Annotated in this window: 54 protein-coding genes (2 of these 54 cut by a window edge); 16 read left to right on the plus strand and 38 right to left on the minus strand. The window is 39.6% G+C overall.

Annotated features, from left to right (window positions below; translation table 11 throughout):
* Positions 1 to 28, plus strand: the 3' portion of a protein-coding gene (locus ACE01N_RS12275; protein ID WP_380589198.1) for a M16 family metallopeptidase. The gene continues 2,864 nt to the left of window position 1, outside the view; 28 of the gene's 2,892 nt are visible here — the last part of the coding sequence; its start codon lies off the left edge, out of view; the stop codon is at positions 26 to 28.
* A gap of 267 nt (positions 29 to 295) precedes the next feature.
* On the opposite strand, the gene ACE01N_RS12280 is transcribed toward ACE01N_RS12275, so the two are convergent.
* A complete protein-coding gene (locus ACE01N_RS12280; RefSeq protein ID WP_380589201.1) occupies positions 296 to 1,696 on the minus strand; it encodes a S41 family peptidase in 1,401 nt (466 codons plus the stop codon).
* Between the two features lie 138 nt (positions 1,697 to 1,834).
* Between ACE01N_RS12280 and ACE01N_RS12285 the strand changes: the two genes are divergently transcribed.
* Positions 1,835 to 2,506 carry a B3/B4 domain-containing protein gene (locus tag ACE01N_RS12285; protein ID WP_380589204.1) on the plus strand — a complete coding sequence of 224 codons (672 nt, stop codon included), beginning with the start codon at positions 1,835 to 1,837 and terminating at the stop codon, positions 2,504 to 2,506.
* Positions 2,507 to 2,685: 179 nt separating this feature from the next.
* On the opposite strand, the gene ACE01N_RS12290 is transcribed toward ACE01N_RS12285, so the two are convergent.
* The 4 genes from ACE01N_RS12290 to ACE01N_RS12305 all read right to left on the minus strand — a co-directional run bounded on the left by ACE01N_RS12290 (position 2,686) and on the right by ACE01N_RS12305 (position 6,937).
* Positions 2,686 to 3,495, minus strand: coding sequence for a hypothetical protein (locus tag ACE01N_RS12290; RefSeq protein ID WP_380589207.1), 810 nt, complete (start codon positions 3,493 to 3,495; stop codon positions 2,686 to 2,688).
* A gap of 59 nt (positions 3,496 to 3,554) precedes the next feature.
* A complete protein-coding gene (gene mtaB, locus ACE01N_RS12295; protein WP_380589210.1) occupies positions 3,555 to 4,832 on the minus strand; it encodes a tRNA (N(6)-L-threonylcarbamoyladenosine(37)-C(2))-methylthiotransferase MtaB in 1,278 nt (425 codons plus the stop codon).
* Between the two features lie 25 nt (positions 4,833 to 4,857).
* Positions 4,858 to 6,201: a tRNA (N6-isopentenyl adenosine(37)-C2)-methylthiotransferase MiaB gene (gene miaB / locus ACE01N_RS12300; protein WP_380589213.1), complete on the minus strand. Its 1,344-nt coding sequence runs from the start codon at positions 6,199 to 6,201 to the stop codon at positions 4,858 to 4,860.
* An 85-nt stretch (positions 6,202 to 6,286) separates the two neighbouring features.
* Positions 6,287 to 6,937, minus strand: coding sequence for an FAD-binding oxidoreductase (locus ACE01N_RS12305; RefSeq protein WP_375728059.1), 651 nt, complete (start codon positions 6,935 to 6,937; stop codon positions 6,287 to 6,289).
* A 107-nt stretch (positions 6,938 to 7,044) separates the two neighbouring features.
* Between ACE01N_RS12305 and lipA the strand changes: the two genes are divergently transcribed.
* On the plus strand, positions 7,045 to 7,902 hold the full coding sequence (gene lipA / locus ACE01N_RS12310) for a lipoyl synthase (RefSeq protein WP_380589217.1): 858 nt from the start codon (positions 7,045 to 7,047) through the stop codon (positions 7,900 to 7,902).
* A gap of 3 nt (positions 7,903 to 7,905) precedes the next feature.
* On the opposite strand, the gene ACE01N_RS12315 is transcribed toward lipA, so the two are convergent.
* The 7 genes from ACE01N_RS12315 to ACE01N_RS12345 are packed head-to-tail and all read right to left on the minus strand — an operon-like array spanning position 7,906 to position 14,713.
* Positions 7,906 to 9,102 carry a hypothetical protein gene (locus ACE01N_RS12315; protein ID WP_380589220.1) on the minus strand — a complete coding sequence of 399 codons (1,197 nt, stop codon included), beginning with the start codon at positions 9,100 to 9,102 and terminating at the stop codon, positions 7,906 to 7,908.
* A gap of 14 nt (positions 9,103 to 9,116) precedes the next feature.
* Positions 9,117 to 9,776, minus strand: a complete 660-nt coding sequence (locus tag ACE01N_RS12320) for a CAP domain-containing protein (protein ID WP_380589223.1) — start codon at positions 9,774 to 9,776, stop codon at positions 9,117 to 9,119.
* A 28-nt stretch (positions 9,777 to 9,804) separates the two neighbouring features.
* On the minus strand, positions 9,805 to 10,488 hold the full coding sequence (locus ACE01N_RS12325) for an ABC transporter ATP-binding protein (protein WP_375728063.1): 684 nt from the start codon (positions 10,486 to 10,488) through the stop codon (positions 9,805 to 9,807).
* A gap of 18 nt (positions 10,489 to 10,506) precedes the next feature.
* Complete coding sequence (locus tag ACE01N_RS12330) at positions 10,507 to 11,934, minus strand: ABC transporter permease (protein ID WP_380589227.1); 1,428 nt, start codon at positions 11,932 to 11,934, stop codon at positions 10,507 to 10,509.
* Positions 11,935 to 11,944: 10 nt separating this feature from the next.
* A complete protein-coding gene (locus tag ACE01N_RS12335) occupies positions 11,945 to 13,360 on the minus strand; it encodes an ABC transporter permease (protein WP_380589230.1) in 1,416 nt (471 codons plus the stop codon).
* A gap of 16 nt (positions 13,361 to 13,376) precedes the next feature.
* Positions 13,377 to 14,126 carry an outer membrane lipoprotein-sorting protein gene (locus tag ACE01N_RS12340; protein WP_375728066.1) on the minus strand — a complete coding sequence of 250 codons (750 nt, stop codon included), beginning with the start codon at positions 14,124 to 14,126 and terminating at the stop codon, positions 13,377 to 13,379.
* The gene (locus tag ACE01N_RS12345) at positions 14,123 to 14,713 is read right to left on the minus strand and encodes a TetR/AcrR family transcriptional regulator (protein WP_380589233.1); all 591 of its coding nucleotides are present in this window, start codon (positions 14,711 to 14,713) and stop codon (positions 14,123 to 14,125) included. The genes ACE01N_RS12340 and ACE01N_RS12345 overlap by 4 nt, the downstream gene beginning before the upstream one ends.
* 320 nt (positions 14,714 to 15,033) lie before the next feature.
* Between ACE01N_RS12345 and ACE01N_RS12350 the strand changes: the two genes are divergently transcribed.
* The 3 genes from ACE01N_RS12350 (at position 15,034) to ACE01N_RS12360 (ending at position 17,228) form a co-directional block, all read left to right on the plus strand.
* Complete coding sequence (locus ACE01N_RS12350) at positions 15,034 to 15,471, plus strand: Hsp20/alpha crystallin family protein (protein WP_380589236.1); 438 nt, start codon at positions 15,034 to 15,036, stop codon at positions 15,469 to 15,471.
* 171 nt (positions 15,472 to 15,642) lie between these two features.
* Positions 15,643 to 16,446 carry a type IV toxin-antitoxin system AbiEi family antitoxin domain-containing protein gene (locus ACE01N_RS12355; protein WP_380589239.1) on the plus strand — a complete coding sequence of 268 codons (804 nt, stop codon included), beginning with the start codon at positions 15,643 to 15,645 and terminating at the stop codon, positions 16,444 to 16,446.
* Positions 16,443 to 17,228: a nucleotidyl transferase AbiEii/AbiGii toxin family protein gene (locus ACE01N_RS12360; protein ID WP_380589242.1), complete on the plus strand. Its 786-nt coding sequence runs from the start codon at positions 16,443 to 16,445 to the stop codon at positions 17,226 to 17,228. The genes ACE01N_RS12355 and ACE01N_RS12360 overlap by 4 nt, the downstream gene beginning before the upstream one ends.
* 109 nt (positions 17,229 to 17,337) lie before the next feature.
* On the opposite strand, the gene ACE01N_RS12365 is transcribed toward ACE01N_RS12360, so the two are convergent.
* The 3 genes from ACE01N_RS12365 to ACE01N_RS12375 all read right to left on the minus strand — a co-directional run bounded on the left by ACE01N_RS12365 (position 17,338) and on the right by ACE01N_RS12375 (position 20,631).
* The gene (locus ACE01N_RS12365; protein ID WP_380589245.1) at positions 17,338 to 18,714 is read right to left on the minus strand and encodes an MATE family efflux transporter; all 1,377 of its coding nucleotides are present in this window, start codon (positions 18,712 to 18,714) and stop codon (positions 17,338 to 17,340) included.
* An 87-nt stretch (positions 18,715 to 18,801) separates the two neighbouring features.
* Complete coding sequence (locus ACE01N_RS12370; protein WP_375728070.1) at positions 18,802 to 19,263, minus strand: Lrp/AsnC ligand binding domain-containing protein; 462 nt, start codon at positions 19,261 to 19,263, stop codon at positions 18,802 to 18,804.
* A gap of 99 nt (positions 19,264 to 19,362) precedes the next feature.
* Positions 19,363 to 20,631, minus strand: coding sequence for a mechanosensitive ion channel family protein (locus ACE01N_RS12375; RefSeq protein WP_380589248.1), 1,269 nt, complete (start codon positions 20,629 to 20,631; stop codon positions 19,363 to 19,365).
* Positions 20,632 to 20,681: 50 nt separating this feature from the next.
* Between ACE01N_RS12375 and ACE01N_RS12380 the strand changes: the two genes are divergently transcribed.
* Complete coding sequence (locus ACE01N_RS12380; RefSeq protein WP_380589251.1) at positions 20,682 to 21,965, plus strand: M64 family metallopeptidase; 1,284 nt, start codon at positions 20,682 to 20,684, stop codon at positions 21,963 to 21,965.
* 3 nt (positions 21,966 to 21,968) lie between these two features.
* Here ACE01N_RS12380 and ACE01N_RS12385 read toward each other — a convergent pair whose 3' ends face one another.
* Complete coding sequence (locus ACE01N_RS12385; RefSeq protein WP_380589254.1) at positions 21,969 to 24,365, minus strand: transglycosylase domain-containing protein; 2,397 nt, start codon at positions 24,363 to 24,365, stop codon at positions 21,969 to 21,971.
* Between the two features lie 136 nt (positions 24,366 to 24,501).
* Between ACE01N_RS12385 and ACE01N_RS12390 the strand changes: the two genes are divergently transcribed.
* Complete coding sequence (locus ACE01N_RS12390) at positions 24,502 to 25,878, plus strand: MATE family efflux transporter (protein WP_380589258.1); 1,377 nt, start codon at positions 24,502 to 24,504, stop codon at positions 25,876 to 25,878.
* Here the strand turns inward: ACE01N_RS12390 and trmD are convergent.
* Positions 25,868 to 26,545, minus strand: a complete 678-nt coding sequence (gene trmD, locus ACE01N_RS12395) for a tRNA (guanosine(37)-N1)-methyltransferase TrmD (protein WP_380589261.1) — start codon at positions 26,543 to 26,545, stop codon at positions 25,868 to 25,870. The genes ACE01N_RS12390 and trmD overlap by 11 nt on opposite strands.
* Before the next feature lie 133 nt (positions 26,546 to 26,678).
* Here trmD and ACE01N_RS12400 point away from each other — a divergent pair, with 133 nt between their 5' ends.
* Positions 26,679 to 27,785, plus strand: coding sequence for a universal stress protein (locus ACE01N_RS12400; protein ID WP_380589264.1), 1,107 nt, complete (start codon positions 26,679 to 26,681; stop codon positions 27,783 to 27,785).
* A gap of 33 nt (positions 27,786 to 27,818) precedes the next feature.
* Positions 27,819 to 28,169, plus strand: a complete 351-nt coding sequence (locus tag ACE01N_RS12405) for a helix-turn-helix domain-containing protein (RefSeq protein ID WP_375728077.1) — start codon at positions 27,819 to 27,821, stop codon at positions 28,167 to 28,169.
* Positions 28,170 to 28,337: 168 nt separating this feature from the next.
* On the opposite strand, the gene ACE01N_RS12410 is transcribed toward ACE01N_RS12405, so the two are convergent.
* The 19 genes from ACE01N_RS12410 to ACE01N_RS12500 all read right to left on the minus strand — a co-directional run bounded on the left by ACE01N_RS12410 (position 28,338) and on the right by ACE01N_RS12500 (position 50,769).
* Positions 28,338 to 29,141 (minus strand): M90 family metallopeptidase, encoded by an 804-nt coding sequence (locus tag ACE01N_RS12410; protein WP_380589268.1) that lies wholly within the window; start codon positions 29,139 to 29,141, stop codon positions 28,338 to 28,340.
* An 87-nt stretch (positions 29,142 to 29,228) separates the two neighbouring features.
* The gene (cyoD, locus tag ACE01N_RS12415; RefSeq protein WP_380589271.1) at positions 29,229 to 29,513 is read right to left on the minus strand and encodes a cytochrome o ubiquinol oxidase subunit IV; all 285 of its coding nucleotides are present in this window, start codon (positions 29,511 to 29,513) and stop codon (positions 29,229 to 29,231) included.
* Between the two features lie 27 nt (positions 29,514 to 29,540).
* Positions 29,541 to 30,140 (minus strand): cytochrome o ubiquinol oxidase subunit III, encoded by a 600-nt coding sequence (gene cyoC / locus ACE01N_RS12420; RefSeq protein WP_380589274.1) that lies wholly within the window; start codon positions 30,138 to 30,140, stop codon positions 29,541 to 29,543.
* A 13-nt stretch (positions 30,141 to 30,153) separates the two neighbouring features.
* Positions 30,154 to 32,133, minus strand: a complete 1,980-nt coding sequence (gene cyoB / locus ACE01N_RS12425; RefSeq protein ID WP_380589277.1) for a cytochrome o ubiquinol oxidase subunit I — start codon at positions 32,131 to 32,133, stop codon at positions 30,154 to 30,156.
* A 31-nt stretch (positions 32,134 to 32,164) separates the two neighbouring features.
* Positions 32,165 to 33,094 (minus strand): ubiquinol oxidase subunit II, encoded by a 930-nt coding sequence (gene cyoA, locus ACE01N_RS12430; RefSeq protein ID WP_380589280.1) that lies wholly within the window; start codon positions 33,092 to 33,094, stop codon positions 32,165 to 32,167.
* A gap of 418 nt (positions 33,095 to 33,512) precedes the next feature.
* Positions 33,513 to 33,869 carry a heavy-metal-associated domain-containing protein gene (locus tag ACE01N_RS12435; protein WP_380589283.1) on the minus strand — a complete coding sequence of 119 codons (357 nt, stop codon included), beginning with the start codon at positions 33,867 to 33,869 and terminating at the stop codon, positions 33,513 to 33,515.
* Between the two features lie 113 nt (positions 33,870 to 33,982).
* Positions 33,983 to 37,033: a copper-transporting P-type ATPase gene (locus tag ACE01N_RS12440; protein WP_380589286.1), complete on the minus strand. Its 3,051-nt coding sequence runs from the start codon at positions 37,031 to 37,033 to the stop codon at positions 33,983 to 33,985.
* 12 nt (positions 37,034 to 37,045) lie between these two features.
* Positions 37,046 to 37,273 (minus strand): SHOCT domain-containing protein, encoded by a 228-nt coding sequence (locus tag ACE01N_RS12445; protein ID WP_380589289.1) that lies wholly within the window; start codon positions 37,271 to 37,273, stop codon positions 37,046 to 37,048.
* A gap of 54 nt (positions 37,274 to 37,327) precedes the next feature.
* Complete coding sequence (locus ACE01N_RS12450) at positions 37,328 to 37,867, minus strand: hypothetical protein (RefSeq protein WP_380589292.1); 540 nt, start codon at positions 37,865 to 37,867, stop codon at positions 37,328 to 37,330.
* Between the two features lie 122 nt (positions 37,868 to 37,989).
* Entirely contained in the window at positions 37,990 to 38,247 is a 258-nt protein-coding gene (locus ACE01N_RS12455; RefSeq protein ID WP_380589295.1) for an SHOCT domain-containing protein, read from the minus strand.
* Between the two features lie 61 nt (positions 38,248 to 38,308).
* The gene (locus ACE01N_RS12460) at positions 38,309 to 38,500 is read right to left on the minus strand and encodes a hypothetical protein (protein WP_380589298.1); all 192 of its coding nucleotides are present in this window, start codon (positions 38,498 to 38,500) and stop codon (positions 38,309 to 38,311) included.
* A gap of 119 nt (positions 38,501 to 38,619) precedes the next feature.
* Positions 38,620 to 39,180 carry an AraC family transcriptional regulator gene (locus ACE01N_RS12465; protein ID WP_380589301.1) on the minus strand — a complete coding sequence of 187 codons (561 nt, stop codon included), beginning with the start codon at positions 39,178 to 39,180 and terminating at the stop codon, positions 38,620 to 38,622.
* Between the two features lie 8 nt (positions 39,181 to 39,188).
* Positions 39,189 to 41,015 (minus strand): efflux RND transporter periplasmic adaptor subunit, encoded by a 1,827-nt coding sequence (locus tag ACE01N_RS12470; protein WP_380589304.1) that lies wholly within the window; start codon positions 41,013 to 41,015, stop codon positions 39,189 to 39,191.
* A 3-nt stretch (positions 41,016 to 41,018) separates the two neighbouring features.
* Entirely contained in the window at positions 41,019 to 42,251 is a 1,233-nt protein-coding gene (locus ACE01N_RS12475) for a TolC family protein (protein ID WP_380589307.1), read from the minus strand.
* Complete coding sequence (locus tag ACE01N_RS12480) at positions 42,238 to 46,062, minus strand: efflux RND transporter permease subunit (RefSeq protein ID WP_380589310.1); 3,825 nt, start codon at positions 46,060 to 46,062, stop codon at positions 42,238 to 42,240. Before ACE01N_RS12480 ends, ACE01N_RS12475 begins: the two co-directional genes overlap by 14 nt.
* Positions 46,063 to 46,121: 59 nt before the next feature.
* Positions 46,122 to 46,496: an HYC_CC_PP family protein gene (locus tag ACE01N_RS12485; RefSeq protein WP_380589313.1), complete on the minus strand. Its 375-nt coding sequence runs from the start codon at positions 46,494 to 46,496 to the stop codon at positions 46,122 to 46,124.
* Positions 46,497 to 46,572: 76 nt separating this feature from the next.
* Positions 46,573 to 47,343, minus strand: a complete 771-nt coding sequence (locus tag ACE01N_RS12490; RefSeq protein WP_380589316.1) for a patatin-like phospholipase family protein — start codon at positions 47,341 to 47,343, stop codon at positions 46,573 to 46,575.
* Between the two features lie 4 nt (positions 47,344 to 47,347).
* Positions 47,348 to 49,573, minus strand: a complete 2,226-nt coding sequence (locus tag ACE01N_RS12495) for a TonB-dependent receptor (RefSeq protein ID WP_380589319.1) — start codon at positions 49,571 to 49,573, stop codon at positions 47,348 to 47,350.
* Positions 49,574 to 49,752: 179 nt separating this feature from the next.
* Positions 49,753 to 50,769, minus strand: a complete 1,017-nt coding sequence (locus ACE01N_RS12500; protein ID WP_380589322.1) for a sugar ABC transporter substrate-binding protein — start codon at positions 50,767 to 50,769, stop codon at positions 49,753 to 49,755.
* Between the two features lie 261 nt (positions 50,770 to 51,030).
* On the opposite strand from ACE01N_RS12500, the gene ACE01N_RS12505 reads away from it, so the two are divergent.
* From ACE01N_RS12505 to ACE01N_RS12525, 5 genes are all read left to right on the plus strand, one after another.
* Positions 51,031 to 51,633 (plus strand): TetR/AcrR family transcriptional regulator, encoded by a 603-nt coding sequence (locus ACE01N_RS12505; protein ID WP_380589325.1) that lies wholly within the window; start codon positions 51,031 to 51,033, stop codon positions 51,631 to 51,633.
* Between the two features lie 48 nt (positions 51,634 to 51,681).
* On the plus strand, positions 51,682 to 52,605 hold the full coding sequence (locus tag ACE01N_RS12510) for an ABC transporter ATP-binding protein (protein WP_380589328.1): 924 nt from the start codon (positions 51,682 to 51,684) through the stop codon (positions 52,603 to 52,605).
* Positions 52,602 to 53,384 (plus strand): ABC transporter permease, encoded by a 783-nt coding sequence (locus ACE01N_RS12515; RefSeq protein WP_380589330.1) that lies wholly within the window; start codon positions 52,602 to 52,604, stop codon positions 53,382 to 53,384. Before ACE01N_RS12510 ends, ACE01N_RS12515 begins: the two co-directional genes overlap by 4 nt.
* Before the next feature lie 335 nt (positions 53,385 to 53,719).
* Positions 53,720 to 54,112, plus strand: coding sequence for a hypothetical protein (locus ACE01N_RS12520; protein ID WP_380589333.1), 393 nt, complete (start codon positions 53,720 to 53,722; stop codon positions 54,110 to 54,112).
* A 160-nt stretch (positions 54,113 to 54,272) separates the two neighbouring features.
* On the plus strand, positions 54,273 to 54,767 hold the full coding sequence (locus ACE01N_RS12525; protein WP_380589336.1) for a hypothetical protein: 495 nt from the start codon (positions 54,273 to 54,275) through the stop codon (positions 54,765 to 54,767).
* A 263-nt stretch (positions 54,768 to 55,030) separates the two neighbouring features.
* Here the strand turns inward: ACE01N_RS12525 and frr are convergent, their stop codons facing one another.
* Positions 55,031 to 55,594 (minus strand): ribosome recycling factor, encoded by a 564-nt coding sequence (gene frr, locus ACE01N_RS12530; protein ID WP_380589339.1) that lies wholly within the window; start codon positions 55,592 to 55,594, stop codon positions 55,031 to 55,033.
* Between the two features lie 47 nt (positions 55,595 to 55,641).
* The gene (gene pyrH, locus ACE01N_RS12535; protein WP_380589342.1) at positions 55,642 to 56,355 is read right to left on the minus strand and encodes a UMP kinase; all 714 of its coding nucleotides are present in this window, start codon (positions 56,353 to 56,355) and stop codon (positions 55,642 to 55,644) included.
* 435 nt (positions 56,356 to 56,790) lie between these two features.
* Here pyrH and ACE01N_RS12540 point away from each other — a divergent pair, with 435 nt between their 5' ends.
* Positions 56,791 to 57,671, plus strand: the 5' portion of a protein-coding gene (locus ACE01N_RS12540) for an acetyl-CoA hydrolase/transferase family protein (RefSeq protein WP_380589345.1). It continues 427 nt past the right edge of the window; 881 of the gene's 1,308 nt are visible here — the first part of the coding sequence; it begins with the start codon at positions 56,791 to 56,793; its stop codon lies beyond the right edge, outside the window.

The following is a 57,671-nucleotide window of genomic DNA, read 5'->3' on the forward strand; positions in this document are numbered from 1 at the left end:
TTCAAAAAAATTGTTTAGTATCAATTGATCGGATTATATGTTAATGTGGATATGTGATATTAACTATATGGTGCTGTATATTTGGCAGAGTATTCACCTTAATTAATTTAATAAGGGGGAATTCATAAGTAAAACAAAAATATAAAGGAGCAGATTGGAAAAAGGAACTGATTTGCTCCTTTTTCATTAGCAATTACCGCACTTTATTGTTCACTATATTAACAGGTTTATACTAAATAGACCACCTGCCAATTTATTGAAACATGCAATTTTATTCACACAAAAGGGCTAAATATTAATACTTTAAGCTGTTCAATACATCCTTATTGTTGTAATTAAGTAATCCATCCTGAATTCTTGGATTTCGTCCAACTCTGTTAAATGGTTCTGAGCCAGGTTGAACAGAACTCTTTAGTATTGCGCTTTTTGTTGAAATACCCGTTATAACTTCAATGGCCTTACTAATCATCGGATCATTTATATCTGCTATATCATATGCGTAACTGTCATTAACTAAATAATCAGGAGCTAGTCCGTCGTAAAAGCTTGTAAAGTCATTTGCATTAGAGTACTGAATTACAATGGGTTGCATAGCCCATGTTAAATCCGTACTTGGAACTGTAATAGATGCTACATATTTACCATGGGTTGTATCTCCCACGCAAATAACATCCATATAAGGTCTCAGTCCTGTGATTGTTAATTCACTTGCAGAAGCTGTTCCATTTGTTGTTAAAACATAAACCTTTGATAAATTCAGATTATTTGTAACCGTATCCGTCATATTTATGTAAAGATTATTCGACGAGCCCTGACTTTCAAAATAGCTTTGAAGATCAGAATTCCAGTTAAAATTAACGAGTCTGCTTTTTGAAGTAACGGCTGAAATGGGGGCTATATTACTACACATATAATTTGCTGCTCCAAGATCTCCACCAGGATTGTATCTTAAGTCCAGAATCATATCAGTAATGCCGCCGGTTTTAAAACGATTGAATACACTGTTTAAACTGGAATTAAAATCACTGATAAAACCGACATACATAAGATATCCTATTTTTTTGTCGCCTATGGTATAGATAGTATCTTTTATGACAGGATTTTCAACAATTTGCTCCACAATAATATGTTTTGTATTTGGAAGTTCTACTAATGAATTATCCTGGTACTGAGAGAATGTCAATACCTGGTCGTCGGTATAATATAGCAGATCAAGATAATTGTTGACAGTAATAACCTGAGAGTTTACTTTAGTAATGATATCACCTCTCTTGATTCCAGCTCTAGCCGCTGGTGTGTTGGGGTATACAAATTCTACAATACCAATTACATCAACATGCCTACCATCTTTATAATATAAAGCCAGTGAATAGCCCGTAGCTTTTTCAATGCCTTTAAAACTATTAACAAGATCTTTATAGTTCTCTGTCAAAAAACTCCACTTATCTCTGTCACTGTATAACAATGAATGGAAATAATCAAATGGATCCTGATTTGTTTTAGCATAATCAGGCATCAGATTTCTCCATAAATAATAGAGATCCATGTCTTCCCAAATCCACTTATTAACCGGTGTGTTAACGCCTATAACTGTTGTGTCAATTTCAACAACTTCGCCGTCTCCTGTATTTGTTTTCTTTTCACAGGAGAAAAGTATTAAACTAAATAACACAAAAACTGGAAATAAATATTTCATGATTTAAAAAATTTTGCGCGAACTAAATTACAAAAAAAATGTACTTAACGAAGTTAAATAACGTGAAGCAAAAGTCATGCCTGTTTGTCAGACATTTAAGGATGGTTAAATTTGTCGTTAATAACAAAAAAGTAAGAAATGAAAGACCCTGTCATCTTATTTCAGGATAATTTGAGATATGCCGTTCCGAATTTAATGTTGGGTGATATAGTTTGCTCTGTTACCAACAGTGAATATAATCAGGATTTATGGAATGAAATCCAGGCATATGAGAATGAATTAAGAGAAAAGCTAAAGATTGAAAATGTAAAACATATTCCGACTATCAAGGCAACGCGCGAAGCTTATAAGGCTTGTGGTAAGGATCCCAACCGGTACCGTCCATCCGCCGAGCAGTTGAACCGAAGAATTCTTCAGGGAAAGGTGCTATACCATATTTCTACTTTAGTGGATTTAATAAACCTCGTATCCCTTAAAACCGGTTATTCAATTGGAGGTTTTGATTATGAGTCTGTTGTAGGAGCGTTAAAATATGGTATTGGTCAAGCCAATGAAGAATATGAGGGTATCGGAAGGGGGAAATTAAATATTGAGGGGCTACCGGTATTACGGGATGAGCTTGGGGGAATAGGAACACCCACCAGCGATGAGATGCGTACCAGAATTAAAGGAAGCACCCGGTTATTACTTATGAATATAAATGCATTTGACGGAGATACTGATAGGTTAAACGATGCAATAAACTGGTCCGTTTCTCTTTTAAAAAAATATGTGTCTGCAGAGATTCATTTTTTAACTATAAACCGTTAATCGTTTATAGCTGAGTAAATAACGGTAAACCGTGATACTCACATTTATGGTTTTCCGTGAAAAAAAACACAGAAAAAGGTTGTAAGTTTGAAACATCAAATAACACCAGATACCCTACACTTAAATGTAAGAAAACGCCATCAAATACAGATGGCGTTTTTCACTTTATGCTGTTATACTTAGTTACAGTCCTGATCGTATCCGTCACTATCCCAGCAATGCCAGTCTTCATCCTTGTAGAAGGATGGTGATTTAACCTGACCATCAAATACGGATCGATTCCATTGAATATTAACATCCACAAAATCTGAAATCTGGTCGTTAAAAATATGGATATCATAATAGGCATTGTAGTAATCCTCAGTTCTTCCGTAATGAATATAGGCACCCATATTCTTTTCCGGCACTCTGTAGTCATTTAATTTACGGACAATTGTGAACTGTATGTCACCAACGTCATTGTTTTCGTATTTCCAGTCAATACGCAACATCTTTTCAGGGAATTCATTATTCCGGTTTAAAACCCAATAGCCGCCGCTTCTGTCAGTTGCTGATTTCCCACTGTACCACATGAACTCATCAAAACCATTTATTCCGGTTTTTGTAACATACATTTTCCACTCAACGGAATCTGTCATAACTTCTCCTGTTAATCTTGCGGTATACGCTCCACTAAAACCTTCAACAGTATAGGTCCATTCCCACATTTTTTCACCTGTCTTGACAGGAACATGACTGAAGGCGGTCTTAAATGATGCAACCGGAACGGCAAGATTTACATAAAGAATTGTATTCCAGAACGCAATGTTTATTGCTGCATAACCATGATTTATAATTGTTCCTTCTGCAATTTCTGCTGATTTGGTTGATGTAAATGAACTGAAATCCATTTCCATGCTATTTTCAGGGGGCAGTACCAAAGCATCTTCTTTTTTTGTACAGGATGCTATGAGAATCACTAATGTTAAAAGCAGTGTTAAATTTTTCATAATATGAAATATTTGTCGAAATTAATTTAATCAAAATTAATAAATAATTTACAAATTAGCTAATATTCTGTTAGAAAAGGTTCCCCGTTTATGAAGGTCAAAGTATTTAATTTAGTATCAATGATCTGGTTTTTTTGAGTGGCGCGGGTGCTTATAATAGGAATGTAATGTTCTCCATATCCATGAAACCCTTCATTTGAGTGTGTCTCGGTTAAAAGTTTTTCTGTTTTGCCAATGAACCGTTTCAGGTAATTCAATTTGTTTTCGTCCGATAAATCACGAATGATCTTACTGCGTTCTTCTTTTAAGTTTTCATTAATATGATCCGTCATCCTGTCTGCCCTGGTTCCGGTCCGCCGGCTGTATTTAAATGTGTGGATATGGCTGAATTCAGCCTGATGGGCAATTTTTACGGTTTGTTTAAAGTCTTCGTTTGTTTCGCCCGGAAATCCTACAATGATATCAGTTGTAAAATTAAAATCTGGATACCTGGTTTTAAACGTTTCAATAACATTCATATATGTCTGCACATTATACATTCTTCGCATTCTGAGAAGTACTTTATCTGAACCACTTTGTAAACACAGGTGGAGGTGAGGCATTAACTTTTCGTGTTGAAACAGGTTAGCAAACCGATCAGTAAAACCATCCGGTTCAAGCGACGAAATTCTCAGTCTGAAATCTTCCGGCATATCCAGAATTTTTTCAATCAGATTTTCAAAGGTCTTTCCTTCGTAAAAGTATCTGCCGATATTAACGCCGGTGAGTACAATTTCCTTAAATCCGTTTTCCAGATTATGTCTGATATTGCTTATCACCTGTTCGGGTGCACGGCTGACAGCTCTTCCTCTTACCGTAGGAATAATACAGAAAGTACACATGTTATCGCAGCCATCCTGAATTTTAATCATGCTACGGGTATGGAACATTTGCTTGGCTGAACCATAGGAAAATGAGTCCTGTTTGAGAAACTGTTCAGGAAATATTTCTCCCCTGAAATGGGCATCCAGCAAGTTGGGAATACTGGTCTTATGTTCGTTTTTAACGAGGTAAGAGATGACATCCCTTTCCTTCAGCCTTTCTTCATGGTTATTGACCATACAGCCAGTTACAACCAGAACTGGTTTGTTGTTGCGCTTTCCGGCGCGGTTTATATAATAGCCCGACTTCTGGTCACTCTGTCCTGTTACGGTACATGTGTTAATTACATACGCATCAGCAGCATGATTAAAATCAACTACTTCGTATCCTTTTTCGTTGAATGACGTTGCCAGAGCTTCAGTTTCATACTGGTTTAAACGGCATCCAAGTGTTTTGAATGCTACCTTTTTTTGCATTTTTGTTTGGTTTGATCCGGTTGTATTAACCGGCAATAAGTGCATTAACAAGTTCCCCTTCAATTGAAAATGCTCTTGAAGAGATGACTTTTATAGTTACGATTGATCCGATCAGACCCGGATCATCTTCTTTAATCTGAACGTTTATTTTCCCTTCCGTAAGTCCCGTCATATAACCTTCCTTACGGTGTTTTCCCGTAATTAAAACATCTATGGTTTTTCCTTCCAGTGTGTTGTTGTAAGTTTCACTCACTGTTTTCAGATCTTCAGAGAGCTGATGAAGTCTTTGTTTTTTTGTATCAAGCGGAATATCGTCCTGCCATCTGGAACTTACAGCACCAGGACGCGGCGAATACATAGCGATATAGGCCATGTTGTACTGAAATTCCTTCAGGATTTTACGTGTATTTTCAAACTGTTCGTCTGTTTCGCCTGTGAATCCGACTATTATGTCCGTGAATAAGGTGGCTTCGGGTATTATATTTCTGATTTCATCCACCAGTCTGCGATATTCCTCCACACTGTGTTTCCGGTTCATTTTTATCAAAACTTTATCGTCTCCTGACTGTACCGGTAAGTGTACCTGTTTCGCAAGGCATTTATATTTTGCCATTACATGGAAAACATCTGGTTGCATATCCCGGGGGTGTGGTGACGTAAAGTAGATCCAGAGTTTTTTACCGGATGCATCGCCTATCTGACCAATTTTTTCGAGCAGTTGGGCAAATGAAAGTTCTTCTCCCTTTTTGTCCAGTCCGTATGAATTTACGTTTTGCCCAAGAATCGTGATTGATTTATAATCGTTATCTATTAAATTCTGAATCTCATCCAGAATTTCAGCCGATGGCCTTGAAACTTCCCGCCCACGGGTGTAGGGTACGGCACAAAATGTACAGAATTTGTCACATCCGTTCTGGATCGGTACAAAAGCCTCGTATGAGGATTTATAGTTTGGTTCAATATGCCAGAAACTGGATAAATTATTATTGACCTTAAACGCAAAGTTTGTGTTCAGACTGGCAGGAGTAACAATACCGTATTGTGCAATAATTTCCGGTAGCTTTGGTAGTTCACTCATCTGAAAAACAATATCAAACAAATCAAGAAATTTTTCTTTGTCTAATGGTAGAATACAGCCCGATATAAACGTGATCAGGTTTTTGTTGTTTTTCCATTTATTCCATTTGTGAATTCTGGAATAAACCTTGTCTATGGCTTTTTGCCTGACTGAGCAGGCCAGAATTCCGATAACCTGGGCATCCTCTTCTTTATCCGTCCATTGATAACCCATCTCCTCAAATACAGCAGTGACCCTCTCTCCGTCGGAAAGGTTCATCTGACAACCCAGCGTTTCTAAATGAAATTTCATTTTTTATAAGATAAAAAGACAAAAGATTTAAGAATAAAGACCTCTTTTATGAAATAGGAGGTGTCCCGATTTGCCGGGAGATGTATCAGAAATATACTTCCGTATGAATCTGATCCTGTTTCACACCTTTATCCTTCAGAATATCAAATACATCGTAAATCATATTTGAATTTCCGCATAAAAAATATTCGGATTTTGCGTCCGCTCCATGCCTGCTGAGATAATCGGTTACTCTGCCGTAAAAATCACCTTCAGTTTCACGGGATGTACATTGAATATAGCGGTAAGGATGGTACGCATGTCTGTCGTAAGATTCAAAACTGTACTTTACACCATGCAATACCATATAATCCAGTTTTGGATTGCTTCGAATCAGACTGTGGCAGGGTGAAATGCCTGTACCCGAAGCAATAAATATAATCTTTTTATCGCGTGGTGTTCCGTTGAGTATAAAATGGCCGTAAGGGCCTTCAATTTCTACGTCATCACCTACTTTTAGTTTGTGCAGTTTTTTTGAGACATCTCCTTCCAGAACTTCTTTTATCAATACCTCAAGGTACTCATCCTTTTCTCCACTGTAAATTGAGTATTCTCTTTTCTGTATATCGCCTTTTTTGCCTAAAGCCAGATACTGCCCGGACTGAAATTCAAATCCATTGCGTTCAACTCTTAAAACATAAACAGTATCAGTGAGTTCCCTTACCTCGATTACCTTATGCAAACTTCCTTTGTTCATCTCTTTTTAATTATTATTTAGACTATTTCTAAACATTTGGCAAAAGTAATTGTTCAGACTCATAAATGCAAGCTAAGTAGCATTTTAAACTAGTATAGAAAGTTGAGATGAGCTTAAAAAATGATACGATGCGCCTTCCCCGATGGATGAAGGTGCCCATGCCGAAAGGAACGAATTATTCACAGGTCCGGAACCTTATCAGAGAACACGATTTACATACAATATGCACCAGCGGAAACTGCCCGAATAAGGGGGAGTGTTGGAATGCCGGAACGGCCACTTTTATGATCCTTGGTGATAAATGTACCCGTAACTGCCGCTTTTGTTATGTTGATTTGCAAAAACCGGATGAGGTGGACTGGGCTGAACCCATACGGCTTGCGAAAAGTATTCAGACGCTTCAGTTAAAACATGCGGTTATCACATCAGTGGCCCGGGACGATTTAAAGGATGGCGGTGCCGAGTTTTGGGCTCAGACAATACGGGCTGTAAAACGGCACAATCCCGGTTTAACGATGGAAGTTCTTATTCCCGATTTTGATGCAAAACCGGAGTTGCTGGATGTTGTAATTAAAGAAAAACCTGAAGTCATTTCGCACAACATCGAAACTGTTGAGCGTATTTCTCCAAATATCAGGAGCAAGGCCACGTATGAAAAAAGTCTTCGTGTGCTTCGTTATATCGCAGGTTCCGGTCTGATTGCCAAATCCGGTCTTATGCTTGGTTTAAGTGAAACGGAAGATGAGGTAATACAGGCATTGCGGGATTTAAAAGAGGTAGGTGTGAAGGTTGTCACCATTGGGCAGTATTTACCGCCGTCGGAACGTAATACTAAACTGGTGGAATACGTAACACCTGAAGTATTTAAACACTATGAGGAAGTAGGGCTTGCGATAGGTTTCAGACATGTAGAGAGCGGTCCCCTTGTCCGGTCATCCTATCACGCTGAAAAGCACGTATTATAATTTCTAAAAACTGTATTTGAACCGGATGTTAAAGAGGTGACCTATGTTACCGAATTCATCGTCGGATGATCCGTTAAATATCTGACCGACAAACGAGAAATCTACATTTTGAGCCATATTCCAGCTGATAGTGGGGCTTAGGAAGAATGAACCGTCTATCGGATTAACCATTCCGGCCAGATCCGCATTTACAATTGGTGAAAGCGGGTAGCTAATCTGACCAAACAGGGACCATCTTGCAAATGACAATGTTTTAGGTGAAAGATCTGTGTTTAGTAAATAATTTATATCTCCAAAATTTCCGGTTCTGCCTTTGGAATTATAAAGTACGGCAGCATGAAGGTACAAACTGTTGGAAAACATGTAGTCCAGGCTGACTGACCCCACAAACTGTTGAGCAGCCGAGCCTGTGGAATCAGGATTATAAAAGAAGGTTCCTTCACCACGAAAGCCCGCACCTTTAATGTCACCTGACCACCCGCCACCGGCTACAAGATCCTGTCGCATCTTACCGCTGAGTATCTGAAAATCATAATTTAAGGCATTGAACCGGTATAATCCGGCCATAGACATCTTGTCAAAATTTTCTTCCAACTGATACACCAGTTCGAGTGATGACGCGTAACCCGTGTAGTACTGAACCCGGACTGCATCAATGCCGGGTCGTTCTTCGTAATCAAAATCAAAAAACGAAAAGGCATTAAAGATATCGTTAGGATTCCATACCAGGTTCACGCCCCAGTTGATGCGTTGCCTTCCGATTGTTACCTGCCATTTCCCTTTTGAATAATCCAGGTAAAGCCTGTCCAGAGTTGTATTCAAAATGAAATCAGGAGACTGGTCAGCAACATTCCATGACATGTTGAAATACCCATTATCGGCTTTCATAATATCTGCATAATTGAAGGCTGATCCAAGGTTTAAAGCGTCGCCAAGCTTCAGAAAATCGCCCCATGTAAGGCGGTTGCGCATGCCTACATGAAATGTCAGATTATCGGTGGCATAATAATTAAAATTTAACCGGTTATGGATCAGATTGTTGGAGATTAAAGGAATGTCTTTGGCTTTCCATAAGGTCTGCATGTCCTTCAGATAACCATCTACCGTAAACTTCTGCGCTTTTACAATGCTGAAAGGAACAGATAAAAGCATCAGTAAATAAATAATACGGGCGAACCGGTATTTGAATTCTAATTTCACAAAGTGGTTATGTTTTACTTTTCAATATATTCACCGGCCATATCCATCACACACATATGTCCATAATACGGATGTGGGCCGTATGCAATGCCGATGGCTGAAAATACGCTGTTCAAAAGATTTTTACGGTGTCCTCTTCCTGGAACTCCATCGTCAATGAGTAATGAGAGCACAATCCAGCGTGCTGAATTGTTGCCGTAGTCCACATTCTCTGCAGCTGTTTTTTTCCACTCGCCGTAACGTTTCATGCGTTCAAACGGGTTTGATCCGTCGCCGCCTGTATGGCCAACTTTCCCTGATCTGCCCTGATCGCGCATCAAATCCTGTGACGATCGGGTCAGCCCTTTTGATGCGTGTAATATTCCAACAGGATCAGCCTCATTAAGAGCGTCCACGCAATCGAGTAACGCTGATTTACCTTCGGCAGTAATTACCGGTACCTGTCCCGGATACCTGAAATACAGACCTTCGTAAAACTGTAATAAAGGTTTGATATAAATCTCTGCATATTTCTCAGGATTCGTTCTTACCATGTTGATTTCCAGGATCACTTCTTTTTCCAACTCCGACAGGTATTTCACATCTTTTGCTGTGTTCAGCTTTTCAATGTCCCAGGTTGCCCTGGAGTTTACCTGTGCAAAAAATGAATCGGAAGGCATTAAAATTGACATCATAATGATTAGGTTTTTAATAATTATACTTCTACTTTTTTTCATCGCTTACAATTTTCCCATCGTCTAATACGATGACGCGCCGGGCTTTATCAACCACACGCTGGTCGTGTGTACTGAATATAAACGTTATTTTTTCGTCTTTATTTAGTTTTTCCATGATTTCAAGTAAATTTCTTGTGGACTCCGAATCGAGATTAGCTGTTGGTTCGTCGGCCAGAACAAATTTCGGTTTTGATGCCAAAGCTCTGGCAACGGCTACACGTTGTTGCTGTCCGCCGGACAATTTGTTGGGACGGCTGTCAAGACGGTCTCCCAGGCCAACGGCACCAAGCAGTTCCTGCACTCTCTTGTCACGTTCTTCCTTTGGTTTCTTCTGCAGGTGCATCACAAACTCTGTATTTTCTTTTGCGGTCAGAACCGGGATAAGATTGTATGCCTGAAATACAAAACCTATATTGTGCAATCTGAAATCCACCATTTGCGAAGGTGACAGTGTGCCGATATCTGTTCCTCCTATATTGATATTACCGCTTGTTGGTTGATCTAACCCTCCCAGCATGTTCAAAAAAGTTGTTTTGCCGGAACCGGATGGTCCTACGATTGCAGTAAATTCACCTTCTTCAATTACAAGATCAACACCTCTTACAGCATGAACCTTGATTTCTGAATCGTTGTATATTTTTTCGAGTTTCTTTACTTCAATTACTTTCATGATCCGTATATTAAGGTGTTACATATCAATTCTTAAGGCATCTGCCGGTTTTAACTTTAATGCTTTTCTTGCAGGCATAATAGACGACAGGATAGCTGTCAGGATCACCATAAGTGTGATGCCGAAGAAAAAATGCCATTCTATGCCCGGATAAATGACGGATGCCCAACCCATAGCTTCCATACCTTCTCCAACACTGCTGAGGTTGATACCGGTTCTACCGGTAATGTAAATGATGACTGCTCCCAGGATCATTCCAATAATGGCACCAACCAGTGTAAGGAAAATGGTTTCGAGCATGATCATGCTAAAGACTTTTTTCTTATTCATTCCGATCGCTAAAAGCATTCCAAGTTCTTTCAGTCGCTCAAGAATGGCCATTAGCATAGTGTTGATGATTCCAAAGGCCAGGGCAAAAAGGATAAATCCCATGATGATGTAATAGTAAAAATTCATGTATTGCGATAACATACCCGCATCGGGTGCCAGTTCTTTCCAGTCGAGAATGCTTAGATCGCTGAATTTATCCTGTAATTCACTCTTGAATTTCTTTAAGTCGTTACCGCTATTCAATATAACGGCTGTCTCATGAAAAACGTTACCGTTAAAACCTGCTAAATTTGCCAGATCGTCGTAAAGTACATACGCATTCATCTGATCGAACATGGTATTTGTGGTTTTGTAAATACCGCACACCCGAAATGCCTGGTACACCATTTGACCATCCTTGCCCGTAAAAGTGAACACAATTTTGGTTCTCAGCCTGTAATGTCGGGATGTTTCTGTGATGATCCTTCCGTAATTGTTCTGATCCTTTTTGCTTAGAATTTCTTCGAGTTTGCTCTGAAACAGTTTTTTTGTATTGAACCGTGTGCCTTTTATCTCTTCAAGTGTTGTGAGTGCATCCTGTGGCACTTCCAGTTTTTTCAGACTGTCCAGTACTTCATCGGTCACCATGTAAGTTTTGATCCGGAGTTGTTCTGCTGTTTTATCACTGATTACAACCCTGTTTTTCTCTCCCGCCTGCAGGAAGGTGCCTCCGTCAGGTTGAATTTTTTTATAGATATCTGATACGGCTTCTTCATCCTTCAGGTGAATGCCCTGGAGTTTTAATCCTGTATTTCCGAGGGATGTGGAGGCCATTGCCATGACCTTAAGCCGGTTGGAAAACGCTTTAACTTCATCGGAATTTTTTAAGAACTGAACCAGTTTTTCAGGTTGAGGAACCGTGTATTTTAGCTCTTCATTGATCAGATAATTTTTATTGTGGATCTGAATGTGTGATACTTCCGTAAAAATGGCTGACTCAATACGTTGATCCACCCAGCCTTTCATCAGGCCTGCGGTAAAAACACCGGCTATAGTTCCAATGGTTACGGCTATGATTACCACCAGGCTTCTACGCTTACTGCGCCATACATTTTTCCAGGCTATTGACCAAATCATTGTTCTGTATTTAGTTTCTGAGTGCTTTAATTGTATTTAGTTTTAGAATGCTCCTTACCGGAAACCAGCAGGCCAGTGCTACCATCACAACAATGATGATGCCTTGTTTGTAAAAGTAACTGCTGAACCATTCCATTGGCATTACAGGATCCCATCCCATATCCTCAAGCATTTTGGCCATATCACCTCCAAGTTGAATGGGATGGTAATACCCGAAAAGTATGACCGGAACGCTCGCCAGCATACCCGAGGCAGCTCCAATAAATCCCAGTAAGGTCATTTCGATCGCAAGTATCCAGGCAAGTTTGGACCGTCTCATGCCTATGGCAACCAGCATGCCGAACTCCCTTTTGCGTTCAGCCACCATCATGAGCACTGTTCCGAAAATGCCAAAAAACACAATGGCATATAATATGCCCAGCATAATCTGACCACTCACATTATCACCTTCAATTTGTTGTTTGATAACCGGAATGAGTTCTTCCCAGTTTTTAACCACATAATTTTTACTGCCTATGACATCCTGAATCTTTTGTTGTGTCTCATCCATTTTGTCCGGATCTTTCAGGTTAATTGCCAGTGAGGTGATGTTGCCCTGCATGCCCAGAAAGATATTGGCTTCCTTCAGTGTCATGTAAATCAGTTTATTATCCAGATCCGGAGACGGTATGCTAACAATTCCCCGTACAGGGTAAATGCCAGCAGCACTTACACCATGGTAACCCTGTCCTAACAATACAACGGTATCGCCTACAGCAGCTTTCAGGTATCTGGAAAGACGATCAGACAGCAATACTCCGTTATCTTCTTCAGTGAGATAGTTAGACTTGAAAGCTGTTGCTTTGGTGATGATGTCAAGATATTTTTTAATTTCTTCTTTTGACAGCTGAAGATCAAGCTCTATTCTGGCAGTTGTGGAATAGGAGTAGTTTTTAAATTTTTCAATATTCTTTTTGATGTTGTCAGGCAGCTGATCTGATTTGGATAATTGATCTACAGCTTCAGGAGTAAAGCGGTAATGGATCAGCTTGTGTTTGGGATTGGACAGCTGCAGTTCTTTTTCGGGTGAAATGCCAATCAACATTATTCCTTTGGATTGTGTGCCGTTGGAAGCTAATGCGAAGGATTCAATGCGGGGAACGGTAGCCTGTACATTATCTATGTTGTTGATTTCATTTTCGAGGTTTTCGGTGTACTTAAAAGAATGGTTTATGTTGGGATCATTATAATATTCAGGCTGTTGTATCTGAAGGTAACCTGAGAAGGACTCAATGCTCTGTTTTATCATATGTCCATATGTTCCGAGCTGAAAAGAGCGCATTACAATGGCAATGAAAATTGCAAAAAAGATAGAGGTTGCTGTTATCAGCGTCCGTCTTCTGTTACGCCACAAATTTCGCCATGCAAGTTTTATAATATCATTCATATTGAATGTTTTTTATTTATCTGATCCGTTTCATATTTTGCTGTGAGAAGAAGTTATCCTGGATCGGAATGTTAAACGTTATCTTCAGAATTTCAACAACTGTTTTCTGATTGTCTTTGTCCTCGGGAATAATTTCAAGTCGTGTTGGTATGATGCGGCCATCCATTTCCTTGATGTTGTAGGCCAATTGAGTTCTTACAAGGTAATTGTCCTCATCGAAATATTCTGTTTTCATTTGCAGAAAATCCTTTTTTGATATCCACTGAAGAACTTTTCCCCATACGACGGCTGCATCAGGATTCGGGATCATCTCTATTTTGTAGCACGAATGGCCGTCAATATCTTCTTCGCCGATAATTTTGTGGGAATAATCTACGACAATGGATGATTCTTTTAGTATATCGTCATTGGTGTAATCAGAACCCATCCATCCCTGCGACATCATGGAAGGTGGTAGTTTGATTAATCTGCTGATTTTAGGATTCCAGCTCCACATTTCGTTGCCTTTTTTCATAAACGATTGCCCCTTTTCCTGGGCAGGAGCAGTAATGTAGGTCAGTGAATTTTTCGTTCCCTCTGTCCAGCTTTTAAATTCTATGGTTCGTTCATACGTAGGCCGCTGGATGGTCATTTTCATTTCAATGTAACTCGATTTTTCACCTTCCATTTTATCGTTGGCCTTTTTTACAATGGCTTTGGCATCCTGGGCAGATGTGTTAGCCAGGGATATTACTAACAGTGAAATAACTGAAACTAAGTATTTCATGATACTGGTTTTTTGCAATATTTCTGAATAATTTCTTCTACAATTTCATCTATAGGAAACATAGTGGGATTTAATACATAATTAAAGGTGACGCCATCCAGTAATGATCCAAACATTACAGCTTCTACCTGTGGATGTTTGAAACCCATATTTTGGAAATATTTCATCAGGCTGTGCATAAAAGTGACGATCATTTCTTTCATTTTAACCTGTAGTTTGTCAATGACATCCGGTTGAACGCTGACCTGGAAATATAACTTCCAGAAATTTGTATTGGTCTTGATCCTGTTGAATATTTCCCGGATGAAGTATTCCATTTCATGTATTTCAAGCTCGCCATCCTTGTTCAGATCATAGATTTCAATAATCTCATCAAATCCGTACGATAAAATACTTTCAAGCAGATCATCCTTGCTTTCAAAATAATTGTAAAGCAGCCCTTTTGATATTCCCGCCTTTTTTGCAATCATGCTGATGCTTGTGTTAGCATATCCCTTGTCAGCAAACAAGCTGAGAGCGGCTTCAGAAATCAGTTTGATTTTTTCTGTACGTATTTCTTTGAATTGATCAGGTGTTCTTGGCGACATTTTTTTTGACTGAACGGTTGGTCAAAATTAAAAACAAATTTTTAATTAGGCAATAAAAGCAGTGATTTTTTTATTTTTTAAAAGAGTAATTATAATTGGTTGTGGTTGTATGCAGTTGCAGAAAGTTTTAAAGAATAGGAGCTTAATTGTATGAATTCGGACTATATGGCATTGATATTTGAGATACAATGCCATAATGGCATGATTCATAAACGAAATATGAAGTATTTTCCGGATTTTTTGTTTGGCGTCAGTTTTGACATATGTAAGGCAAAACATAAAAATTGAATGTATAACAAAAACAATAGGAGGATTAAATTATGACACTCGTAAGATTTAACAACAGTCCAAGAAGAGCTCCATTTCCGGAATTTTTTAACGATGTAATGGAAAATATGTTTAACGGTAATGAGCCAGGCACACCTTCGTACGACACCCCTTTATGCAATGTGGTAGAAAATAAGGAAGGTTTCAATATTGAGTTTGCTTTACCTGGTTTCAGCAAAAAAGAGGTAACAATAGATGTTGATAACAACGTATTGACGGTTAGCGGTAAGAAAGAAGAAAATAAAAACGAAACAGAAAGGAATTATACCCGAAGAGAATTTAATTACGGAGAATTCAAACGTTCATTTACATTACCGGAAACCGTGGATCAGGATAAAATTAAAGCAACATTCAGCGATGGGATTTTAAATGTTGAAATTCCTAAAAAACCGGAATTGCAACCAAAATCGCTGAAGATCAATATAAATTAATCAATAGTTATTGCACATTTAGTGAAAGGCTGCCTTTTTAAGGTGGCTTTTTACGTTTGTATGGATATGGAGAAGTAGATTGGAATTTAAATTTCAATTCTATTTGTAATTTCAATTTTATGTTTTAATTTGCGTTATACTACGAAATATGTAGAACAACGCAAATCAATTATGCATGAATCTGTAGTATTCTCTTCGTTAGAAGAACTTGTAAATGAGATAAGAGCAAACGGTCGGTATGCTTTTTCTGTAGAAGAGGTGAAAAAGGGGTTACATCTTAACGATAAAGCATTATATCAGTCCTTATTTCGTTTGAAGAATAAGAATAGAATTGCCCGGATTAGGCGAGGATTTTTTGCAATTATTACGCCTGAATACTCCAGACAAGGTATGTTGCCTCCAAATCTGTTTATTGATGATTTAATGTCGTACATTGGAAAGGAGTATTACGTAGCATTATTTTCAGCAGCAGCTCTTTATGGTGCGGCACATCATCAACCAATGGAATATTATGTCATTACTGAAAAACCAGCTTTAAGAAACATCAAAAACTCCAGACTCGTAATAAACTTCTATGTAAAGGAAGGCTGGCAAGAAGACGAAGTTATACAGAAAAAGACTGATGCAGGTTATCTGAATGTATCAACGCCGGAACTAACAGCATTGGATTTACTTACATATGGAAATTTTGGTATAAATCGGATTTTGACAATATTGGAAGAGTTGACAGAAGAAATGAAGCCTTCTGAACTGGCTAAAACAGCCAATAGTTATCCGATAACAAGTTCTGTGCAGCGATTGGGATATCTTATAGATAATCAAATTGGAAATGATAAGTTGTCCTCAGCACTAAAAAAAGTTTTGAAAGATCGGAAAATACAAAAGGTTCGGTTACTTAAAAATGGGAGCAGCAAGGGGAGAACTGATTCGGTTTGGAAAGTTAATGTCAATACTGAAGTGGAGGGTGATATATGATACCTCGTAGATATATTGAAGAATGGAGACAATATGCCCCTTGGCCTGATAATGCACAGGTTGAACAGGATCTGGTAATTGAGAGAGCATTGGTTGAAATATTTTCAGATGACCTGTTACGTGAAAATCTCGCTTTTCGTGGTGGAACAGCATTACACAAAATATTTTTGAAACCACAAGTTCGCTATTCTGAGGATATTGATCTGGTTCAGATTAAAGATGGCCCTATAAAACCATTATTGGAAAATCTACGAGAAAGAATGAAATTTCTGGGAACAAAACGCTCTGTAAAACAAAATGTCAATAATAATACAGTAGTGTATCGTTTTGAAACCGAAATTCCACCGGTTATCAATCTCCGGTTGAAAATTGAAATTAACTGTCGGGAAGATTTCTCAGTGCTGGGATTGAAAGAGTTAAGGTTTGAAACTGCCAGTACATGGTTTAAAGGAAATTGCTCGTTAATTTCTTATGAACTGGAAGAGTTATTAGGTACTAAACTCCGGGCACTATATCAACGCCGGAAAGGTCGTGACCTATTTGACCTTTGGTGGGCAGCTACCAAACGAAATGTTGATGTAAATAAGTTGCTGCACTGTTATTATGAATACATGCAATTTGTAGTGGATAAGCCGCCAACGGCAAAACAATTTCGCCAAAACCTGGATGATAAAATGGAGGACTTTGAATTTATGCAGGATATGAATGGATTATTGAAGTCAGGGGTGGAATACAATCCCATAGAAGCTTATCACTGGTTGCTACCCATATTAAATATTTGATTAGATTTTATCTAATATTAATAACATAATCAGGCTTTAAAAATACAGACCCTATTGAACGCGCTATGAGCCGGTGGATTATCCAATCCGATCACAGCCATAGAGCATGTTATTCATGTTCCAGATCAATTTCGGGAATAATGATGCGTTGATTTTTTCCAACGACTGCTTTTTTTCGCCAGGCGCCGAATTTGTGATAAATAACAGAAAGGATTAATCCAACGGACCAGGCAATTGGGATGGCCCACCAGATGCCTTTTTCTCCCCAGATACTGCTCAACCACCAGGCAAGAGGAATTCGTGCAATCCACAAGGATGCCAGTGTAATAAACATTGGAACCAATGTATCTCCCGCGCCTCTGAATAACCCCTGATAGGTGAACATGGTAGCAAAAATGATATAAAACGAGCAGACGATGCGCAGATATTCCTTACCCGCATCAACCACATCGGGAGCATCTGTAAAAAGATGCATCAGTTGATCATCGAAAAGGATGACAAGCAATGAAACGGCTATGGAAATACCGCCAGCCATAATTACAGTGGTTATATGTCCTTTGTTGACGCGGTCCATACTGCCTGCTCCTACATTTTGTCCCACAAAAGATGATAGTGCTGATCCAAAGATCATTGCCGGCATAGATGCGATGGCATCAATTCTGCCAGCCACAGTATATGCAGCAAGTACGCTGGTGCCGAATTTACTGACTATTGTTATCAACGCAGCCATTCCAAGTGCTACAAACGTTTGCTGAAAACCGGTTGGAAGACCGATGCGTAAACTCTGACGGAAGAGCAGTTTGTCGAAAACCATCTCCTTAATTTTGAAAGAAATGATTTCATGTTTCCGGTTCAGATATATGGCAGCGCTTATAAAAGCTGTGCCGTGTGCTATAATGGTTGCCAGTGCCACGCCACTTACACCCATTTTGAAAACAACTACAAATAGCAGGTCAAGCACTATATTTACCACGGTTGCCAGAATTGTAAAGATGAGTGGCGTGCGTGAATCTCCTAAACCCCGTAAAACTGAAGTAACGCCATTATAACCAAAGAAGAAGATTTGCCCGGCTACATAAATTCTGAAGTAGACGGTTGCATCATCAAACACGTTATCGGGTACATTTATCAGGTGAAATAAAGGATTGCTAAGTGATACACCAAGTACAGAGACAACTATCGCTGCAAAGAACAGGAATATAAATATCGTGGACACAGCCTTTTTTACCTGGTTCATTTCTTTGGCCCCGTAATATTGTGAAATGACCACAGATGCACCGCTTCCCACGCCAATTACCATGGCTATCAAAACATAAATAACCGGAAATGAGGAACCCACTGCGGCAAGCGCTTCCTTCCCGATAAACTTCCCCACAATAATACTGTCAACAATGGAGTAAAGCTGTTGGAAAACGTTTCCCATGACCATGGGAAGGGCGAACGTGAAAATTTGTTTGCTCACAGAGCCTTTGGTGAGATCTCTCATAAATGAATCACAATATGCCTATGTCTGCAAAATTGCAAAGGTGTGAGTTTTCAGGAAAAGAAGAAAATTATGGCAGAAAAATTGACGTTATTTAATAGGCGGTTGTTTGCTGTATGCTTCTTCCATGGAAATAATTGTTTCGGTAGAAGAAATTCCTTCAATATTCTGAAACTGATCATGAATAATGCTCAGTAAATGGCGGTTGTTTTTGGCATATACTTTTAAAAACATGGCATACTTTCCTGTTGTATAATGTACTTCCACCACTTCCGGTATTTTGTTAAGTTCTTCCACGACACCATGAAAAAGTGATGCCTTTTTAAGGAAAACCCCAACAAAACCACAGGTTTCGTATCCCAGTGACGCCGGATTTAACACAAACTCAGAACCTTTTATCACGCCCATATTTATCAGCCTCTGTATACGCTGATGGATAGCCGCACCGGAAACATCACACTCGCGTGCAACTTCTAAAAACGGAATACGTGCATTTTCACAGATAATGGATAAAATTTTCTTGTCAAGTTCGTCTAATTCGCGGTGTGCCATAGTTTTAATATTGTTTACAAATTGGATAGATGTTCATTCTACCAAATAACAAATCTAATATTTTAATTATAAATTGTAAGTAAAATAGCGAAAAAAATATCAAACTCTAAGATTTTTAAAGTCAGAACCTGTCGGTGCCTGAAAGACTCTCAATCCGAATTCGGGTATTATCGCCAGAACATGATCGAAAATATCTGCCTGAATAGCTTCGTAGTTTGCCCAGGCCTGATCATTGCTGAATACATAAATCTCAAGTGGAATGCCTTTGTCTGTCGGTTGTAATTGTCTGACAAGAAAGGTCATATCCTGATGGATCTTCGGATGTTGCTTCAGATAGTTTTCGAGGTATTTTCTGAAGATTCCCAGGTTGGTCATCCGCCGTCCGTTATAAACCTCATTTTCTCCGATGTTAAGTTTCTTATTGTATTCTTCAATTTCAATCTCTTTCTTGTTCACATAATCTTTCAGCATGTGAAAGGTTTTAAATTTTTTAAGCATCTCAGGAGGAGCAAACATTACACTGCTCATATCAATATTGATGGACCGTTTAATTCTGCGTCCACCTGATTCACTCATTCCGCGCCAGTTCTGGAACGAGTCAGAAACCAGGGCGTAAGTTGGAATAGTTGAAATGGTTTTATCCCAATTTTGAACTTTAACGGTTGTCAGGTTAATTTCAATTACGTCACCGTCAGCATTGTATTTTGGCATGGAGATCCAGTCGCCCGGTTTTACCATATCATTTCCACTAAGCTGAACACTGGCGACCAGTCCTAGTATTGTATCTTTAAATACCAGAATAAGAACTGCAGCGAGTGCACCAATCCCTGTGAAGATTTTGGTCATGTTAATGTTGAAAATGATTGAAATGATCGCCAGAAAAGTGAAGATGTAAAATATAATTTTGAACAACTGGACGTATCCTTTGATGGATCTGTTTTGAGAAATGGGAAACTGGTTGTAAATATCATGCAGTGCATCCATAAAAGCGATCAGCACAAATAATATATTAAACGCAATGAACACAAAACATATATCTTCGAGGAACGACAGAAACAAATTGGAATCCGGAAAGGCAGTGGGAAGCAGAAAATAGACAACCAAAACGGGAGCAATATGTGCCAGCTTACTGAAAACCTTGCGTTCCAGAAAAATATCATCGTATTTGTTTTTTGTTTTCTTTATGATCCGGGCAACAATTGCTATGATGATCTTTCTGAAAACAAAATCAACAGCCACACTTAAAAGAATGATAACTGCAAATATGCTGATAGTACGAAGAGTTTCTGCTGTAGACTGTGCAAAGCCATGATTAATAAACCAGCTAAGAATTGCTTCACTGAGCTTCTGATAAAATTCAATATCCATTTGACTTAAATTTGCTATTATTGTGGAAAACAAAATTATAATAAAGACACATGAAAAAAAAAGGTCTTATCATTCTCTTTACTTTTTACAGTGTAATTCTTTTCGCTGAAGTTAATTATAGTGATTTTTTTACAAACAAGGTGCTCCGGATAGATCTGGTTTTATCCGGTAATAAGACATCTCAGATGGCATCTGTTTCCCAGGTTTACGAAGAAAAACAGTGGGGTGGGCGTACAACAAAACTGGATGAGTTTCATGGGAAAGGAACCTATAAATATGATTTATATGATTTGAATACTGGAAAACTTATCTATACCGATGGGTTCAGTACACTTTTTCAGGAATGGCAGACAACAGATGAAGCCGAAAACATCGAACGGTCCATGGAAAACACAATTTATGCTCCATTACCCCAAAAAGATGTGAGGTTTGTTCTTGTTCATCGTGTGGATGGATTATTTACCGACACGCTTCTAAATATTAATCTGAATCCTGAAGGTGAAATTGTTCGACCTACAGAAACTCCTGACTCAAAGACAAAAGATATATTAATCAGTGGAAAAACAGATGAATGTATTGATATTGTTCTGATTGCTGAAGGGTATACCAAATATGATGAAAAATTGTTTTTTGAAGATGCGCAAAATTTTGCAGATGCCTTATTTACTTCAAAGCCATTTGCAGAAAATAAAGGTAAGTTTAATATCCGCGCCGTTATGTCGTATTCAGAAGAGGAAGGAGTAGATGATCCAAGACAGGATATTTATGTGAAGACAGCCCTTAATTCGTCTTATAATACGCTTTACAGCGACAGGTACTTAATGACAAATGACCTGTATGATGTCAGCAATTACGCCTCTGTCGTACCGCATGACCAGATCATTATTCTGGCGAACAGTGAAAAATACGGAGGAGGTGGAATCTATAATTTTTACAGTATAAATTCAACCAGGGGGCGCAAAAATCAACAGGTTTTTATTCATGAGTTTGGACATTCGTTTGCCGGTTTGGCGGATGAATATTATACATCAGATGTATCCTATAACGATTTTTTCCCGGCAGATATAGAGCCATGGGAACCGAACGTTACAACGCTTGTTGATTTCGATAGTAAATGGAAGGATATGCTGGATCAGGACACCCCGGTTCCTACTCCTGCAAAAAGTAAATACAAAAATACTATCGGTGTGTATGAAGGGGGAGGTTACGTTGCCAAAGGAGTGTATCGTCCGTATATTGATTGCAGGATGAAAACAAATGAGGCAGAAGACTTTTGCCCGGTATGTGCCAGGGCAATAGTCCGTACCATAAATTTTTATACCAAAGGAGACTAAATTCTACCAGAAGTCATCCGGAGAATCCGGTGTTTTACCATTCTCATTTTGTGCAGGCACTGTGAATTTATCGCAATCAAGATCTGTATTAAATCCGGCTGGTTTTTCAAAGTCCTCCATGGGGTCGAAACCCAGTGTGGAATCGGCGTATACACTCTTCAGAAACAGTGCAAAAATAGGTAAAGCCATCTCTGCGCCCTGCCCGTATGTAATATTATTGAACCTAATGGATCGTTCTTCTCCGCCTACCCACACTCCTGTTACCAGATTGGGTAAGACACCCATGAACCAACCATCAGACTGATCCTGTGTGGTTCCTGTTTTACCTCCAATCGGGCCTTTAAACTGGTATATCCTTCTTAGTCTGCTTCCTGTACCACCTGGAGTATCTACAACACCCTGCAGGAGATTGAGCATGAGATAAGCTGTATTTTCGTGAATTACTTCTTTTTTATACGGTGCAAATGTTGCGATGATATTTCCGTCCTTATCTTCAATTCTTGTTACAAATACCGGATCTGTCATGACGCCGTGGTTGGCAAATACCCCGTAAGCTTTAACCATTTCCTTAACTGAAAAATCCGGTGTTCCCAGACACATGGATGGTACGGCATCAATACTACTGGTAATACCCATTGAATGGATAAGATCTGCCAAAGTTTTAGGCTTAAACTCATTCATTAATCTGGCCGAGATGAAGTTGTTGGATTTCGCCAGACCCCATTTCAGAGTTACCATTTCGTTCAACCTGTCATCATCACTATTATCAGGTGTCCATGGTCGGCCCAGATCATCATATATGGTTATTGGTGCATTCAGAAAACGGGAACAAGGAGTATAGCCTTCCTGCATTGCCAGTGTATATAAAAATGGTTTAATGGTTGAACCAACCTGTCTGTGGCCGAGCGATACCATATCATACTGGAAGTAGGAATAATCAATGCCTCCCACATAAACTTTTACATGACCGTTCAGTGGATTCATAGACATCATGCCGGACCGCAGATAGTATTTCATATAGCGTATGGAGTCCATTGGACTCATCACGGTATCAATATCTCCATTCCATGAGAATACAGTTGTGCTGACGGGCGTGTCAAAGATCTTCAGAATTGAATCCCGTTTAACACCAGCTGCTGCTAAATGTCTGTATCTGTCGGTATTCTGCATAGCGCGTTCCAGAAAATCGTGCATGCGTTCAACACGTTCTTCTGGACTGTTTCCAATTTTGCTTGAGTAAGGTGCATACGGGCTGTTTGCTTCCTGTTTGAAGAATCTTGGCTGGACATCTTCCGACAAGTGTTTGTACATGGCCTGTTGTGCATATTTTTGCATGCGCGAATCAATGGTTGTATATATTTTTAATCCGTCGGTATACAAGCTGTAGTTTGATCCATCTGGTTTGAAATTTTTGTTACACCAGCCATAAAGAGGATTTGTTGCCCAGGATATGCTGTCAGCAAGGTATTTACCGCTTCTGATATCCCAGCCTCTGTAATTCTTTTTAAGGGGTTTTTCAGCGGTCATAAACTGACGGATAAATTCTCTGAAATAAGGAATCGGGCCAACCTTGTGATCAACTTTATGGTAATCCAGCACTATTGGTAGGGTTTTAAGCGAGTCAAATTCATGCTTGTTGATGTAGTCAGCATTCATTAGCTGTCCCAGTACAATATTTCTTCTTTTTTGTGTTTTTTCCGGAAAGCGTTTTGGGTTGTACAAGGTTGGGTTTTGCAACATTCCTACAAGCATAGCTGCCTCCTCTATTTTCAGATCTTTAGGTGTGGTGTTAAAATAAACCCTTGAAGCCGTCTGAATACCAGTTGCATTATTGTTAAAATCGAACTTATTCAGATACATGGTCAGGATTTCCTCTTTGGTGTAGAAGCGCTCCAGCTGAACCGCGATCACATATTCATTCAGTTTCTGAAAAATACGTTTTATAAAGCTCACATTGTATGCATTTTCTGTGAACAGCTGTTTGGCAAGCTGTTGTGTAATGGTGCTTCCTCCGCCTGAATTTCTTCCTGTTACAACACCTGTCACGGCACGTAATATCCCTTTGGCGTCAATCCCTGAGTGTTTGGCAAAACGGATATCTTCGGTTGAAATAAGTGCATTTACAAGATATGGTGAGAGATTGTTGTAATTTACTTTTGTGCGGTTCTCTCCCTGAAAATATATGGATCCCAGAATGACATTATCTGAAGAAATCAGTTGAGTTTCATATTTGTTTTTGGGACTTTCAATTTCCTGAATGGGTGGAATATAACCAAGATATCCTTTTGAAATTGCCCAAAACAGTAAAATAACAGCAGCAATACCAAAAACGAATATCGACCAGAAAATAAGAACGTATTTTTTATAACTGGTTGGTTGTTTGGATTTTGTCTCGTTCATTAATGTATATTTTATTACTGATACAGATCAATGCAAAGGTAGAATATACTTTCTAAAAACCAATTTTATAAAAACGTTGTAATTCTTTAATTATTGGCTCAGGATATTAATTTACCTTTGCACCTCAATTTTTCAGATGGATAAGACTAGAGCACTCGAAAAAGAAGGGATTGGCAAATTAATGTGGAAATTTTTCGTTCCTGCATTTATTGGTGTAATTGCCAATGCACTGTATAATATTGTCGACAGGGTATTTATCGGGCAGGGGGTAGGATCGCTTGCGTTATCAGGCATCGGTGTCATTTTTCCGGTCATGCTCATAGTGATGGGGTTCGGTATGTTGATTGGTGTTGGAGCAGGCGTATTGGTCTCTATACGCTTAGGAGAGCGAAACAGAGACGGGGCAGAACAGGTTCTGGGGACAACGTTAATGCTAATTTTAATCGTTTCTACTTTTATTGTTCTGGTAGTTTTTCTTATAAAAAAACCTTTACTTGAATCGTTTGGTGCTACTGCAGAGACGCTTGATTATGCCAACAACTATCTGAATATTATTTTGTTTGGGACCTTTTTTACAATGCCGGGCTATTCGCTGAATAATATGATCCGAAGTGAGGGAAACGCCCGTATTGCCATGTATTCAATGCTGCTGAGTGCATCTGTTAATATTGTTTTGGACTACCTTTTTATTATGGTTTTTAAATGGGGTGTTGAAGGCGCTGCATGGGCTACCGTTATTTCAATGTTTGTGCTTTTTGTGTGGGTATTTATGCATTTTCGAAGTTCACGGAGTGTAATAAACCTCAGACCTGAACTGGTCCGGTTCGACTGGTCAATTGCAAAAAGTATAATTGCCATTGGAATGGCTCCGTTTGCGATGCAGATCGCTTCCAGCGTTGTGCAGGGGCTGGCCAATAAAATGCTGATAAAATACGGTGGAGACATTGCGGTAGGAGCATTTAGTATTGTAATTAGTGTGGTAAGTCTTGTTGTTATGTCCGTCATCGCAATCAATATGGCTGCTCAACCTATCATTGGATTTAATTTTGGTGCCAAAGTGTTTGTACGTGTTAAAAAAACGCTTCGTATTGCTTTGATAACAGCTACACTGGTAAGTATTTTTGCATGGATATTTACGCAGTTTTTCCCGGAGTACATTATTATGATGTTTAACGATGAGGATCCGCATCTCCTTGAAATTACATTAAGAGCCATAAAGATTATTACCATGACTTTCCCGATTATCGGTTTTCAGATTGTTGCCGGTAATTATTTTCAGGCTGTGGGGAATGCAAAAACAGCTATGTTTCTGACATTGTTGAGACAGGTGCTGGTACTTATTCCCTTACTTTTTTTACTGCCGGGATTCTACGATCTGGATGGCATATGGCTCAGTTTTCCTGTATCTGATACTGTATCGGCACTTGTTGTAATGGTCTTTATGATCAGGGAATGGCGCAGGTTAACAAGTCTGTCCGGACCAGAGCTTGTCGCTGAAACAGTTAATCCTTAAGCAAATCAGGACGTAATTTTTTTGTACGTTCAACAGATTGTTCAAATTCCCATTCTGCTATTTTGGCTTCATGACCCGATAACAAAACATCCGGTACTTTCCATCCACGGAATTCTGCAGGTCGCGTATAAACCGGTGGAGACAGAAGGTTGTCCTGAAAACTGTCTGAAAGGGCTGATTGTTCATCCGAAATTACGCCGGGTATAAGCCTTACAACCGCATCGGAAATAATGGCTGCAGCCAGCTCGCCACCTGTCAGTACATAGTCACCAATCGAAATCTCACGTGTTATAAAGTGATCACGAATGCGTTGATCGATGCCTTTGTAATGACCGCAAAGAATAATGATGTTTTCGTAAAGAGACATAGAATTGGCCATTTTCTGGTTCAGCACTTCACCGTCAGGAGAGGTGTATATAATTTCATCATATGAACGTTTTGCTTTCAGTTCTTCAATGGCTTTTGCCACTGGTTCTATCTGAATCACCATGCCTGCACTGCCTCCAAATGCATAATCGTCAACCCGTTTTGTTTTGTTGGTGGAGTAGTCCCTTAGGTTCACAACATTAAATTCAACAAGCCCTTTGTCCTGCGCTCTTTTTAGAATTGAAGTGTGCAGTGGGCTTTCAAGAAGTTCAGGTAAAACGGTGATGATATCTATTCTCATGGCAATATTTTTGGCAAAAATAGAATACATATAGCTAACTCCCTAAATGTTTAAGATAATTTAAATTGACTGTAAATTGAAAAATGCGTAATTTTAATCTGAGTCTGCGGACTTAAACTTTAAAACGACCGTCATGAAAGATAAATTGATCACCGTAGCCACTCACAGTTATGAAAAAGCTCAGTTCATAAAAATGGAACTTGAACGGGAAGGTATTGAATGTTATCTCAGCAATATCAACCTTATTCAGGGAGCATTTTCAGGGGGTGTAAAAGTCCGGATCAGTGAAGAAGATCTAGACAAAGGTCTTAAAATTATTGAGCACATTAATGAGGTATATTTTAAGGAAGAAAAGTTACCTGAATTTCCTAACCGGGTTCTGGTACCTGTAGACTTTTCTGAATACTCGTATAATGCCTGTGTTTTTGCCATTAGTCTTGCTAAAACCATTGGTGCTGAAATTGATCTGATGCATACCTACTTCAGTCCGCTGATCAATACACTACCGTATACCGAAACGTTTTCTTACGATCTGAACGTTGATAAAACCCTGAAGCAGATCGAAGATAAAGCCAAAAAGGATATGGATCATCTTCATGCCAAGCTGAAAAAACAGATGAAGGACGGCAGTCTTCCTACCCTTAAAACCAAAGTTATTCTGAATGAAGGTGTGCCGGAGGAGGAAATTCTGAGTTACGCAAAAAAATACAGGCCACAGATCATTGTAATGGGTACCCGTGGAAAAAACCGTAAGAATGATGATCTGATAGGCAGCGTAACAGCTGAGGTCATTGAACGGGCAAAAGTTCCGGTTCTGGCCATACCTGAAGATACACCATTTAATAACATCAGTCAGGTTAAAACTTTGGCGTATATTACCAGTTTTGCTGATAATGATCTGGAGGCAATTGACAAGCTCATGCGGATTATTGGAAGGAATGATATTGATCTGCACTGTGTGCATTTGGGACATGAGGGAGAAGATCCCTGGGATGAGGTACAGCTAAGCGGATTACAGGATTACCTGAATAAAAAATATACCGGTAAAAAAATTGAATGTGAACTGATGGAGGGCGATGATCTACTGGTATCTATGGATAAACTGATTAGAGAAAAGAATATTGATATTATAACATTAATTACTAAACGGCGTAACATTATAGCACGAATGTTTAACCCGAGTATAGCCCGCAGAATGATCTTTCATACAGACACTCCGTTGCTGGTATTTCATGCATAAAAGCATTTTATTAAACCCCATAAAAACAGGAATATGAATACCCTGACGTTTAAAGAAGTATATGATTATATACTGGATAACAAACTTTACAGGGATCCAACGCTTACGCCATCCCGGCTTGCTCACAAACTTAAAATGTCTACAGCGGATCTTAAAAAGCTTTGCGTTGATTATTGTGGAAATGACTTTACCCTTTTCGTTACAGAATTGAGGGTTAAGGAAGCCAAACGAATGATTGAAGAAAGTTGTTACAGTGGATTTTCCATTGATGCCATTGGCAGGATGGCAGGATTTAACTCTAAAAATGAATTTGTGACCAGTTTTAAAGAGTTGGTTGGACGTATGCCCTGCGACTATAAGGCAAGTTATAAGTATATATTCTGATCCATATATTTAATGGATCAGGTAATGGCTGATGATTAAATCAGGCTTAAAAGGGGATTAATGGTCCTGTTTGATTGATAATATTTTTTTATAATTATTTGACTATAAGTGTTCAGCGATTTTTTAAGCGCTATTGTATCTTGTTCTGTAACGATTTTATCGCATAAATTATATCACCGGGTTTTGTCGGAATATTTTAACCAGGTAGTTATACAACTCCGGATGACGCATCTTCATTTTATTAGGATCATCAAAAAAATACTCGGCTACAACTGCCAGAAATTCTGCATTGTTTTTAAGTGCGTATGGATTGATATCTGAATGGCCGTTTTTTATCGTGTTAATTTCCTTTTTGATCTCCCTGAGCCATGAAAAGGCAAAAGAATTGTCAAAAAGAATTTTTGGTACTCCGTCAGTAACTCCATCAGCCATATCAATAAGATGGATGAATTCATGAATGCCGACGTTCTGTTTATGGCGAGTGCCATCAAAGGCTGCTTCAAGATCGGGTCGTGATAATAAAACATAGCCACTTAAAAAACCATTACCTACCATTCCAAGGACGTTTCTGCCTTCCACTTCATTATTTGTCTGAAATTTCTTGTCAAAAGAGTTTGGATAGAGCAATATTTCATGTACCTCAGGATAGTTATAATATGGAAAGGCAAACATAGGAATAATAGCACTTGAGGCAATCAGCAACGTATCTTCTTCTGAAACATCCGTGTCGATACCTGTAATCTTTTTTTCTGTCAGGAATTTTAATAGTCTGTTTTCAAACTCTTTTTTATTGTCATCTGACAGATTACGGTAATATCTTACCCTTGACGATAATATTTTTTTGAATTCATCCGGTAAAGATTTTATATTATTTACTGGAGGACTTTTGTATGGCTTTGCAATGTACCTGAATGTGATGAAAATCCCTGCTAATACTGAAATAACAGAGAGAATGGTAATGACTTCCTGCATTTATCTGCGCTTTATGAATATTTTAAATTTCTCCATGCATACAGATAATTATCGCGTTTATCATCACTGCTTTTCTAAAATATATTTTTACATCATTCGCTGATTGAGGGTAAACATGACCCAAATTGTCCCACCGATAAAAAAGGCGATCAGTAAAAATGCGAACAGCAGGGAGTATACATTCCAACGAGCACCGGATGATGTATCCAGATGAAGGAAAAAATGCAGGTGAACTAACATCTGGGCAACAGCAGCAATAAGGATTCCTGCAATGATGATTTGTTTTGAAACCATTCCGGTTGCAGCCAATAAAAACGATGTGCCCGTTAATAAAAAGGCCAGAATAAATCCAAGGATGTATTTTTTAGTCATTTTTTTTAACTATTGTTATACTTCATATTAAACCACGCCAAGCAGGTACACTACAGAAAATACGCCTATCCAAACAATATCCAGAAAATGCCAGAACATACTCAGTCTGTATATTCTGGATTTAACAGCCTGGGTCATCCCTTTTGAATACACCTGGAACAGCATGACCAGAATCCAGAGTAAACCAAATGTTACATGTGTGCCATGCATGCCTACCAAGGTAAAAAATGACGATAAAAAACTGCTTCGCTGCGGACCGTATCCTTCAGATATTAAATGATGGAATTCATTAAGCTCCATAATAATAAAGCCCAGTCCCAGTATAAAAGTTATGACCAGTCCGATCAGTAAAAACTTCTTATTATCCTTTAGCATGGCAATAATGCTGAATCCCATAGTTACACTGCTTACAAGGAGGAATGTGGTCTCTCCAAAAAGATAAGGCAGGTTGAATAAGTCTTTCGGAGAAGGTCCGCCTGCATAATTGTGTCCTACTACAGCAAATGCAGAAAACAAAATGGAAAATAATATCAGGTCGCTCATTAAATAAATCCAGAACCCAAAGGCTTTAAGATCTGCTAAACCTGAATTATGTATTTCATCGTTATGTTTGACACTTTCATTCATTATCATATCAGTTTTATTCCGGGATTTTAAATGTGGGTTTTACGCGTTCTGATTCGATCCGCTGAACCTCGGCAGCAGGAATGGTGTATTCATCATCGTCATTTGCCGATGAAATAATGATCATTGTAATAACTGCAAGAATACTGATAATCGCTAACCACCAGATATACCATACCATTGCAAAGCCAAAAGCCAGAACCAATATTCCTGTTACTGGCCCGAACCCTGTGTTTTTCGGCAATTTGATATCAGTATATTTCTCTTGTTGATTATCAGTTGTTTTTTTTGATTTCATGACCCAGAAAGCATCCAGATCATCTACGTGTGGAATAACAGCAAAGTTATAACTTGCCGGTGGTGAGGATGTGGCCCATTCCAGGGTTCGTCCGTTCCAGGGATCGCCCGTGAGATCACGGTTTTTATTTCTTTCCCGGATGCTGACGAAAAGCTGAATTCCCATGAAAAGGATACCCAGGGCTATAATGAATGCTCCTACGGCAGCAATAATCAGATAGGGTTGCCATTCCGGATTCGGATAGCTTTCCAGTCGGCGTGGCATACCCATAAACCCAAGAATATATAATGGCGCAAATGCAACTACAAATCCGATTAACCAAAACCAGAACGATCGTTTACCCCATTTCTCGTTTAATCTGAACCCGAATGCTTTTGGAAACCAGTAATTGAACCCTGCAAAATAACCGAACAACGCTCCTGGGATCAGTACATTATGAAAATGGGCAACGAGAAACAGACTGTTATGAACCACATAGTCGGCAGGTGGAATGGCCATCAAAACACCAGACATACCACCAAAAACAAATGCAATAAAAAAGCCAAGAGTCCAGTACATTGGTGTGGTGAGCCTGATACGCCCCCGGTACATGGTGAAAAGCCAGTCATAAACTTTAACACCTGTTGGAATTGCGATCAGCATAGTGGTAATTCCAAAAAAAGCATTTACATCTGCCGTATTTCCCATAGTGAAAAAATGATGCAGCCATACCGTAAAAGATAAAATCATTATTGCCACTGTAGCATAAACAAGCGATTTATAGCCGAACAGTCTTTTACCTGAGAAGGTGGCAACTACTTCAGAAAAAACACCGAAAGAAGGCAAAACAACAATATAAACCTCAGGGTGACCCCACATCCAGAACAGGTTATTCCAGAACATCATATTTCCACCCATGGTATTGGTGAAAAAATGCATCCCCAGGTATCGGTCCATTGTCAGAAGTAGCATAGCACCGGTAATGACCGGGAAGGAAAAAACCATCAGTACGTTGGTGGTTAATGTCGTCCATGTAAATAATGGCAGCCGCATGAACTTCATGCCCGGAGCCCTTAACTTTATAATGGTTACCATGAAATTTATTCCCGTAAGGGTGGAACCGATACCAGCTATCTGGAAGGCCCACAACCAGTAATCAACCCCGGATCCCGGATTATATGTTTTTTCAAACAGAGGAGCCAGACCACTCCATCCCGTAGTTGTAAACTTACCAACACCGAGCGATATCATTATAAGGCCGGCAGCAGCTACAGTCAGCCACAGACTTATTGAGTTAAGGAGAGGAAAAGCGACATCGCGTGCCCCTATTTGCTGTGGAACAACAATGTTCATCAATCCTACCAAAAAAGGCATTGCAACGAACACAATCATAATGGTTCCGTGTGATCCGAATATCTGATCATAGTGGTCGGGCGGTAAAAAGCCTCCCGAGGAACTTGCCGCAAGTGCCTGTTGCGATCGCATTAAAACGGCATCTGCAAAACCACGAAGCAACATCACCTGCGCAAGAATGATGTACATGATGCCGATTTTTTTGTGGTCAAGACTTGTCAGCCATTCATTCCATAAATAGGACCATTTCCGGTAGTAGGTGATAAGAATGATGATCACTAATCCTACCAGAGTTGCTGATCCAACTGCGATCATTATAATCGGATTGTCGTACGGTATATCGGATAACCTTAATCTTCCTAACACGTTATTTGTTTTTTTATTTATTCAATATGATCTAATTATTACTTGAATTCTTAGCTTCTATAGCATTATCAGAGCCATTATCGGGAGGTTTCATCTTTTCGTTTTTCATGAATTTTTTTATCAACTGATTGAATAAACCTGGTTCAACGTCTGTGAAAAGTTTAACGGAAGAATTATCCGATGGTTTTTCCAGATTTTTAAACGTCTTTAAATCCAGTTTTAAAGGTGATTGTTGTACGTTTTTTATCCACGCTTTAAATTCATCAGTTGTAACAGATTTAGCTTCAAAAAACATTGATTCATATCCCACTCCACTGAATTCCTGGTTTTGCCCGGTAAGTGTCGCTGTATCAGATGCAATCAGGTTAAGATGTGTCTCCATCCCAGCCATGGCATACATCTGGCTTCCGAGTTGTGGGATAAAGAAAGAGGTCATAACACTGGCAGAAGTCAGCCTGAATTCAAGCGGGGTATTTTCAGGAAATACCAGTTGGTTAACTGTGGCTATATCGTATTCCGGGTATATGAATAACCATTTCCAGTCGAGCGATATAACTTCAATCTGAACCGGATCGTTCGCATGCTCAATGGGTTTGTACGGATCAAGCTGAGACGTTTTAGTCCATGTTAAATAGGATAGTATAAGAACGATGCCCAAAGGTACAGCCCAAATAAACCATTCTATTCGTGTTGAACCAGACCAATCCGGTGTATATTTTGATTTCTTGTTGCCGGCTTTGTATTTAAAAAGGAACCAAAAAGTTAATACAATAACAGGAATAACAACGATCAGCATTAACAGGAAAGCAATGATTATCAGATTAGACTCTTCCTTTCCTATAGCACCTTTAGACTGAAGGACGATAAATTTATCACAACCGGTAAGGAAGAATGAAATTAACGTCAGTAATAGTAGTGGTATTGATCTGATATTATGATATTTATGATAAAAGTTATTCAAGGAGAGTATAAAGTTTTTCGAATTAGTAGATATGTTTAAAATTAATATATAAAGATTTTAATATTTGGTGGAGAATACCAAAGTATTTAAATAAAATTACGATAAAGTATGTGAAATTTGGAAGGTAATAAAAGTAAAGAATGCCGTAGTGAGAAACACTACGACATCCCTGATTGGTATTCTTTTCCAATCATTTTTATGATGAACCCCAAAATGTCAATTGGCATTTTTGCACTCCGTACTGACGATTGAAAATGAAATAGTTTAAATATTTCTGTTGACTAAGGTTTTCCCTCATTTTCAATGTCAGGGTTGATCCTGACAAAACTTTATTTTCAAAGATTTCGTCACCTGTACAGGCAAATTTGTCATTTTTCAAAGACAAATTTGGGATGAATATTGCTTCTAAAAAGCCGGATTATTTATCACTTTTTTCAACCGGACAGGTCCTGTCGTATTTGCAACAAGCCGGCAGATTATTATACGTTTCGTCCTTTGCCTTATGCTTTCCGGTATCATGTCCTGCTTTGGCTATGGCTGTCTGGATTTTGTCCTTATCCGTTTTACTGTCATCAAATTTTACCTCCATCATTTTGGTTTCCTTGTTCCATTCTGCAGATGTAACACCTTCCACGCCATTGGCAGCTTTTTCAATGCGTTTTTCACACATACCGCAATTACCTGATACTTTAAATTTCTCTGTTTTGTTTGCTGCAAACGATGTAAACGAAGCCGTCAACATTACTGCTACTAAGATTAAAAAATTACGTTTCATATTAATCTGTTTTTATTGGTTATTAATTTAGATATAAGACATAAGATGTAAGACATAAGATATAAGACCTGAGACTTGAGACTTTTTTTATCTTGATTCTTGTGTCTAATAAATCATTGTTTTCTCAATCGTAATGCATTTGATATTACCGATACTGAGCTGAAACTCATGGCGGTTGCTGCAATTACCGGCGATAGTAAGATGCCAAAGAACGGGAAAAGGATCCCCGCTGCAATGGGCACTCCGAGTGCATTGTAAACAAAGGCAAAGAACAGATTTTGTTTAATGTTCCGCATAACCTTATGACTCAGTTCCCGTGCCCTGACAATGCCGTTAAGATCGCCTTTAACCAGTGTGATTTCTGCACTTTGCATGGCAATATCTGTCCCCGTTCCCATGGCAATACCTATGTTGGCCTGGGTCAGGGCAGGAGCATCATTAATGCCATCACCGGCCATGGCTACAATGCGTCCTTGTTCCTGCAGTTCTTTCACCTTTTTATATTTGTCTTCAGGAAGGCATTCGGCAGTATAACTGTCCAGATTAAGTTCTTCGGCAACCGTTTTTGCCGTAAACTGATTATCTCCCGTTAACATGTGTATTTTTACACCCATATGGTGCAGCGCCTTAATGGCTTTCGCTGTAGATTCTTTAATGGAATCAGCAACGCTAATGATGCCTTCAACGGTATGATCCGTGACAAGAAACATAACGGTCTGTCCTTCGGATTGCCATTTTTCAACAGTATCTGCAACTGTTTTATCCGGCCTGACGCCAAATTCTTTCAGGAAGCGTTGGTTCCCGAGTCCGGTTTTCTTTCCTTTATATACGGCATGAACACCTTTTCCTGATACAGACTCAAAGTTATCAACTTCAAAAAGACGAATCTTTTTCTCTTTGGCACCTTTAACTATGGCATCTGCCAAAGGATGCTCACTGTTGGCATCGATGGAAGCCGCCAGTTGTAGCACTTCCTCATCACTAAGTTTCCCGAACGATTTGTACCGTTTAAGTTTTGGTTTTCCTTCGGTTAACGTTCCTGTTTTATCCACAATAAGTGTATCAACCTTATTCATTTCTTCAATGGCACGGGCTTCTTTTACCAGCACGCCGGATTGGGCACCTCGTCCGGTTCCCACCATAACGGACATTGGTGTGGCCAGACCTAAGGCACAGGGACAGGCAATGATTAATACCGATACGGCATTAACAAATGCATACACATATGCAGGTTCCGGTCCCCAAATGGCCCAAAGTGCAAATGTGATTAATGCAACAGACACAATAATCTGTACAAAATATTTAGCTGCTGTATCTGCAATATTTTGAATAGGAGCCCTGGTACGACTGGCCTGATTGACCATATCAATGATCTGGGAAAGTAATGTATCTGATCCTACTTTCTCGGCTTTCATACGAAAAGTGGTTTTTCCGTTTATGGTTCCGCCGGTAACTTTATCTTCTAACGATTTGTCCACCGGAATCGATTCTCCCGTGATCATGCTTTCATCAATGGTAGCTTCACCTTTGATTAAGGTGCCATCAACCGGAACTTTTTCACCGGGTTTTACTACTAAAATATCACCGGTTTGAACGTCTTCCAGAGGAATATCCTCTTCCTGATTGTTACGCAAAACATGAGCCACAGGAGGCACAAGATCCAACAGTGCTTTTATGGCAGAATTTGTTTTGTTATGTGCCCTGAGTTCCATTACCTGGCCAACTAACACCAGTGTCAGGATCATGGCAGATGCTTCAAAATACACGTGTACATTTCCCTGATTGTCTTTAAACTGATCAGGAAAAATACCCGGAATGATCAGTGCCAGTACGCTGAAAATATAAGCTGCTCCAACACCCAGTGAAATAAGTGTCCACATGTTTGGGGATCGCCTGCGAACCGAGCTGTAGCCACGTTTGAAAAAGTCCCATCCTGCATAAAAAACTACCGGCGTTGAAAGCGCAAACTCAATCCAGGACCAGACTTTCTTCGGGGCCAGACTCTCAAGGTTCAGAAAGTTAACCATCCCTGACATGGCAATGATAAAGACAGGAACGGTAAAGGCGAGTGCAACCCAGAATTTTTTTGCCATTTTAAGATAAGCCTTTTCTGTGTCGCTTTTTTTCTGCTGTTTTTCAGGTACCAGATCCATTCCGCATTTGGGACAGGAACCCGGATGATCCTGTTTCACTTTCGGATGCATCGGACAGGTATAGACTGTTTCCGTTTGCGATGCTTTTGAAGCCGATTCAATTTTATTCAGGTGCATACCACAAACCGGACAGTCGCCTGGTTTATCATATGTTTTATCACCTTCGCACTGCATCGGGCAATAATATTTCCCTTCGTTATCTTTTTTATGGACATGCGCTTTATGTTCCGGCATTTTCATTTTTTCACCAACCGGAATCAGATGCATGCCACAAACCGGGCAATCGCCGGGTTCATCGTATGTTTTGTCCCCTTCGCATTTCATAGGGCAGTAATACATCTGCTCTCCGGTTTTTACATCCTTATGGTGTTGATGTTCATGATGGGTGTGGGAGCCGGAATGTGTATGAGGTTTGGATCCAACCGGAACAAGATTCATCCCACAGACCGGACATTTACCTTTTTCATTGTAAGTTTTTTCACCCTCACATTTCATGGGGCAGTACCATAAATCGCCGTCTTGTTTTGGCATCATTGCAAATGATGGTTTACCGGTTCCTGAAGTTTCTGTATTTGTTTCTTTCAGGTTCATCCCACATACGGGGCACTTTCCGGGCTTGTCGTATGTCTTATCTCCTTCGCATTTCATCGGGCAGAAGTACGTTTTGCCGGTTTTTTGAGGAGCCATTACAAAGGCATGTTGATGCCCGTTCATGCCTACTTGTTTTTCTCCTTTTTTTACAAGGTTCATTCCACAGACAGGACATTTACCCGGTTTATCGTAAGTTTTCTCACCTTCACATTTCATGGGGCAATAGCAGATATCATCATCAGGTTTGCCGTCATTTGAATGTGGATGATGGTGTGAATGTGAATGACCCTGCTGGTTGTGTTGAGAACCTGTGGGAACGAGGTGCATTCCGCACACCGGACAGTCGCCCGGACCGTCATACGTTTTTTCACCTTCACATTTCATCGGACAGTAATAAGTCTTTATATCTGTGTTCTTCATATTCAGAAAATTTTAGCTTTGTTTTATCCGTTTAGCTTTTTCTTCGTATTCCTTGTCATTGATCTCTCCTTTTGCATATCTCTCATTCAGGATATCCATGGCTGATTTGCTTCTGTGCACTGTGGTACCAGAACTACCGTTCACAGTCCTGAAGATTATCCAGATTATCAGTATCATTAATGCGATTCCGATAATCCAGCCAAATCCCATTCCCCAATTCATTCCATTATAACCATACATGATATGAAGTTTTTCGTTTTAGAAAATTCATTTCTACGTATATTAACCGAAATATCAGTTATTATAGTTCATCTGCCTATGATGGCTTTGATTCATCATCATACCATGGTCATAAGAACCCATGTTCCCATGATGATTCATCATGTACATCATCTGAGGATGTTGCATCATCTGGTTAACAAGGTGCTGGCTCATAACCGTATCCGTGGCACTAACATTGACCATATTGTTCATCAGCATCTGCATCATTTGTGGGTTATTATGCATTAAACTCATCATTTGGTTCCGGTTCATCATATACTGTTGTCCGGCTCCATTCATAGTTCCGTTTTGATGCATCATATACTGTCCCTGTGTTTGATCATTACTATTGTTTCCATTCATTTGCGCATTATTCCACATCATCAAGGCATGCTGATTACCGTGCATGTTTTGCATAAACTCTGACATGAGTTGGTGATCATTCTGAATGGCATTAAATACTTCCTGCCTGCTTTCTTTATTTTCAAGCAGCTTGTTGATCGTCTTTGTTTGTCCAAAACTGTTCATTGTCATCAGGGCAAACATTGAGATTATTATCATTAATGTTTTCATGACATTGAATTTTTAAGATTAAAAAATATTAAAACATCGTATTGTTACGATATACTATACTGTGCTTTCACACTTAAAAAAGGTTGGTACATCTGTATTTTTTTTGACATACTGTGTTTCTGTTACTTCGATTGATCTTTGATCAATTCTGATTTTTTCTCGTACTCACTGGTTCCAATTTCACCTTTGGCATATCTTTCTTTTAAGATGTCCAAAGCAGATTTTCTTCTTTTGATATTGTGATACATTTCCGGTTCAATGCCCCGGAATATTATCCATGCAAGGACAAACATCAGGATGATTCCTGCCATCCATCCGTATCCCATTCCCCAGTGCATTCCATTAAAACCGTACATTTTAACCTCCGTTTTAGTTACCATAAAGTTACACTCGTTTAAGACCGGAAACGTTACACTATTATTAGTTTGTGTTATATCATTTTCAGGTTTCCTGTTTTTCCTCCGCACATTCTGTAGCGTCTGTTATCTGGCACTTATCACAGTTTCCGTTGTCATCCATAGAACATGACCGGATATTGATTTCGGCATCCTTTTTGAAAAACAGTTTGATGCTGAAGATCAACAATAAAACAGCCATGACCACAATTGATAATATAATTGTTTTAAGTATCATTTTAGTTTGTTTTAATATTCAATATCTTCATTATCAATAACATTACAGATGCTGAAATGCTTATGTATTTCACCTTATTTAGTGTAAAAAAGTTTAAATGCAGGTATTACATTACCTGTTCATATATTATCAATGGACAGGCGTTTTTGGTCACCAAGATTTTTAAAATACGAAGGTGTAAACCCTGTGACTTTTTTAAACTGACCCGAAAGATGAGCCACACTGCTGTATCCCAGTTCAAAAGCAATTTCACTCAGTGTTTTTTCATCGTAAACCAATAACTCTTTTACTCTTTCAATTTTCAGACTAATCAGATGTTTCTCAATGGTTGTACCTTCTACAGAAGAGAAAAGCGAACTCAAATAGTTATAATCCAGGTTAAGCTTATCCGCTAAGTAGTCAGAAAAATTTTGTGTTTTGTCTCCCTGTCCATCGTATACATATTCGATTGTCAGTTTTTTAATTTGTTCGATCAAACGGCTTCGTGCATCGCTGATCAATTCAAAACCTGTATCGTTCAATGCTTTTTCAATGTTATGCATTTCTGCATCAGGTATATCTGAATCTACGGTTACTTTGCCCATTTCAACCTTTGCTGTACCATATCCGGCATTGGAAAAAATTCCTGACACAGCCATTATGCACCGGTTACAAACCATATTTTTAATGTAGATCTTCATGGTATTTTTTATTTTAAAACTTCTTCAGTAGCTCCGCAGGTCAGCATGTCCTCACCAAAATACGGATTACGGATATCTTCCGAATTGCTGAACCAAAAGGCGCCTTTATCATTATTAGCCATTGGACAAAACTGATAATATGTTGTAACATCCTTTAAACCAAATGTTTTAACAGTTTTATAGAATGTTTCATTAAAGCCAACAAATGCAGTCCGTTGTTTTTCAATGTCATTGGATTTTATCATATCCGATAGTTTCTCTTTCAACACATTTAACTGCTTCATCCACACCATATGACTTTCCCCTTTCAACAGTTCCATGTTTACCTTACTCATTGCATTCTGAACATCGGATGCATCTTTACTGACTGCTGCCGGATCTGATGCCACAAAGGCATCTTTCATTTTCAGGTATGCCTGGTAAACGTCGGTAAGCTGTGATTTAAAATCCGGATTAATATTATCAGGTTGGATTTTATTATTATTACTGGAGAGAGTTTCACTTTTTTTCTTACTTCCTCCCATGTCCATCCCGGGCATACTTCCTGCTCCCGAATCGCCGCCATCAGGGTTCATCATGCTTGTTGCACCCTGAAGCTGAGCTGCTGCATCAATCTTGAATACACCATTCACTGCAATTTCCTCACCTTCGGCCAGACCACCTGCGACCACATAAAAGTTTCCGGCCTCCGGCCCCAGATCAATCTGCCGGTAAATAAACGTCGGGTTTTCCCTGTCAGGAACTTTGACGTAAACAACGGAACGTTTGCCTGTCCACAATACGGCTGTTTTGGGTATCAGCAGATCGTTGCTGCTGGCAGCTATTTCTGATTCAACAGTACCGTTAACAAACATTTCCGGCTTCAAAGCATTACTTTTATTATCCACATTGACCCTGACTTTTGCCACGCGGGTAGAACCGTTGATAAACGGATCAATATAATTTACTTTACCAGTGTAGGTTTTACCCGGAACGGCCTGCACCGTAAAATTCACTTCATCACCGTCTTTTATCCAGGGCAGATCACTTTCATAAGCATCAAAAACTACCCAAAGATGTGAGAGATCTGCAATGCGGAAAAGTGGACTTCCTTCTTTTATATAATCACCCAGTGCCACATGACGCATCATAACAGTCCCGGAAATAGGAGAGAGGACATTAAAATAAACCTGAGGCTCACCCTTTTCCTCAATAGCTTTAATCTGCTCGTCGCTAAGATCCCAAAGTTTTAATTTCGATTTGGCAGCATTATAAATGGCCGGTCGGGTTTCTTTAAATGTAATCGCTTCCAGAAGTTCACGCTGTGCAGCAATCAGTTCCGGTGAATAGATGGACGCCAGCTTTTCACCCTTTTTTACGTTCTGTCCGGTAAAGTTGATAAATAGCTTTTCGATGCGCCCGCCATACCGTGCTGTCAGCTCTGCAATATTGCGTTCGTCAACCTGTACTTTCCCCTGAAGATAAATGGTCTTCTGTGGTGTTCCTCTTGTGACGGTCATGGTTTGAACATCGGCCAGCTTTGCTGCAGATTCAGTCATACTGATTTCATTTGGATTAATAGTCTCATCCGCCTGCAAGGAACTTAAGGGAATGAGGTCCATGCCACAAATCGGACATTGTCCGGGTTTGTCACTCCGCACCTGAGGGTGCATGGAACAGGTCCATATGGTTGTTTCTCCTGCATGGGAATGTCCCTTATGTACTTCGGTAACATTTTGTGTTGTTGCCTGATGGTGATTATTGTGAAAAAATAACCATCCCAGTATGAGCCCGACAATTAGTGTTCCCAATACCAGTTTATAATTCTCTTTAATATTTTTTGTTATCTGTTTCATGATTTAATTGCCCATTAAATAGTTGAAAAATGATATGGAGGCCTGTTTGTCTGTTTTGGCCTTTTCCAGTTCAAGATTATATGTCAGAACTTTGCGTTCCATGCGAAGAATTTCTTCAAAGTTCCGGTTGCCGGTAGCGTAATCCGTTTCCAGCAGAGACAGTGATTTTCTTGCCAAATCCAATTGTGTATTGTAAAGTTGTATCCTTCGCGATGCATCCTGGTAGTCCTTCCATCCGTTTTCAAAAAGTACGGAAAGCTGATTTTCCTTTTTGATCTTCTCATTCTGTTTGGCTGATTCAAGATAGTTGACCTCCTTTATCATCGCCTTGTATTTATTCCGGTAAAGCGGAATTGTAACACCAATGGTAGGAAACATGAAAGCATCGGTTCCTGCCAGATTATTTTCACCTTTACCGATGATCGTATAATCCAGCCCGACTTTAAAGGAAGGTTTACCCATATCAGACGCAATATCTTTACGGTAATCCAGCGCATTCTGTTCGTAACTGATAACAGATAGCTGATGATTGCGCGACAACACAGAATCCAGTGCTGCTTCCCGGGTCAACTTAAAATCGTTGGTCCAGATTGAATCAGGCAAATCTATAAGAAACGTGCCATCATCATTCAACAGTTTGTAGAATGTGGTTTCCAGTACATGCTGTTTATCATTCAGCAAGGCGAGTTGATTTTCCAGATCATTAATTTCAATGGTGATCCGGTATTCATCAAGTGAGGACACGAGTCCAGCTTCCACTTTTACCGTGGCCAGTTTGCGGAACGATTCCAGAATACCTATATTCTCTTTAGTAATATCGATTGCTTTCCGGTTCAGATAGAGATTGTAATAGGTATTGCGTACATCATTGAACAGTCCGGATTTGGCTTCTTCAAAGCCTTCATATTTCGATTTTGAATTTTGAAGGGCTGCATTTTCTTTATTGGCCAGTGATCCAAACCAGGGAAACATCTGGGATGCAGAAAGTTTGAGCCGTTGCGGGCCAACACGCGTTTCAACCGGTTGAATAAAGTACCCAAATGCCACCTGAGGATCGGGCAATGCTTTTACCTGGGGCGCCACTTCAAGTGCAGCCATGTAAGCGTTGAACTTCATCTTCAGTTCCGGATTATTTTCTGCAGCTTTCTGCAGGTAGCTGTTCAATGCTTTCTGAGCCCATATTCCTGAAGAAAGCATCAGGAAAAGGATTCCTAAAATGATCTTATGCTTCTTCATTATCTTTTATTTTAAGTGTTTTAATTTCTTTCTTTACCTTTTTTTCCTGCCACATACTGTAAAAAACAGGCACCACGAACATGGTCATAACCTGAATGATCATACCTCCGAAAAGCGGGATAGCCATCGGAACCATGATATCAGATCCTTTCCCGGTTGAAGTCAGTACGGGAATCAAGGCAATAATGGTGGTTGCAGCCGTCATCATTGCAGGGCGTACACGTTTGGATCCTGCTTCCAGAACGGATTTTCTGACCTGCTGTACGCTGGAAGGGCTGTTTTTTTCAAAGACCTGCTTCAGGTAGGTGCCCACAATAACACCATCATCTGTTGCCACACCGAACAGGGCAATGAAGCCTACCCACACCGCCACGCTCAGATTTATAGTTCCCATCTGGAACAGTTCATGGATATTGGTTCCTGCAATACTGAAATTCATGAACCAGGGCTGACCATAAAGCCAGATCATCATAAAACCGCCTGAAAATGCGACAAGAATTCCTGAGAATGTCATCAGTGAAACAGTAACAGAGCGAAACTGGAAGAACAGGATCAGGAAAATGATGACAAGGGAAACAGGGACAACAATCATCAGTCGTTTCGTTGCCCTGATCTGGTTTTCGTAATTCCCGGTAAATACATAGTTGACTCCGGCAGGTATCTTCAATGATCCGCCGGAAATCAAGTTGTTGAGGTATTTTTGTGCATTCTCAACCACATCCACTTCGGCATATCCGGGCTTTTTATCAAAAATGACGTAGCCGACCAAAAATGTATTTTCACTTTTTATCATTTGTGGGCCACGTACATATTTTATAGTTACCAGCTGACCCAAAGGAATCTGTGCGCCTGTTGGTGTGGGGATCAATATTTTTTTCAGATCCTCAGGATTGTCCCTGAATTCACGGGCATAGCGCATTCGTATGGCATAACGCTCACGGCCTTCAACGGTAGAGGAGAGTTTCATACCTCCAACGGCTCCGCTTAAAACGTTCTGAAGTTGTTGTATACTCAGTCCGTAACGGGCAACGGCGTCCCTGTTAATCTCCATTTCCAGGTAAGGCTTTCCAACCACACGATCTGCAAATACCGACATGGGTTCAACCCCATCTACTTCTTTTAACGCGTGTTCCAGCTCCAAACCTGTTTTCTCAATGGTTTCCAGGTTGGGACCAAATACCTTAATCCCCATTGGCGCCCGCATGCCGGTTTGTAACATAACCAGTCGTGTTTGGATCGGCTGTAGCTTTGGTGCAGATGTCAATCCCGGAATGGTGGCCTTTTTGATGATCTCGTTCCAGATATCGTCTGGTGTTTTAATGTTATCTCTCCACTGCCGGAAATATTCGCCATGCTTATCTTCAATTAACTGAGACTGATCAATAGTACGATATCCGTCCCTGTCCGGTTTGTAGGTTGAACCATCCTTTAACAGAAAGGCGTCATCCTTATCCGTTTTGAACCGCATCCGGTGTCCGTTTTCGTTCAGGATGTATTCCGGTTTGTAATTGATGACATTTTCGTACATGGATGTCGGTGCCGGATCGAGTGCTGAATTGACACGGCCCCATTTCCCGACAACATTCTCAACTTCCGGTATTGCGTTGATCCGTTTGTCCAGCAGGGCAATAACGTCCAGATTTTCTTCAATGCCCGAATGGGGCATGGTGGTTGGCATCAGCAGGAAGGAACCTTCGTCCAGTGTTGGCATGAATTCCTTTCCTACACCCGGAAATGTCTTTTCTGCAGCCTGCCACGCTGAAGTATCTTTGATGGCATTTGGCATAAATCCGAATACTTTTCCAAGTCCCTGCCAGACTACTATCCCGAACAGTACCACGATGACCGGAACAGAAAGAAACTGCCATTTATGACTCAGGCACCATTTCAGGATCACAGGATAAAAATGTACGATGGACATAAGGGTCCCAAGGATCATTCCAACCAGTACAATTGCAAACACATAGTTGACAAAAAAGCTGGTCTGAGCACCCAAGGGCATCCAGATCTGTGTAAGGTAAAAGATGACTACAAACAGGGTAAGAACCACGTTGATGAGATTCACATACTTCCGTTTATTTTCGGGCCAACGGTTTTCATACAGGTTGTTGATGCCAACGGCCAGAAGGACCAAAGCAACCAGGTTCCCGGTGAAAACAGCAAGCAGCAGACCGGCTACGGCCAGTATGATATTAAAGATAAATCTTATCTTCTTTTTATCGAAGCGAATGGAGAAGATCAGATTCGCCAGCATCGGGATAAAAACAACGCCAATAAACAGCGCCGATAACATGGCAAATGTTTTGGTAAAAGCCAGTGGACGGAATAATTTTCCTTCTGCAGCCTGCATGGCAAAAACAGGTAAAAAGCTGACCACAGTTGTGGCAAGTGCTGTAATTACGGCTCCGGCAACTTCCACGGTAGCGTCGTAAACCACAGTAAACAGCTTTCGTCCTTTAGCACCCTTATTCTCCGGCATGTCCAGATGCCGGATGATGTTTTCAGTGAACACCACACCAACATCTACCATAACACCAATGGCAATAGCAATACCTGACAACGCCACAATATTGGCATCTACACCAAATCGTCGCATAATGACGAAGGTCATAAGAACACCAATGGGCAGGAGGCTGGAGATCAGAAACGATGCCCGGAGGTTTAACACCAGGACAATAACAACCAGAATGCTGATCAGAATTTCCAGTGATAGTGCTTCCTCCAGAGTTCCCAATGTTTCTTTAATCAGACCGGTACGGTCGTAAAAAGGAACAATGGTTACTTTTGAAACGGTTCCGTCTGCAAGCGTTTTGGATGGTAAGCCTGGTGCTATTTCTGCAATTTTGGCTTTCAGGTTTTCAATGGTTTTCATGGGATTGGCGCCATACCTTGCAACCACAACACCACCAACAGCTTCGGCTCCACCCTTGTCAAGCCCCCCACGACGGGTTGCAGGTCCGTAATTGACTTTGGCAACATCTTTTAAGCGAACAGGGACGTTATCCCGTGTGGTGACCACGCTCTCTTCAAGATCCTTGATGTTTTTTATATAACCCAATACCCTCACCAGATATTCTACCCGGTTATATTCTATGGTTCTTGCACCGATATCGAGGTTGCTGTTTTTTACTGCAGCCATAATCTGGGCCACATTAACGCCATAGGCTTTCATGGCATTCGGGTCAATATCCACCTGGTATTCTTTTACAAAGCCTCCTATGGATGCCACTTCGGAAACTCCTTTGGCTGAAGTAAGTCCGTAGCGCACATAAAAGTCCTGGATGGTCCGGAGTTCCTGTGGATCCCATCCTCCAGCAGGATTTCCATCTTTATCCCGGCCTTCGAGCGTGTACCAGAAAACCTGGCCCAATGCAGTGGCATCCGGTCCCAGTGCCGGCGATACATCCTGAGGAAGTGTGCCTGCCGGTAAGGAGTTCAGTTTTTCCAGAATACGTGTGCGACTCCAGTAAAAATCCACGTCATCATCAAAAATGATGTAGATACTGGACAATCCGAAAATGGAATTACTTCGAATGGTTTTTACTCCCGGAATACCAAGTAAAGCCGTTGTCAGCGGATAAGAGATCTGATCTTCTATATCCTGTGGTGACCGGCCCGACCATTCGGTATATACTATTTGCTGGTTCTCGCCAATATCCGGAATGGCATCTACAGGAACCGGATCGGAGGGAAGAATACCTGTTTCCCAGCCGAACGGAGAATTAATGATTCCCCAACTGATGAAAACAACCAGTATTAAAAACGTAACCAGTTTGTTTTCGAGAAAAAAACGAATGATTTTATTAAGCATAATTTACCTGTTATTGTTCTTGGATCAGTTTATAAAACACTGAAAAACAATTTGGTAAATCAAATTAGGAAAGTTTGTATTTTGGAAAGCCTGGATATTGTTGTTACCGGAGGTGGTCCGGTGCTAAGTTCTGTAAAATGTTGATTTTCAACGCCTGTTGTAGCTTCAGTTATATCGACAACAGCGTTCAGATAAAGTTGAATAACTGTTACAGGAAGTGAAGCTAATACATCTGCACCCATAAAGGTATCGGTAACCTTATATGATGCAACTTCATCCTTGCATGAGTTACATCCTGTATCACAACATTTATCTGCATGATGGTTTACTGAAACATCAACCAAATGGTTGTGGCAATAGTGTTTTGATATGGTAACGCCAGTTGTGGCTACCATAAGAATTAAACTTACTGTTATGTTCAGTATTAATCGCATACACTTAAAACGTGATACAAAGGTAAATGTTTATTCATTATCAGATACTTAAATAATCTAAAAAATGCTACAAAAATTATAGGATTGGAATTTTTAGGTCTTTAAGTTTTTCAATGCCAGCCCGATAACCCAGGTTAAAAAGTTTGTCCGGTTCCTTGATCTGTAATATGTCGTACTGGTTCAGTTCGCTCGGTTCAATGATTACGTCACAGGCTTTTTTACTTTCCCGCGTGTTCGATTCCACGCTTAAATGGAATGTCCGGACGGCAACCTGGAACAGGTTTTCTATTTTTTGTTTATTAATATGAGGTTCAAGGTTGACCGCAATAATTCTTTTGCAATCGTCTTTTATGGGTTCTACCGGAAGATTGTCATATAAGCCGCCATCCACATACATCGTACCATTCATTTTCACCGGTTCAAAAATTACTGGGATACTGGATGATGCCATCACCAGTTTATAAATGGAACCGGAATTGAAATACTCAACTTTACCATCAGTTATGTTCGATACGGCTATCCAGAAATCGATCGGAAGATCCTCAATGTTTTCCTGACTGATCTCTTTTTGTAACAATTCAGCCAGCCCGGTCAGCTTAAACAGCCCTGTTTTAGGAACTACAATTTTTGAGTATTTCAGGAATCCCCATTTTTTTATAAGTTCATATACATGTTCCGGATCAAGACCGGCAGCTAAAAAGGACCCGGCTATTGAGCCCGCACTGACCCCGGAAATAACATCCGGTTTCAAACCGAGTTCATACATGGCTTTTGCAACACCCAGATGGGCGATCCCTCTGGCACCACCGCCTCCCAATACCAGACCGACTTTGTATTTTTCGAACATAAATCTAAAATGTTAAACGAATACCTGCCTGCATATTTCTGGGTTCACCAGGATAATAATAACGTGGTTCACTGCCATTAAACGATGGTGCATTCACCAGTATCATAGATGCATAACGGGTATCTAATATGTTGTTTAAGTGTCCAAATATAGTAATTTTCAGACGTATTTGTTGGTAGAGCAAACAGGATATTTGGGCATTTATTACCGAAAACCCGGCAGCTTTCCCTGAGTTATTGTCGTTAAGATATTGTTTCCCTGATATGAACCAGTTTGAGCTTAAGGTGAAACGCTGCTTGTATGAAATTTTAAGTTTATTATCAGAAGAAAATCCGGGAATCCCCGGTAATTTATTTCCCGAATAATCCACATTGTCATCGGTAAAACTGGTAAAGTAATGATCGGATAAAGATAAACTACCGGTATAACTTATGCCAAAACCATCTTTCTGATCCACTATCTTCTGGTGAAGCAAAAGTTCGATACCCTGATGTTCCGTTTTACCCGCATTCACGGCATAAAACACATCCTCGGTTTCACGTTTGATCACTAACAGATTATTCAGATACATTTTATACACGGTAAGCTCGGCATAAGTTAAACCGCGAAATAAATTCATGCGCAGACCGGCTTCTATATTGTAGCCCTGTTCCGGTTTAAGATTTGGATTAACCGTTCCTTCAGGGAGCAATGTTTCTTCCAGAGAAGGATGTGAAAATCCGTGCCCGGCAGAGAGATAGAATGAAATATCTTCAGATGCGGTATATGTCAATCCTATTTTGGGAGATAAAATTGGTTTATACGTATAATTTTCACTGACATCCATGTTGTCCTGAACGTAATTGTCTGTCAAACTGTAATTCAGAATATTCAGATTCAATCCGGCATCAGCTTTTAAAACTGATAAAATATCATACGAAGCATAGGAGAAGAAATTAAAGTATTGCCTGACTTCGTTATTTGAATTTTTTAGTCCGTTTTGTTCTCCTTCATTCGTAAAAAAGAGGTCGTAGCCATATTTTTCTCCATAATATTCTGTGCCAAGCAACGCTTTAAACTTATTATTTTCATAGATGAGACGCTCCCTGAATCCCCAGAATACAGATTTATCACTTAAAATATCAAACGGACGTGATTCATACTGATTAAAAGTGCCGCCATATGCACTGGCTTTGTTTGTCCAGTCCTTACGTATATTCGTTGTTGCTGATATCCCGCCAAGAACTTTATGGTACTTTTCGTAACCTTTTACTGCCAGCCAGTTTGAAGCCGCTGTTTCAGGATGGTTTTTGTAATCTTCATACGAAAGGGAACTTGGAATCTGTGCATTGAGTTTAGTGTAAATCATATGCAGCGAAAGATGCGTTTTGCCGCTGTGGAAATTTGAATTCAGAAAAATATTGTGTCGTCTGTACTTATTATTCTCTCTAAAACCGTCAGAGGTGAGGTTACTGTAATTAACCATTGTATTAAAAGCACCTTTGGAATAGCCTGCTGTTGCACTGTGCCGAAAGGTGTTAAAGGACGCGGCTGATGATTGCAGGGTAAGACCGTTATATCTGTTATTCTCAGGTAGAATCCGGATGACTCCCCCCAGACCGGAACCGTAGATTGCCGATGAAGGCCCTTTCAGTATTTCTATTCTACTCAAACCACTCAGATCCAGATCTTCGATAACAGAAACACCATCACCGTTTGTAAGCGGGGTATCACCGAAATATGCTTTGATACGGTTTGTGGCGTAAGGCGTTCTGGAACCGATGCCACGAATCGTGATCCTGTTGGTATTTAAAGTTCCCTGCTGCACATAAATTCCCGGCACCTGATTAAGCAGACTGACCGATGATAAGTCCGACTGTTTTTCAATGGTACTAACCGGGATAATGAAGTTGCTACCGGAAGTTTGTTTAAGTGGATCGTTAAAGGGGGTGATGCTTATCCTTATTTCAGGCAGAAAAGCAGGTTCAGCAGATAACGATATAACCAGGTTAGAAGCATTGTCTCCTATAAATACAATCTTATCCTGGTAACCAATAAGACTTATTTTTAGTGTATCAGAGGAATTGCCTAACGTAAAATAACCGTCCCGGTTTGTGGCAGCATGCTGTGAACCGGAACTTACAATTGCACCTTCCAGCGATTGTTGTGTATCTTCATCAATGACCAGACCACTGACCTGTGCGAAAGTCAGATAAGGGAAAAGTATAAATAATGCAAGTAATAACTTCATGTTCGGAGCGTCATACTTTAATGTTCTGAGGTCAAATGTGCTAGTAAAACAGAATGTGTTCAATATTGGTTCAGTGCAGGAGTTTAATCTTTTCAATAAAAAGCCCTCCTGAATACATCAGGAAGGCTAAAATAACTAAGCTGTATTAATAAGAGAATTGCTGTTAAGTAAAGCAAATATTATTCTTCATCGCCAAAGACTTCTTTTCGGTCAAGGTATCCATCCGCAATCACAGTCATTCTGATGTTTCCCTTATGAACCTGGATCATCGATGGAAGTAACAATGCCGGCACCATGGTTGCCCCGTTATTCATGGTGACATAAGAATTTGGTACCGGTTCATCTTTTGCCATTAACATGGCTATATTGGCTGTGGAATTTGCCAGCGATTCAATATATTTATAAACCGTCATGGTTTGTTTTCCTTCAGCAATTCGTTTGCAGGCATCTGCCTGTGCATCCTGTCCTGACAAGAGCACTGTTTTACACAGATTATGTTCTTCCAATGCGCGTGATGCACCATTTGCGATTTCATCACTCGAAGCAACGATGGCATTTAGTTCTTTTCCCTTATTCAGGTAGTTGTTGATGATTTCGTAGGCATTGTCTGCATTCCAATCGGCCACAAATTTATCCAGAACTACCGTAATGTCACCTTTTGTTATCAGAGGTTGAAGAATATTCATTTGTCCCAGTTTAAGTAACTGGGAGTTGTTGTCATTTGGTGATCCGCCTAGTATGGCATACTTCCCGGTTGGTTTGATCCGGGTTAAATAATCCGCCTGAAGTTCACCAACCTTGATATTGTCGAAAGAAACATAAAAGTCGAGATCACAATTCTTGATAATCCTGTCGTAGGCAATAACCTTAAGATCCGGATACTGTTGCTTGGCTTCATTAACAATTACACCACAGGTTTCACTGTTTACAGGTGCAATAATGAGCACATCGATATTACTTTTTAATAAGTCCTCAATTTGTTCTGCCTGCACAGTTTCGTCATTCTGAGCTTCTTTAACCAATACTTTGGCACCTGCATAATCCAATCGTTCAGTCATCAGATCCAGGTCTTTTTGCCACCGTTCCTGGTTAGGTCCTAAACTAATGCCTATTACCACATCTTTTTTCTGGGAACAACCCGCAAGAAGTATAACAGACATACTGAAAATAATAATTTTACGTAGAGTAGTTTTCATACTTAATCTGTTTTGTTACTATCCCGAAATGTTAGTGTAATAAATTTATGAAAAACAAGTGGTTAATATGAAATATGAAAAGTAGTTGTTGGACATGTTTTTAAGGTGTAAGTCATACATTTAATCCATTACATTTAGGTTGTATGTTAGTTGGTGAATACACAAATAGAGGCTGAAGATATTTAAGTATGAATATTTTTGGTTAATGTTTTGGTATTTGAGAATAATAGTCATATTTTTGACAAACCAAACGGTCGGTTTATGCAGGACACCAGGACATACATTCTTAAAACATCATTGATACTTTTCCTTCAGAAAAGCTTTAAAGACGTGACAATGAATGAGATTGTACAGAAAACAGGATTGTCTAAAGGTGCCTTTTATCATTATTTTAAAAGCAAGGATGATCTGTATAAGGAGATCGTATCCATGTTTTTTAATTTTGGATCGGTTGATTATAACACATTTGATCAAAATTCTCTGCTTGGTTTTTTAAAAAGCTATATACGGAATATCGATGTATCGTTTAAAAAGATATATGAATTTACCGGAAGCAATGAGAATGATGATGTAAACCTGAACTTTATGATGATTATGTTCGAAGCCGTTAAGAAATTTCCTGAATTTCTTAAAATGGAGTCCGAGCAGTATGAGAAAAGTATGGCGGCGTGGGTTTCGGTAATTGATAAGGCTAAGGAAAGTGGTGAGATTAAGTCAGAAACGCCATCGCAACAGGTAGCGGATACCTTCCTGTACCTTACTGACGGGGTTTTCATCAGATTTATTAACAGCAATAAATTTGAAAGTTATTCTAAAGCTTTAGAAGAGGCATTTAATGCGGTGTATGAAAATGTGAAGGCGTAAAAAATTTTATAAGATAACAGACCGAACGTTCGGTATTAATATACAGGTATGGAAAGTATAATTCAAACCGCTTCTCTTGCAAAACATTACAAGGATGTGGTAGCTGTATCAGAATTGGATCTGGATATAAAAAAGGGAGAGATTTACGGCTTTCTTGGTTTAAACGGGGCTGGAAAAACAACTACGATCCGAATGCTGCTGGGATTAATTAGTCCTTCTTCGGGAAGCGTGTATTTAAAAGGACAAAGAATGCATCCCGGGTATGCCGAAGGTTTAAGGTTAACCGGCAGTCTGGTGGAGATGCCACATGCGTATCCGAATCTTTCGGTCAGAGAGAATCTGGAGATTGTAAGGAGACTGCGGTTTATAAAAGACAGAAAGGCGGTAGATGCCATATTGAAATTACTGGAACTGCAAAAATATGCCAACCGGAAAGTAAAGAATCTTTCTTTAGGCAATGCACAGCGTTTGGGACTGGCAAAGGCACTGATTCATCAACCGGAAATACTGATACTGGATGAACCGGTCAACGGGCTGGATCCGGAAGGTATTCATGATATTCGGGAAATGCTGAAGACTCTGGCCGCAGATCAGGGTGTGACGATCTTTATTTCAAGTCATATCCTGGGCGAAATTTCTTTGATGGCTAACCGGATAGGAATTATTCACGAAGGAAGGCTGATCAGTGAATTCAAAACATCTGAACTGAACCGGTTGTGCGAAAAATATATGAAGGTTCAGACGGCAGATAATGCGCTTGCGGTAAAAATTCTGAAAAATAATGGCATCCAAAAGTGTAAGGTTGCTGATGAAAGTATAAAAATAGAAGATGAAAGCGCCTTAAAATCTCCGTCAGATATTGCAGTAATTCTGGTAAATGCAGGTTTGCCGCCATCTTTGTTAAAAGTAGAAGAGGAGAACCTGGAATCCTATTTTTTAAGAACCATTAATGCAAAAGGAGGTCAGAAATGAAACAGTTTAAAGCAGTTTTTATTACAGAATGGTTGAAACTCCGACATGCCAATTTATTTTGGATCACCATCTGTTTTTTCATTTTCATTCCATGCATGATGGGTTTTATGATGTACCTGAGCCAGCATCCTGAGATTATGGACAAAATGGGCATCATGGGAACCAAGGCTAAATTCTTTGAAGATAATTCGTGGCAGGGGTATTTTGATATTTTAAACCAGTCCGTGGCGGCCATAGGCCTGATCGGTTTCGGTTTTGTGATTTCATGGGTGTTTGGCAGGGAGTTCACCGAAAAAACAATAACCGATGTTATGGTGATGCCGGTCAACAGGGCATTGGTTGTGATGTCGAAGTTTCTGGTTGCCATGCTTTGGAATCTGTTACTGATTATCGTGTTCTTTGCGGCATCCATTTTAATCGGACAGTGGATGAATCTGCCAGGATGGTCAGCACAGCTATTTAATTCAGCACTTTTAAAATTTGCAATTACCTCATTGTTGACCTTAATGGTAACAACACCGGTGGCATTTATTGCAGCTGCAGGAAGAGGCATCATTTTACCGATAGCCTTCGTCATTCTGGTACTTATTCTGTCTCAGTTTCTGGCAATGGCAGGTTTTGGTCCATATTTCCCGTGGGCCATTCCGGGTGTCTTTACCGTGTCTGATCCGGCTCAGGGACTGGCGCTGGTTAATACAAGCTATATTATTTTGATCCTAACCTTTGCGCTGGGAATTACCGGAACTGTTTTGTGGTGGCGTTATGCAGATCAGAAGTAAGATTATTTAACTGCACTGATATTAAACCGTGCATTTGGCCCTGTTTGATAAATGTGATTGAATCGTTACTTTTGGGTACAAGTGATGTAGCTGAAAGTTATGCCTAACATTGGGATATGGTGCAATAATTGTAGTTTTTAGAGATAAAGTGTTTAGATTTAGACCATGTAGGTCTTGTACCTGTAAATACAGCATCCTCTATAATTACTTTAAAAGAAGCATATCCAAATGGGAATGTTAGTGGACATCCGGATACACTTTTAAATCAAGTAGTAGATTTGAAGCAAATTCCATTGAGTGTTAGAAATGGATCGTTCTAATTAATATAATACCAGATGAGTAGAAAAATAATTTCAACTATTGTTATTTTATCATTGATCATGTTTGGGAGATGTTCAATGTTGAAAATAAATATCAAGGAGTTGAGTCCTGTAGGTGAATACAATTATCATCAAAAAGGATTATACTCCGCTACTTTAAAGATTAATCCGGATAATACATTTGTGTACGAAAAGGTAGAAGCAGAATTACATTCCGTTTGCAAAGGAAATTGGAAAATTGTATCAGATAATGAATTGTTATTAAACTGTAAGGATACAAGGAGTTATCAAAATGCCATAGATAGCAGTTTTTTTCCACCTTTTAATATGATGGATGAAAAAATTATTTTCCTGAATAAGAATAAGATTAAGCACAATAAAATAATATTAAAAAGGATATTTGAATAACTAAATCCCTTGTTTGCATAGAGCATTTCACTACGGCGTTCATTTTTCTGTTTATTAATTCGATACCTGTGTTTTTCGAAGATTGGCCTGCGTCGAAAATCTACCTCATCCTGAACATAATCCATGACTATAGAGTTTTATATGCAATTCACCGTTGGTTTTGGAAGAATTAGACAAACAATATTTACGTTGGGTACAGATGGTGCAGTGGGAAGCATTTTCGTTGTACTGGATGTCGAACCTGATCCTGTGGTTTCCCTGGAGTTTTAGTCCGCATTTGGGAATGATACTGATGCTCACATTAGGAACGTTTATCTGGACCTGGGGCGGTTTCCATGCCTTAAGAAGATTCCCGGGAGAACTACTGTACAAAGCAGCACTGATTGTGGCCATTCTGTTTGTCTCTATATCGGTGTTTATGAATTATATCTTTTTTGATGTGATCCGGAATGCCGCTGAAGATCCTTATCAACCAACTACGTATTATGGTTATGCGTTTGTTGCAGCCATCCCTTTCCTTGAAGTTCTGGTTCTTAAGAACCGCTTACAACTTAAAAAACTCGTCCTTAAAAAAGGATTGATTCTTTATGGTGTGCCTGGCATCATAAGCATTATACTTTTGGCACTGATTATCCTTCTGGATATTAAGCTATAATCTTGATCGTAATAAAATTTTTAGAAAGTCACAGATAAATATCTGCGCCAATAAGGATTTGGTATAGCATCACACTAAATGGTAAAATAAAACCTAAGTTGGCGCGGATATTTATCTCTAGCGTTCGGCGTATGGCTCTGGCCTACGCCGAACTTATATGTAGAAGTTGTTTTTTAGCTTAGTGCAGATGAATATCTGCACTAACAAAGGATATAAAGATTTGATCGTGGACCAAATAAAAAAGCGGCAATTGCCGCTTTTCATTATACTGTTAAAACTTCTTTTTCTTTCTTTTCAACCAGGGCATCAACCTCTTTAGAGAATTTATCTGTCAGTTTTTGAACCTGAGCTTCCGAGTCTTTTTCAATATCTTCAGAAAGGCCGTCTTTAACCAGTTTCTTCAAATGGTCGTTGGCATCACGTCTTGAATTACGAATACTTATTTTGGCTTCCTCACCAACATGTTTCACCTGCTTTACCAAATCACGGCGTCTTTCTTCAGTCAACGGAGGAATGCCGATACGGATCATTTCACCGTTATTATCAGGATTAAATCCGAGATTGGCCATCATAATGGCTTTTTCAATGTCGTTAATCAGACTTTTTTCCCAGGGCTGAATGGCAATAGTTTTGGCATCGGGAGTGGAAATATTGGAAACCTGACTCAGTGGCGTCATTACACCGTAGTATTCTACCATGACTGAATCTACCAGCCTGGTATCGGCCTTTCCGGCACGAATATGAACCAGTTCCTGATCCAGATGCTTTACAGCATTTTCCATGCTTTCTTCAGCTTCCGCAATTATTAATTCTACATCGTCGTTCATGGCGATAATTTTTTTGTTTAAACAAAAATAATAAAAAATCAGAATATTCAGGGATGAACGTAGGTCCCGATATTTTCTCCCGTAATGACTTTGTGCAGGTTTCCTGGTGTGTCCATATTAAAAACTACTATGGGCAAATTGTTCTCCTTACACATGGTTGTAGCCGTCAGATCCATCACCTTAAGTCCCTTGTTATAGATTTCATCATAAGAGATGGAATCATATTTTACGGCATTGGGGTCTTTTTCGGGATCAGCCGTGTAAACTCCGTCCACACGGGTTCCTTTCAGCATTACATCTGCTTCAATTTCTATTCCTCTCAGCGATGATCCGGTATCCGTAGTAAAATACGGATTTCCAGTTCCTGCTGAATATATGGAAACATACCCATTGTTGAGGTATTCGATGGCTTTGTCCTTTGAGTAGAATTCGCCTACAGGTTCCATACGTATGGCAGTCAGAACTTTTGAGGGAACACCTATGGCCTGTAATGCAGAATTCAGCGCCAGACTGTTGATGACTGTTGCCAGCATTCCCATCTGATCACCTTTCACACGGTCAAAACCTTTGGCAGAACCGCTCAGTCCGCGAAAGATATTACCGCCGCCAATTACAATACCAACCTGAACACCAAGGTCGTAAATTTCTTTGATCTGATTCGCATAACTGTTAAGGTGATCCGGATCAATACCATACTTCTGATCACCCATTAATGATTCCCCACTAAGCTTTAGCAGGACACGTTTATATTTACTGCTCATTGTTCCTTATACATTAGGTTTTTGCGGCACTAAAATACGAATAAAAGGTGGGTTCTGAAATATGGCTACAGAATGAGTGTATAAAATACATGTTTTCTAACAGTTTCTGAAAACGATTGCATCGTTGACTTTATCGGATGTTATTCTTAAATTTGGATGACTTTCTAAGGTAATTTTTTCATAGGTTAAGGTTTAGGTTTATTAAGAGAGGATAATACCTGTTATCCTCTCTTAACTTTTTTAAGTGCCTTTTATAAAGGGCATTAAGGTATAAGATTATGTGCCTTGAAATAGGATGAAAAATACTGTAATTTAGTTTCATTATTCGTAAGGTTCGTATTACATTTGCAGCAATTCAGCTTAATTAGATAAAAAATTCTTTAATTAGGTGAAGATGCACCTCTTACAATCGCAAATAACAAAAATTATATACAGATGAAGACTATCAAATTTGTTTCACCGGAAGAAGCCGTAAAGGTTATAAAAACCGGAGACCGTGTTCATTTAAGTAGTGTGGCCGTTACTCCTCATACGCTTATTAAACCAATGGTAGAGAGAGGAAGAAACGGTGAAATCTATGATGTAAAGATCCAGCATATTCATGTAGAAGGAGAGTTGGAATATGCCAATCCTGAATTTGAGGGAATATTCGTAACCGAACAGTTTTTTGTAGGTGGAAACCTTAGAAAACAGACACAGGCTGGTTATGCGGATTATATTCCGGTCTTTCTGAGTGAGACTCAAAAGCTGATCCGTGATGGTTACCTGAAAGTTAACGTTGCTATGGTGATGGTATCTCCTCCTGACAAACACGGTTTTGTTTCGTTAGGAACATCTGTGGATGCCACAAAAGCTGCCATTGAATGTGCTGATACAGTTATTGCTGCTGTTAATCCTAATGTGCCACGTGCATGGGGTGATGCCCAGGTGCACGTAAATGATATAGATTTATTTGTTGAGGATAACATTCCGTTATATACGCACGATATGGGCGTCTTGACGGAAGTTGATACACAAATAGGTAAAAATGTGGCCGAGCTTGTTGAAGACGGGGCGTGTTTACAGATGGGTATCGGAGGTATTCCAAATGCTGTGTTGGCTCAGTTGGGAAACCATAAAGACCTTGGTATTCATACCGAGATGTTTGCAGATGGTGTATTGCCATTGGTGGAAAAGGGCGTGATAACAGGAAAACACAAATCTATTGACCGTGGTAAAATGGTTGCATCTTTCCTGATGGGAACCCAGGCTTTATATGATTTTATTGATGACAACCCAATGGTTGCCATGATGGACGTTGCACATACAAATGGCGT

This window comes from Quyinboa ferrireducens, assembly GCF_042436675.1.
Classification (GTDB): Bacteria; Bacteroidota; Bacteroidia; order Bacteroidales; family UBA5342; genus JBHJHP01.

What these genes read in the sequence shown, in the direction of transcription:
- ACE01N_RS12305 (WP_375728059.1), bottom strand. Translation starts at nt 6,937, where the DNA reads ATGAACAAAGGAAGTTTGCATAAGGTAATCGAGGTAAGGGAACTCACT.
- ACE01N_RS12435 (WP_380589283.1), bottom strand. Translation starts at nt 33,869, where the DNA reads ATGAAACGTAATTTTTTAATCTTAGTAGCAGTAATGTTGACGGCTTCG.
- ACE01N_RS12330 (WP_380589227.1), bottom strand. Translation starts at nt 11,934, where the DNA reads ATGATTTGGTCAATAGCCTGGAAAAATGTATGGCGCAGTAAGCGTAGA.
- ACE01N_RS12520 (WP_380589333.1), top strand. Translation starts at nt 53,720, where the DNA reads ATGAGTAGAAAAATAATTTCAACTATTGTTATTTTATCATTGATCATG.
- ACE01N_RS12385 (WP_380589254.1), bottom strand. Translation starts at nt 24,365, where the DNA reads ATGAACGAGACAAAATCCAAACAACCAACCAGTTATAAAAAATACGTT.
- ACE01N_RS12495 (WP_380589319.1), bottom strand. Translation starts at nt 49,573, where the DNA reads ATGAAGTTATTACTTGCATTATTTATACTTTTCCCTTATCTGACTTTC.
- pyrH (WP_380589342.1), bottom strand. Translation starts at nt 56,355, where the DNA reads ATGAGCAGTAAATATAAACGTGTCCTGCTAAAGCTTAGTGGGGAATCA.
- ACE01N_RS12455 (WP_380589295.1), bottom strand. Translation starts at nt 38,247, where the DNA reads ATGGTAACTAAAACGGAGGTTAAAATGTACGGTTTTAATGGAATGCAC.
- ACE01N_RS12460 (WP_380589298.1), bottom strand. Translation starts at nt 38,500, where the DNA reads ATGATACTTAAAACAATTATATTATCAATTGTGGTCATGGCTGTTTTA.
- ACE01N_RS12340 (WP_375728066.1), bottom strand. Translation starts at nt 14,126, where the DNA reads ATGAAATACTTAGTTTCAGTTATTTCACTGTTAGTAATATCCCTGGCT.
- ACE01N_RS12510 (WP_380589328.1), top strand. Translation starts at nt 51,682, where the DNA reads ATGGAAAGTATAATTCAAACCGCTTCTCTTGCAAAACATTACAAGGAT.
- ACE01N_RS12365 (WP_380589245.1), bottom strand. Translation starts at nt 18,714, where the DNA reads ATGAGAGATCTCACCAAAGGCTCTGTGAGCAAACAAATTTTCACGTTC.
- ACE01N_RS12285 (WP_380589204.1), top strand. Translation starts at nt 1,835, where the DNA reads ATGAAAGACCCTGTCATCTTATTTCAGGATAATTTGAGATATGCCGTT.
- lipA (WP_380589217.1), top strand. Translation starts at nt 7,045, where the DNA reads ATGAGCTTAAAAAATGATACGATGCGCCTTCCCCGATGGATGAAGGTG.
- ACE01N_RS12515 (WP_380589330.1), top strand. Translation starts at nt 52,602, where the DNA reads ATGAAACAGTTTAAAGCAGTTTTTATTACAGAATGGTTGAAACTCCGA.
- ACE01N_RS12400 (WP_380589264.1), top strand. Translation starts at nt 26,679, where the DNA reads ATGAAAGATAAATTGATCACCGTAGCCACTCACAGTTATGAAAAAGCT.
- ACE01N_RS12280 (WP_380589201.1), bottom strand. Translation starts at nt 1,696, where the DNA reads ATGAAATATTTATTTCCAGTTTTTGTGTTATTTAGTTTAATACTTTTC.
- cyoD (WP_380589271.1), bottom strand. Translation starts at nt 29,513, where the DNA reads ATGACTAAAAAATACATCCTTGGATTTATTCTGGCCTTTTTATTAACG.
- ACE01N_RS12355 (WP_380589239.1), top strand. Translation starts at nt 15,643, where the DNA reads ATGCATGAATCTGTAGTATTCTCTTCGTTAGAAGAACTTGTAAATGAG.
- ACE01N_RS12445 (WP_380589289.1), bottom strand. Translation starts at nt 37,273, where the DNA reads ATGTATGGTTATAATGGAATGAATTGGGGAATGGGATTTGGCTGGATT.
- ACE01N_RS12505 (WP_380589325.1), top strand. Translation starts at nt 51,031, where the DNA reads ATGCAGGACACCAGGACATACATTCTTAAAACATCATTGATACTTTTC.
- miaB (WP_380589213.1), bottom strand. Translation starts at nt 6,201, where the DNA reads ATGAAATTTCATTTAGAAACGCTGGGTTGTCAGATGAACCTTTCCGAC.
- ACE01N_RS12490 (WP_380589316.1), bottom strand. Translation starts at nt 47,343, where the DNA reads ATGTTCGAAAAATACAAAGTCGGTCTGGTATTGGGAGGCGGTGGTGCC.
- ACE01N_RS12465 (WP_380589301.1), bottom strand. Translation starts at nt 39,180, where the DNA reads ATGAAGATCTACATTAAAAATATGGTTTGTAACCGGTGCATAATGGCT.
- ACE01N_RS12325 (WP_375728063.1), bottom strand. Translation starts at nt 10,488, where the DNA reads ATGAAAGTAATTGAAGTAAAGAAACTCGAAAAAATATACAACGATTCA.
- ACE01N_RS12480 (WP_380589310.1), bottom strand. Translation starts at nt 46,062, where the DNA reads ATGCTTAATAAAATCATTCGTTTTTTTCTCGAAAACAAACTGGTTACG.
- frr (WP_380589339.1), bottom strand. Translation starts at nt 55,594, where the DNA reads ATGAACGACGATGTAGAATTAATAATTGCGGAAGCTGAAGAAAGCATG.
- ACE01N_RS12440 (WP_380589286.1), bottom strand. Translation starts at nt 37,033, where the DNA reads ATGAAGAACACAGATATAAAGACTTATTACTGTCCGATGAAATGTGAA.
- ACE01N_RS12290 (WP_380589207.1), bottom strand. Translation starts at nt 3,495, where the DNA reads ATGAAAAATTTAACACTGCTTTTAACATTAGTGATTCTCATAGCATCC.
- cyoC (WP_380589274.1), bottom strand. Translation starts at nt 30,140, where the DNA reads ATGAATGAAAGTGTCAAACATAACGATGAAATACATAATTCAGGTTTA.
- ACE01N_RS12370 (WP_375728070.1), bottom strand. Translation starts at nt 19,263, where the DNA reads ATGGCACACCGCGAATTAGACGAACTTGACAAGAAAATTTTATCCATT.
- trmD (WP_380589261.1), bottom strand. Translation starts at nt 26,545, where the DNA reads ATGAGAATAGATATCATCACCGTTTTACCTGAACTTCTTGAAAGCCCA.
- ACE01N_RS12475 (WP_380589307.1), bottom strand. Translation starts at nt 42,251, where the DNA reads ATGAAGAAGCATAAGATCATTTTAGGAATCCTTTTCCTGATGCTTTCT.
- ACE01N_RS12360 (WP_380589242.1), top strand. Translation starts at nt 16,443, where the DNA reads ATGATACCTCGTAGATATATTGAAGAATGGAGACAATATGCCCCTTGG.
- ACE01N_RS12345 (WP_380589233.1), bottom strand. Translation starts at nt 14,713, where the DNA reads ATGTCGCCAAGAACACCTGATCAATTCAAAGAAATACGTACAGAAAAA.
- ACE01N_RS12500 (WP_380589322.1), bottom strand. Translation starts at nt 50,769, where the DNA reads ATGAAAACTACTCTACGTAAAATTATTATTTTCAGTATGTCTGTTATA.
- ACE01N_RS12470 (WP_380589304.1), bottom strand. Translation starts at nt 41,015, where the DNA reads ATGAAACAGATAACAAAAAATATTAAAGAGAATTATAAACTGGTATTG.
- ACE01N_RS12485 (WP_380589313.1), bottom strand. Translation starts at nt 46,496, where the DNA reads ATGCGATTAATACTGAACATAACAGTAAGTTTAATTCTTATGGTAGCC.
- ACE01N_RS12410 (WP_380589268.1), bottom strand. Translation starts at nt 29,141, where the DNA reads ATGCAGGAAGTCATTACCATTCTCTCTGTTATTTCAGTATTAGCAGGG.
- ACE01N_RS12350 (WP_380589236.1), top strand. Translation starts at nt 15,034, where the DNA reads ATGACACTCGTAAGATTTAACAACAGTCCAAGAAGAGCTCCATTTCCG.
- ACE01N_RS12390 (WP_380589258.1), top strand. Translation starts at nt 24,502, where the DNA reads ATGGATAAGACTAGAGCACTCGAAAAAGAAGGGATTGGCAAATTAATG.
- mtaB (WP_380589210.1), bottom strand. Translation starts at nt 4,832, where the DNA reads ATGCAAAAAAAGGTAGCATTCAAAACACTTGGATGCCGTTTAAACCAG.
- ACE01N_RS12450 (WP_380589292.1), bottom strand. Translation starts at nt 37,867, where the DNA reads ATGAAAACATTAATGATAATAATCTCAATGTTTGCCCTGATGACAATG.
- ACE01N_RS12380 (WP_380589251.1), top strand. Translation starts at nt 20,682, where the DNA reads ATGAAAAAAAAAGGTCTTATCATTCTCTTTACTTTTTACAGTGTAATT.
- ACE01N_RS12335 (WP_380589230.1), bottom strand. Translation starts at nt 13,360, where the DNA reads ATGAATGATATTATAAAACTTGCATGGCGAAATTTGTGGCGTAACAGA.
- ACE01N_RS12375 (WP_380589248.1), bottom strand. Translation starts at nt 20,631, where the DNA reads ATGGATATTGAATTTTATCAGAAGCTCAGTGAAGCAATTCTTAGCTGG.
- ACE01N_RS12405 (WP_375728077.1), top strand. Translation starts at nt 27,819, where the DNA reads ATGAATACCCTGACGTTTAAAGAAGTATATGATTATATACTGGATAAC.
- ACE01N_RS12320 (WP_380589223.1), bottom strand. Translation starts at nt 9,776, where the DNA reads ATGATGTCAATTTTAATGCCTTCCGATTCATTTTTTGCACAGGTAAAC.